The organism is Bacillus sp. RE35, from assembly GCF_052146655.1.
In the GTDB taxonomy this organism is placed as follows: Bacteria; Bacillota; Bacilli; order Bacillales; family Bacillaceae_G; genus Bacillus_A; species Bacillus_A cereus.
The window spans coordinates 1,207,691-1,265,361 of record NZ_CP197377.1 but is presented as its reverse complement, the minus strand read 5'-3'; the positions used below and the strand labels follow the sequence as shown (position 1 = coordinate 1,265,361).

Here is a 57,671-nt window from a genome sequence, read left to right as displayed (position 1 = left end):
TAGGAAAACTATATCCAAGTGCATCTAGCGCTTCATTTAATGACGGACGTTCTCTCTTTACAATCTCTTTTATCCCTTTATTCACAAGATGTGTTACTAAAATTCCCATTGGATATACAATCATCGCAGCATAATAACGCTTCTTCCAAAAAACAAGCAAACTTATAACGAGCGTAGCGACTATCCCAATTGCTGATCCCAATTTTGTAAAGTACGAGAAAAATGTAAGAGAACTTTCCGTTTGTAGCCCTCTTACTAATCCACGGACATATGTATCCATCACTGTAACGCCACCTGCATGTACGCGCCAAGCAACAATACCAAATACAGCAAATAACAAACCGATACACATTACCTCATACTGATGTAACTTCTTCTTCAAACGATTTCCTCCTACTATGAAAAAATGCGATTTCTACTTTAGAAACCGCATTTCCTTGCTTATTTACCTTTTGTTTTTAGCTCTGTCCAGTAACGATCATAGTCTTTTAACTTATCGTCTACATCAACAAGCCATTCTGTACGATCTAACTCTTCTTTCGTTAAGAAAATCATGTGATTATCACGGTATTCTTTACTATGAAGAGGATGAGCTTTTTCATTTGGATTACTGTAACCAATTGACTCGTAGTTTTTCACACTTACTTTTTCATCTAGTAAGTAGTTCATAAATTTCTCAGCAAGCTCTTTATGTTTTGCACCTTTTGGAATTGCTAACGTATCAGCCCAAATTGTGCCGCCTTCTTTTGGTACAACATATTCTACATCTTTATTATCTTTTGCGATAAATGCTGCATCTCCAGACCAAACTGTTCCGATCCAAGCATCTTCTGTAATGAATTTTTGTTTAATGTTATCTGTATCAAATGCTAATAAGTTTGGAAGCAGCTTCTTTAAATCATCTGCTGCTGTCTTTAATTGTGCATCGTCTTTCGTACTGTTTGAGAACCCGTGCTTCTTAAGACCCACTCCTAATACTTCACGAGAATCGTTCAGTAACGTTACATGTCCTTTATATTTCTCATTCCATAAGTCCGCCCAGCTTGTAGGTGCTTCTTTCACATACTTTTTATTGTATGCAATCCCTGTTACACCCCAAGTGTACACTAAAGAATATTTATTCTCTGGATCAAACGCAGGTGTTTTAAAATTAGAAACCATATTTTCGATATTCGGGATATTCTTTTTATCTAACGGCGCTAATAAGTCCATTTTCGCCATTGTTTTAACCATGTAATCCGACGGCTGAATTAAGTCATACTTTGCGCCACCAGCTTGTAATTTCGCAAGCATTTCTTCATTACTTGCGTACTTGTCATAGTTAATTTTCACATTATACTTCTTTTCAAAATCTTTTAGCACTTGCTCATCAAAATTGTCAGCCCAACTATAAATATTTAATTCTTCTTTCTTTTCACCACAACCAGCAAGCACACCAGCAACAAGGCTAAAGCTAATTGCTGCGCCAGCTATTCTTTTCATTAATTTCATCGGTTTATTACCCCCTTGTACTTTCTATATCGTTCGTATTATAAAGGAAGGTGTCCTCCAGAGTTTTCTTCACCATCTGCACCTTTGTTCCGGAAGATTTCAGATAGAACCATTAATCCTACGATAGCAACAATTAAAATTGTAGAAAGAGCATTAATTTCTGGTGATACTCCGCGCTTAACCATACTGTAAATGTATAGTGGCAATGTTGTTGATCCTGGTCCTGATACGAAGAAACTAATTACAAAATCATCAATTGATAATGTGAATGTTAATAATGCTGCCGAAATAACTCCCGGTGCAATTGCTGGGAACGTTACATAACGAAACGTTTGCCAAGGCGTTGCTCCTAGATCATTTGCAGCTTCTTCTAAGTCACGTCCCATACTTGAAAGACGCGCAGCTAAAATAACAACAACAAACGAAATGCTAAATGTAATATGTGCAATAATAATCGTTGTTTGTCCAAGTTCCATTCCTAACTGACTGAAAAGAATTAGTAAAGATAATCCCATTAAAATATCAGGAATTAAAATTGGTAAATATACAAGGCCATTAATAGCCCCTTCGAAACGATATTTATAACGATGTAAAGCAATTGCAAAGAATACACCAAGTACCGTTGTCACAATCGTTGTTATAACTGCAATCGTAATACTATTTACAAATGCATCAATAACATCTTGTTTTTGAAATAAATCTGTATACCAATGGAATGTAAAACCTTCCCACTCCGCATTAATGCGAGAGTCGTTGAAAGAATAGACCATTAAAACCATCATTGGAAAATACAAGAATAACAAAATTAACCAAGAATAAGAAACTAAAAACTTCTTCATCTTTGCCTATTCCCCTCCGTTCTCATTATATTTATATACTTTCGTTGCACGATAATATAAGTAAATTAACAGAACAGAGAATAGAACAACGATAATCGATAACGCAGATCCAAACGGCCAGTCACGTGCACCTAAGAATTGATTTTGAATAACGTTTCCGATTAATGCTACTTTCGATCCGCCCATCACGTCTGATACAACAAACATTCCGATAGAAGAAACGAATACTAAAATAGAACCAGTCGCAATTCCTGACATCGTCATCGGCACTGTTATATTCCAAAATGCCTTTATTGGTGTTGCTCCTAAATCATAAGCCGCTTCTAGCTTACGCTTATCCAGCTGCTCAATTGCTGCATACACTGGTAAAATCATAAATGGTAATAAAGAATAGACCATTCCGAGTATTACAGAAGGAGTATTATATAATAAATTTAACGGTTCACTAATAATGCCAAGCTTTAATAACAACGTATTCACAAGACCTTGTGAACGTAAAATAACAATCCATGCGTATGAACGAACAAGAAAGTTAATCCAAAACGGGATCGTTGCCAATAATAAAAGAATAGAGCGGTATTTGCGGTCAACAATTGTAATTGTATACGCAAACGGATAACCAATTAATAAACATATTACTGTTGTAATAACTGCGATCTTAACAGTTTCCCATAACGTTCCTAAGTACAATGGATCAAATACACGGGATATATTCTCCAGCGTAAATTGCATTTCTACTGTCCCGTAAGCTCCGCGCTGCATGAAGGCGAATCCTAATACGAATACGAGCGGGATTAGGAAGAAAATTAGCAGCCACGCGACTGTAGGTAGTGCGAGTAATTTCCCTTTTTTCAATTTAAGGTCACCTCGTCCTCTTGCTCCCAGCCTACATATACATTATCTCCAATGCTCCACTGCGCTGCCTCTTCAGCAGTTTGATATGCCATTAGTAATTCTGATGTTTTCTCATCACGTACATAAAGCTTCTCCATATTTCCGACAAACTCAATATCTTCAATATGTCCAAGATGGTATTCTTTTAAAATTGGTTCTTCAACCGAACGTACTTTTACATTTTCAGGGCGAATTGCTACATAGCCTTCCCCGTTCTTCACAATATTATTTTCACCGATGAATGTCGCAACGAACAATGTTTTCGGCTTATTATAAATTTCTTTCGGCGTTCCGATTTGTTCGATATGTCCTTTATTCATAACGACAATACGATCGCTCATGCTCATTGCTTCTTCTTGATCGTGCGTTACGTATATGAACGTAATTCCTAAATTACGTTGTAAGTTTTTCAATTCACGTTGCAAGTCTTTTCGTAACTTAAAGTCAAGCGCTCCAAGTGGCTCATCTAATAGTAATACACGCGGATTATTTACAATCGCTCTTGCAATTGCAACACGCTGCTGTTGTCCACCAGAAAGCTTCGCAGGTTTACGATTACGGAACTCAAGTAACTGCGTTAAACGCATTGCCTCTTCAGCACGCTCTTTCTGCTCTGCTGCTGATACTTTCTGCATTTTCATACCAAAACAAATATTCTTCTCTACTGTCATATGTGGGAATAGTGCGTAATGTTGGAACACTAGGTTCATATGACGCTTATATGGCGGCAAATCGTTAATTCTTTCATCATCTAATAAAAGATTCCCTTTAGTTGGAGTTTCAAATCCTGCGATCATACGAAGTAAAGTCGTTTTCCCGCAGCCACTCGGCCCTAAAATTGTTAAAAACTCTCCCTCTTTAATATCTAAAGAAAGAGGTGGGATAATCACTTGATTTCCAAAATGTTTTTCAACTGCTTCAACTTTAATAATCTTTTTCATTTTCCCGTCCTATCTACCTTAAATTTTAAATTTTTATATTCATGAATAAATATTTATGTTCTATAGACTATTTTTTGTTTCGATCCAAACAAAAATGGTTATTTAACAAGCGTTCGTTTCTATTCTTTATGTAGTATGTTTGATTCATTTTCGCATGATACATAACGTCGAACAGAAAAACCCCTTCCATTGCGAAGGGGCTATTATCATACGGCTACGCCTACTGATAAACACCATCATCATTTTAACAACTTTCGTATGAATTTTAAAGCACTTTTTGTAGAAGAGTAACGAATTTTCATGTCGAATGCTGTAGATTGGGCTAAAATGCTTTTATAATGTGAAAAAGTCCGAAAACTTTCTTTCCCATGATAACCCCCTAATCCACTACTTCCAACACCCCCAAAAGGTAAATATGGCGTGGCAAGATGATAGACAACATCATTAATACAGCCTCCACCATATGAAATATTACTCGTCACTTTCTTTTGTACTTCTTTATCTTCAGAAAATACATATAACGCTAACGGCTTCGGATGTTGCTGGATTGTGCCAATTACATCTTCTATGTTGTCGTACTCTATGATTGGTAAAATCGGACCAAAAATTTCGTCTTCCATAACAGTATCTTTCCATGTAATATTCGCTAGTACTGTCGGTTCAATATGTAATGTATCTTTCTTATAGTTTCCACCAATTACGACTTGACCATCTTGTAAAAATCCACATAATCTTTCGAAATGACGCTCACTTACAATACGCACATAATTTTCATTTTGCAAAGGTTCTTTACTATACTGCTCTATAATTTCATGTCGCAGTGCCTCAATTAGCTTTTCTTTCACGGAAGAATGCACATACATATAATCAGGCGCTACACACGTCTGCCCTGCATTTAAAAACTTACCCCAAACAATTCTTCTTGCTGTCATCTCTATCTTTGCATCTTTATGTACAATACAAGGACTTTTCCCGCCAAGTTCTAAAGTGAGCGGCGTCAACTGTTTCGCTGCTGCTTCCATTACAACTTTTCCAACGCCAACACTACCAGTAAAGAAAATATAATCAAATGGTTCCCTCAGCAAAGATGTACTCTCTTCAACGCCACCTTCTACTACCGCTACAAGCTCTTCTGGGAATAATTCATCTAACATTCTCTTAAGCACTTTTGAAACGCTTGGTGTTAACTCTGACGGCTTTAAAACGATTGTATTTCCAGCTGCCAGTGCTCCTACAAGTGGTGCAATTGCTAATTGAAAAGGATAGTTCCACGGTGCAATAATAAGTGTCACACCATACGGTTCTGGCACTACTTTTCCTTTTGATCCAAAATGAGTAAGTGCTGTTCGAACTCGTTTCGGTTTACTCCACGATGACATATGTTTCAATTGAAAGGAAATTTCTTTTAATACATATCCAACTTCCGTTGTAAACGACTCGTGAACTGACTTATTTAAATCTAATTTCAATGCCTGAAATATTTCTTCTTCAAAATGCTGAATGCCTTCATAAAGCTTCTTCAAATTATTCTTTCGCATTTCGATGCTTCTCGTATGCCCTTTTAAAAAATATTCCTTTTGCCTACTTACAATAGAGGAAATACTCATTCACTCACCTTCTCCCACTATTTTTATCCAATTCTTTCATTATTTATATAGACTTCATATATAACAAATTTCTATTCTTAAGGTTACATTATATATGACTTTTTCAGCTATATAAAATTCATTGCTCACAAAAAAACTACCGAAAGAAAATCTCTCGGTAGTTTTACAGTATTAACGATATAAACGAACAGCACCTGCAGAATTATCATCAGCTTGTCCTACTACTTCAAACTTCAGACCAAGCTTCGGTAAAATACGTCCTGCATCTGGAATCTGTTGATTAATATACGTTTTAGAATCATCAAACTTCGGTACACCTGCTAAACCATCATACGTATACGTTCCACGCGTTGGAGATACAACTTTCCAAGCTGGCGTTTTATCGAATGAGAACGCCGCATCTGCGATTTGGAATCGCGTACTACTTTCCACTGTCGGTTTACCATTTAAAGTTCCTACAATTGCTTCTGGATGAGAATCAACTACACCTAGGAAACCGTGTCCTGGATGTACACCTACCCAGTTATCTGTGTAAGCTGAATCTGCATACCATACAACCATACCAGCGTTATATACTGGACCACGTGCAAATTTTAACGCGTTATCTGAACCAGCATAGTTTCTCCACTCAACATAGTAGTTATGGCTTTTCTTCTCTGTTCCGTTAGAAACAGCAAAACCATCTAATTTGAATTGTGGCGTACCTTCTGCGTCATCAGAGAATACTACTTTATCATCTACTGTTAATGAAGCATTATCAAGTAAGAAACCATTTAATGCTAAACCACCATCAGTAATGTAATCAAATGTTAATTTTACTTTCTTACCTTTGAACTGGCTTAAATCATATGATTTATCAATCCATTTTCCATTTGTCGAATCTGCATTTCCACTATTTGCTTTCTCACCAAGTCTTTCAATTAACGTTTGTTGACCATCTTCCGTTACAGCGTGTACTTCAAGGAAATCATACTCTGCTTCAATTTCATATAATGATTTGAAGTCAAATTTTGCAGTCGTTGCATTTGTTAAATCGAACAGTGGTGTTTCCATCTTCGTATGAAGATCATCACCTTTTGTGCTGTAGTAATACTGTTTTCCGAATGCCGGCTCAATTGTTTTTATATCTTTGTCTGGTAAGTTAACACGAATCATACCTGGACGGTTAGATTTCGTAACACTTTGGTCTAAATATGTTGCTAGGCCGATACCTTTATTTAATTTCTCGTAATCTACTTCTACGATATTTGCCCAGTTACCACCGATTGTTTTTTGGAAAAACTCTTTATTTTGTGGTGATAAGCTCGTTGGTGTTGTACCTGCAATTTTACCAGCCCAGCTTCCGCCACTCATGATAGACCAAGCTTGAATTGGCTCACCAGCACCGCTATATTGTGTATCATACTCATCTGGTAAACCTAAATCATGACCATATTCATGCGCGAATACACCAACTGCTCCATCTTCTGGTTCAATTGTGTAGTCGAACGCTGCCATCTTTCCACCCCAATATGGAACTTTCGCTTGTGTACCTTCAATTGCGAATGGTTTTGGTCCAACTGTCCAGCGATGTGACCAAATTGCATCATCACCTAATTTACCACCACCTGCTTCTTGCCCAACACCTGCATGAATAATCATTAAGTGATCAATTAAACCATCCGGTTGATTTTTATTTCCATCACCATTTACATCATATTGATCAAATTGATCAAACTCTGATAGATCAAGACCGCTATCTACAGCTGCTTTTAATGCATCTTTTACTAAATCACGTGGGCCTTTTGGTCCTTTATTATCATGACCGCCGCTAGCAGCATCTGCACCGTAATCAGCAGCTTTACCAGGAACTGTTAACCATTTTGTAACTGTTCCGTCCACTGTGTAACTACCACCAGATTGCTCTTCGTAATATTGTTTAAACGTTTCAATTTTACTTCCATCATCTAATGTAAACGGCTCGTTGCCGAATAACATTTTTTCATAATGTTCTTTATTAAAATCGTTAGAATACATATATCCAGGCTCTTTGTCGATATTATTATGTTTAAAGTCAGCGTACTCTACAAGTAAAACGAGTACTTTATCTTTACGTACATCACCGTTATAGTCTTTTTGTTTCGCTGGAGAAGTTGGTACTTTACCATTTAGACCGCCTTTAACTGGGCCTGTCGCTGCAGGTGTTCCTGTTGCAGGGTTATCTAATTTTTCTTTCGTGTCTGCTTTCGCATCTTTCACTTTCTTTAAAAAATCAGATGCTTCTTTCGTAAGTTGATCCCCATTTGGTACTTCTTTCCCAGGATTTTCACCCTTTTTGTTCTCTACATACTTTTCGACAGCTTTCTTTGTTTCTTTCTCTGAAGCTGACGAATCAATTACCCCACGTTTTTTTAGAGCATCTGCTAAACGTTCTTCCGGAATTAAGTGATCATCAACTGGGCTCGTAGCTGTTTTATTCGCAGGCGTTTCAGCATATGCAGATTGAGTGCCAGCTCCGAATGAAAGGCCTAATACAGCTGTTAAAGCGATTGATGACAAAACTTTGAACGGTTTCTTGTTCATCCCTTATTTCCTCCCCTAATAAATAATATGTATTACAAATTGAATTTTATTAAAAATTCAATATTTTTTCAATATTTAGTCATATTATGTAATATTTTTAATATATTTGTAAAAATTTCATAGTTAGCATACGAATATATCACAATTCAACAATGTTTTCTGAAAATATTGAAAGTTTTTATCGAACAATTTATAATTTCCATAGAGGGAGTTTAATGGGGATTTTATCTTTGTTTCATCTACACAATATTTGATAATTCACTATATAAAACACAAAATCCGATTGCATTATCATGTATTCTGTAGCAGCAATTATGACCGATAATTAGGGAGGAATTACATTTGTACAAAGATAAGACAGACGCACTGGATCAAGAATGGATTGATTTAATACTTGAAGCTCTAGATGCTGGTATCGCCATGCAAGACATCGAGCAATTTTTCCAACGTATGAAGCCATCCAGTCAGGCTCAATAGGTTTGTTCTTTTTAACGAAGTTTATGTTATAATAATGACATCATAAGACAACTACATATTGATAGAAAGGTGCGCAAATATGATTGGAGAACGTATAAAACGCCTTCGTTTACAAAAAGGGATTTCATTAACTGAACTTGCCGAAAAAGCTGGCGTTGCTAAATCTTACATTAGTTCTATAGAACGAAATTTACAAAAAAACCCTTCCATTCAGTTTCTTGAAAAGATCGCAGCAGTTCTACAAATTCCAGTTGATACTTTACTTCATGATGAAACAACAAAGGAAACTAACCTAGACTCCGAATGGACACAACTCGTTAAAGATGCAATGAACTCTGGTGTCTCCAAAGAACAATTTCGTGAATTTCTTGAATTTACAAAGTGGAAGCAAAATCAAAAATAATAATAGAAAGAAGTGCTTACAACCAGCACTTCTTTTTCTTTATAAAAAAAAGCGGGAATACCCGCTTTTTTATTATTTTTCTTCCCCAGCTTCTTGGTTGGCATTGAATGTCCATTCTAAATTCAATGTATCACCTTGGAAGATATTTTGGTCTTTTCCATCATCTACGAATTCAAATTGTACCCATAGATAATCCTCTGTACCAGCTGCTAATCCACCCTTTTCTCCCCACTCAGGAGCAAAGATATCTTTAGCTAAAAGATCTGGATCAACTTTTTGTAAGTCTGCTAAAGTTGTTTCATATACAGGCTCACTTTGTTTATCCCAGTTCCAAAGGAATTTTACTTTAACGTGCTTACCAAAGTCTTCACCAGCATTATCACCTTTTGCATCTTTAACAGTATACTTTGTTGCTAATTTAACGTCTTTAATAGTTAACGAACCGCTGTTTTGTAATAAGAACTCTTTCTTAACAGAATCCCCTGGTTTTAAATCTTTAATATCTACAAGCGTCTTAGGGTTTAATGTAAGGTCTAACGTCCCAGCTGCAAATGTATTGTTTGATACTTCTTTATCGCTAAAGAATGCAAATGTTCCTCCACCAATTAAAGCTAACCCCAATGCTGCTGATGCAACTCCCATACCTAATTTCTTTTTCAGACTCACAATCAATTCCCCCTAGCTTTTTTTTATATTTTTATCACTTATTTTTCAATAAGAGATGTAAAGAAAACTATATTAGCTTAGCTAATATGCGTTCTTTTTTAAAAACCTTATGTTCATTATAACGAACAACTCTATATAAACACAACACATATTTATTAATATTTTCAGTTATTTTTATTTCTCAATATTTTTTAGACTTTTCAGAAAAATAATGATAATTTATAACTTTTTTCACACTCAAATCATTTAATACTATAAGAAAAAAGAAAAACAAAGAGGTGAGGGCTAACGTTCCCTCACACTCGTATAAATATTACTAGTCTTGCTTATTCGTTCACTCTCTCTTACACCACATTCTTGTTTTCTGGCTGTTTCACTAAAGCAGTTACTCCGCTTTCTTCTGCTCTTCTAGCTTTTTCTGTTCTTCCACTTTCTTTTGCTCTTCTACTTTTTTCTGTTCTTCTACTTTCTTCTGTTCTTCTACTTTCTTTTGTTCTTCGGCTTTCTTCTGTTCTTCTACTTTCTTTTGTTCTTCGGCTTTCTTTTGTTCCTCTGCTTTCTTTTGTTCCTCTGCTTTCTTTTGTTCTTCTACTTTCTTCTGTTCCTCTGCTTTCTTTTGTTCTTCTACTTTCTTCTGTTCCTCTGCTTTCTTTTGTTCTTCTACTTTCTTTTGTCCTTCCGCTTCAATTGCAACGTTTAATTGTTGCTGAAGAGCCTGAATTTGCTCATCAATAGCTTTCAAGCTAATTTCTTTCTCAATATAGTCACGCTTCTCTTTGATACTGCGAAAGCCTTCATTTACATATACGGACACTTGCTGCATCGACTCATCTTTATTTACCTTTAATTCTTCTTGTATTTGATTGTAAGGAGCTTCTATTTCAGTATATACATTTTGCAGAGCTTCCTTCTCAGCAACAATTTTCTCACGCCCTTGTTGCCATACAGAAATCGCCTGTTTTATTTCTTCAATAGAAGTTGCTTTCAATTTCCCCTTCATCGTTCCATACTCACGCTCAATAAACTGTTTATGTTTCTCAGATTGCTCTTTTAACGTATTAACTGTTTTCGGAAATATAATTGCTGTAGAAAGCGTCGCTTCTACTTTCGTTTCATGAATGAACGCCGCTTCTGTATGCGTCATAATTTGAGATCCTAAATAAAACGTAATAGAACACATACACGGCAATATAAGCATCTTTTTAAAATTACGCGGTCTTTTCAGCATCTTAATCTCTCCCATCGAACATTACGTTCTTTATACAGAACATTATCTATATTATAGTAAAGAACTATTAAAATTGATAGACAAATACTAGAAAAATAGAAAAAGGGCTATCCATGTGATAGCCCTTTTTATTATTATCTTTCTTCACCTGCTGTTTGTTGTGCATCAAACGTCCAATTTAATTGTAACTTATCGCCTTGGAATTGATTTTGATCTTTTCCATTATCAACGAACTCAAATTTCACTTTGAATTTATCAGATTTACCTGCTGAAATACCTTTTTCATCCCAGAACCAAGCCGATAAATCATTATCTACAGCTGTAAGTGTGTCACCTTTTAATTTATCTAAAGTAGTTTGTTTCACAATTGTCTCATGCTTATCTACATTTTTTAAGAATGTTACTTTAATATGTTTACCAAAATCATCTTTATTATCTTTCTTTACATCTTCTACATTATAATCTGTTTTCAGTAGAACCTTTTTAATATCTAAAGAACCTTTATTTTCTAGTTTAAATTCTTTTTCAATTGTATCCCCAGGTTTTAAATTCGATACGTTAACAACTGTTGATGGATTTAATGCTAAATCCAGTGTTCCAGCCGCAAATGTATTGTTTGACACTTCTTTATCACTGAAAAATGCAAATGTTCCTCCACCAACTAAAGCTGCTCCTAATACTGCTGATGTAATACCCATTCCTAATTTTTTCTTTAAAGTCATGTCCATATCCCCTTAATATATATTTGTTAACTTCCTAAACGGAAAGTATAACCAAACGAACTAGACGGATTGTTCTACTTTTTTATCTTTCTTTTCTCCGTCAATGCTACGAATAGCACCAAAAATAGAAATAGCGGAATAACCAAGCAAAAAGACTCCTGGAATAATAAGAAGCAATGCTGCTCCCGCTTTTGAATTCGCATAATTCAGTAAATAACCAACATACGGAACTGTAATATCTGCATACTTTCCAACTACATTTTCTGCAAGTACTGGCTCTAAATCTGGTCCATTGTTGTTATCCCCTTTTGTTTCATACATTACTTTTCCATTTGTATCTTTCACACCGATAATACGGTGAGTGATAATTTTTTGATCTTTCTCTTTAAAGGTAATAACATCACCTTTTTGATATTGAGAACCATCTTTGTTTGGTTCTATTGCAATGATTGATCCTGTTAAAAACGTCGGCTCCATTGATCCTGAAAGAACGCTCTTAAATTGATATCCCATCACTGTCGGATCACCACCGCTTGCTTTTGAAGAAATAACTACAAAAGCTAAAAAAACCATCAATGCAAATAAAACAAATGAGATCGCGTTGCTAATTATCTTCCATATTAATTTCATCGTCTCTCTCCCTCTCCGTTGTTTTATATTATTTGAAGTATGCAATATCCACTTTGTTCTTTAACAAGAACACAAGTAAATGATATAACGAACTTTAAGTTATTGCAATAAGAAAATTTACAATTATTAGTTATTTAAAATATAGAAAAAAGACTGTGCCAAAATTTTACACAGTCTTTTTATTAGTAATTTATTTACCTTCTGATTTCATTCCTTTTGTATTTCGGCGCAACACTACATATAAAATTGCTCCAAATAATATAATCGCACCTATCCCAACACTTATTACTTTCACATTTGAGTCTTTTACTTCAGGCATAGTTGTATCTTTTTTAGGCATCGTAAAAGTGACATCTTCTGTTGAAAGAACATTTACCGTCGCAATTGTTTGATTATTTTTCGTAATATCAACTGCACCAACTACCTCACCACGATGTATTCCTTTATGATATAAAGATTCTTTATCTAATGAAGCCGCCCGGAAAATAGTTTTCACATTTTTCCCTTCATCTTTCTTAAGCATAAGCTCCACACTTTGTTCCAACTCAGAATTAACATCTTTATTTAAATATGTTGTTTTTTGATGCCAATTATGTTTATCAAGCACCATTTGCTTCGTAAATTGACCGAAAGAATATTCCGCCATCTGCTTCAAATCTTCATAAATTTCAGGTCTTTGAGAAGCCATTACTACGCTTATAATACGATTTCCATCTTTCTCATTTAATAAAACAAGTGTATTACGTGCTTCATTCGTAAACCCTGTCTTACCGCCAATGCTATATGGATTTTCAAAAAAATTAGATTTATTAAAAATAGACACCGTCTGCCTAGACGTCGTAACTGTCGTTCTTTTCGTATTCATCGCTTGTAAAATTTCAGGATACTTTTGCACACCCTTCGTAATCATAGCCATATCATACGGCGTCGTATAATGGTTCGGATCATGCAATCCATTCGGTGTTACAAAGTGGCTATCTTTCGCTCCTAATTGCTTCGCTTTCTCATTCATCATATTAGCGAAATTCTCAACACTCCCGCCAATCCGCTCCGCAATCGCATACGACACATCATTCGCACTCAGCACCATTAAAATCATAAGCGCAGTATTTCTATTAATTGTCTCTCCAGGTTGAAACTCAATTTGATAATTACTCTTCTCTTGATCTAATGCCAATTGTGAAAATGTAAATTGATCCTCTGGCTTTGTATGCTCCATGAGTAAAATCGCTGTTAACACCTTCGTCGTACTAGCAGGATATGCTCGGTGATATGCGTTTTTATCATACAAAACATCTCCTGTTTTCGCATCAATTGTCGTTGCAAACTGACTAAAAACATTCGGTCCTTCCGCAGGTGGTGGTGCAACTTGTTCTGGATTTACTCCAATATTCGTCTCAGCACGCAATGTTATGGGCGTCAAAAAAAACGAACAAATAACTGTAATAAAAACCAAAATTTTCTTAAAATTTACCATATGACTCTCCCTTTTCCATTTACTCCTTAACAAAATAATAAATCTACCAATCATATGTAATTTGTATTATATTGGAAGAAATTTCACTATTTTTTACTATATCATACTTTTACGATAAAGAACATAAATATACAATAAAAATAAGAAGGAATTACTCTTTCTTATCCTTCTCATCAATCAACGAATCTATTAACTTTTGACTAGCTTCCTCGGGCGTAATCTCATCTGTTATTCCCATAAACGACCAACCTTTAGAATCAACCCACTCAACAAACTCTTGTAAAAATTCATCATGTGTAACATCCACATCAAGAATCGATCCATTAATCGAAATCGTTCTATTTTTAGACACGCGCATCTTGAACGTTTTTCTTACCATTACAACTTTTCTCCCTCTACTTCTGAATATTTATAAAGTGAAACTTTCATCAACCCTCACGAATCGGACTTTTACGGGCATTCCGACCCGAACCTAACTTCTTTACTTTTGCTGAATTTCGAGGTAAGGGATCTTACTGCCCGCAAATAGCGAGATAAAATAATCATGTATCTCTGTTATACATGATTTTCAGTAAATTGTAAAAAGGATATATTGGCCAATTTAAATAGCAAAAATGAAAATCTCTTACCCACGTAAACGTAATACGGCATACAATTGCTCATAAATTATTAAATAAATTCATAAAAATATACACTTTAAAACATAATTGAGTAAGCCATTATAGTCTTTTGGAAGATATTATCTAAAATAGTATACTAAACGGATAAAGGATATTTGAATAAAGAAACTGAGGCTTTCTATTTAGCTGGACTCTTAAGTTGTAGACTTAGAGACTGATGCCGGAATTCATATTTAATTTCTATTTCTGTACATCATATCGTAAGAAAGAAGGTAGTACTGTGAAAACAACAGAAAATTTTACTGACAGGGCCGATATATATGCAAAATATCGCCCTAGTTATCCTAATGAATATATTGATTACTTGCTTTCAGCTAACCAACTGAAAGGGAATCGGATTGTGGCTGATATTGGTTCAGGTACGGGGATATTTAGCCACCAGCTGCTTGAAAGTGGTTTACATGTTATTGGAGTTGAACCAAATGATGATATGAGGATGATCGCTGAGCAATCGTTAAAACTATATTCTCGTTTTCAATCCATAAAAGCAACTGCTGAACATACCACTTTAAAAGAAAATAGTGTAGATTTAGTAACTGTTGCCCAAGCATTTCATTGGTTTAATAAAGAGGCTTTCAAAATCGAATGCCAACGAATTTTAAAACAAAAAGCAAATGTTGCACTTGTTTGGAATAGTAGAGATTTAACTAGTCCACTTATTAAAGAGAATGCAGAAATTTGCCAGAAAACCTGTCCAAACTTTAAAGGCTTTAGCGGTGGAATAGATGAAACTCCAGAAGTATTTAACAACTTTTTTAAAGATGGAAAGTATGATTTTAAAGAATATCAAAATGATTTACTTTTTGATTATGAAGGGTTTTTGGGAAGGAATTTATCAGCATCTTATGCTCCGAAAGAAAATGACGAACAGTATAAAAATTTTATTTTTCTCCTATCAGAGCTATTCGAAAAATACAGTAAAGATGGAAAAATTATTCTCCCGAATTTAACACGAAGCTATCTAGGCAATGTATAAACAGCCTGATACAAAGAGACTTTGAACGGAATTAAAACAAGCTTAACCCCTCCCTGAATGTAGAAGGAGGTTAGGCTTGTTTTGCATTTTACCACATCAAATTCAAATGACTTTCGTACAATAAAGTAGAATATATTAGAAAACACCTTAAACTAAGGAGGAACTCAATGGCGCGTTGTACGTATTGTAAAACGAAGTGGAAAGTAAAAGATGTATGGTCAATACTCGTGGCATTTGAAAAAGATTGTCCGTATTGTTTGGGGAGGCAATATCTATCAAAGAAAACAGTGAACGCTATGCCAGAACTTATAAGCTTACCTTTACACTTCTTGTTCCCTTTTCTTGTTGATTTGAGTGATGAAGGTCCTTTGGATTGGTATCGGAAATAATATAACCTCTACATCCAAAGACTACTTTCTACTAAATTCGCTTCTCATCATTATCCCTTCATACATTACTCTCATAATCGCTTATACTTTCCCTTTTAAAGATCCCATAGCTCAACAGGAAGAGCGTCCCCTGAACAAGATTTATCAATTATGACTTTAATTAACGATGATATATTGTATACTGTTAAACATAAAAAGTTAGCATTAAGTTCCAATTAAATATTAATTGAAACCCAACACTACTTGTATTCTGTAATTCAGAATACAAGTAGTGTTTTTTATTATGCATTTTTGCATACAGTATGATTTTTTCTTGTAAATAGATAATAATGGTATATAATAAAATCAACATTTTACCAATAAAAGGTAATAAAAAGTAGTGGAATAAGCAAATAACCAAAACGTATTAACAGATTTGTTCTATGTAAATCATGATACATATATGGAATCAAAACTATGAAATTTTATGTAGGGATTAGATTACTACAAGATGAAAGATTCATAGCGAATGCACTCGAGGAAAAAAGTGTTCGATTAGATTAATCTTATAAAACTATTTAATGTGACGCCTATCGAACGAATTGAGAATATACTTAGGGGGAATTTCAAGTGAAGGCATTTAGTAAAGTATTATTAACTGGCGCATTAGCTTTAGGCGGTTTAACGGTTATGAACATTGAAACACCAAAAGCACATGCTGACGCAGCAAGCGAGTTCTGTCGTTATATTTGTGGTCCTAGCGAAACGTTGAACGGTGTTACAGTTCAAGTACACGCTACAGAGTACAGCTACGGCCAAAATATGATTGCAAAAATCACAAATGATAGAGCTGAAGATGTGCGCTATCGTGTAACTATTGAAAAGAAATGGGCAAGTGGCTGGGGTTACTATGAAACTGACTTCAATTTCGGCTCCGAATTACCAGCTGGAACAAACGAAGAATTTTACAATACAACTGGTTGGGGTGGACAACTTTCAGAAAACGGGGAATATCGTTACAAAGTTGAAATTAAAAATGTTGACGGTTCTGTAGATACAATTTATACAGCTTCAATGACACTTACAGGAAGATAATTCATGAACAAGCTCCATTATTTATACTTGTATTTTTGATGATATCATTGATAATTGCGGTGATATTATTATTGAAATAAGCTCTTCGGGGCTTATTTTTTATATACAAATTAGAATGATAATATTCAGAAAATTACATCTTTACACTACTAAAGTTTGTTGCTATTATAGGAATACATCAAATGTTACAATATTCAACAGATTATACAAATCCCCCGATTACACGAATGAAATGAAAACACATTGCTGATGGTAACATTTATAGTTGGGATCCCGTAGCTCAGCAGGGAGAGCGCCACCTTGACAGGGTGGAGGTCGTGAGTTCGAGCCTCTCCGGGGTCATATGAAAACCCCCTTGATAGTTAAGGAGTTTTCTTTATGTAGCAAATAAATGATTATTATTAAAACTAAATTTTTTCCCTACTTCTTTTCTCCATTTTGGAGAAAGACATAAATTATATTAATCATCGCTCTGCGTTGTTCGCTAGAACTCGATTCTTTACTCTCTTTTGAGAGCTTTTTAAAATTCTCTTTGAAAAATAGCCTAATACGGCAATTTTTATATTTATTTATATAAATTTCTCAACAAAAAAGATCTACACAGTTTAACTATGCAGATCTTTGTAAATTTAAGTTTAAAAATGAATAGACGAATCCTATTTTTGCCCTAACTTGATTGCCTTTTTGATATTACTAAATGCACCTTTACCATATATTAATACGCCACCGCGGTAAACACGACTCGTTAAACCAATCATTATACATATTGTTGCGATTAGAATCCCTAATGCTAGCGCAATCTCCCATACTGGAATATTAAGGAATCCAATTCGTACAAGCATAACTATAGGAGTAAAGAAAGGTACATAACTAGTAATGGTAACAACCATGCTGCTTGGATTTGACATTCCATAAATTGCGATATACAAAGCAGCAAGTAACATAAACATCAGCGGCATAACAGCTTGAGAAGATTCCTCTATACGCGTAATGATAGAGCCAAATAGACAAGATAATGAGCCATATAATAAGAATCCTAATGTGAAGAATAGAATCCCATAAAACACTAGAGTTGGAGCAACAGAATTTAAATCAATACTATTTAAAATATCATTTTTCGAATCATTAATTGCTGTTTTATATCCAACAGTTGCGACCAAGCCCCAAATTATGATTTGCGTAATACCAGCCAATAATGTCGAGAATAGCTTCGCATATAAATGTTTGGTAGGCGAAATACTTGAAACAACTAACTCCATAACACGAGAAGATTTCTCTGTTGCAACATCTGTTGCTAATTGTGCAGCATACATTAATATCATTAGATAATTTAGCATGATAAAGACATTAATTAAAATTCCTACACCCTCAGTATGTTCTCCATCTTTAACCTTATCTGAAACCGTTTTGGTATGAATTTCTACTGGCGTTGTTAACACCTTTAATTCATCTTGCGATAGACTCAAATGCTGGGCGAAGTTAGAAGATTGTATTTGAGATAAAATCGTTTGAACCTTGCTAACATCTTGCTGATTTACATCCGTCTCAGTTATATACGTAGCCTTTAATTGTTTATTATTCAATTCCTCTACAACGATTGCATATGTATAATCACCATTTTTAACACCTGATTCTGCTTTTTGTTTATCCGTGCTACGTTTAACTTGTATCTTACTATCGACATTTTTAAACACTTGATGAATGGTTGAATATAATTCTTCTTTTTCTGTAACAACAACAACTTGATCGTCCTCGTTACCTGCAAACAAGTTATAAATCTTGTCAAAATTCATCAATCCTATAATTAACATAGAAACTATTATTGTAATAGCAAAATATGATTTTGATTTCACTTTAGATTTATAGTTTTGTAAAAAAATTGTCCAGAAACTACTCATTTTGTGCACCTACTTTCGCAATAAAGATATCATTTAATGTAGGCTCTTCTACTGCAAACTTTTTAACATACCCTAATTTTGTTATCTCTTTAAATAAAACATGTGACACTTCTTCATATGAAATTTTAAGAGTAACTGCATTTTTACGTTTCTTCATACTTTCTACACCTTTTATTTCTTTCAAATGGTCAAAGTCATGATCGCCAACTATTACAACGTTCTTTTTACCAAAATCACTTTTAATTTTGGCAATGTCACCCTGAACAACAGGTACACCTTTGTGCATAATACAAATGTGTTGGCATAATTCTTCCACATGTTCCATACGATGTGAACTAAAAAGAATTGACGACCCTTGTTTTTGCATATCAAGAACAGCGTCTTTTAACATTTCAACATTTACTGGGTCTAAACCACTAAATGGTTCATCTAAAATTAAGAGTTCAGGCTTATGTATAATCGCTGTTATCAGCTGGATTTTTTGCTGATTCCCTTTAGAAAGTTCTCCTACCTTTTTGTTCAGATGCTCAGTAATATTAAAACGCTCCAGCCAATAGTGAAGTTCTTTTTCTGCATCTTTACTTTTCATGTTCTTTAGTTTTGCAAAAAAGTTAACTTGTTCTTTGACAGTCATTTTCGCATAAAGACCACGTTCTTCTGGCAAATACCCAATTTTATCTGTAACACCATAATTTATAGGTTTACCATTCCATGAAATGGTCCCACTTGATTTCGATAAAAGTCCAAGTATCATTCGAAATGTAGTCGTTTTACCTGCTCCATTCCCGCCCAAGAATCCAAATATTTCACCTTTTGGTATCTCGATATTCAAATTATTCACTGCAACATGCTCGTCAAATTTCTTTGTTAAATCTTTAATTAGTAAACTCATTATCCGCACCCTTAATTCCCAAGATGATTTATTTATACAATTGTATATCCATAGTCAACCACAATATTTTGCCCTCTAATGGCATCGCTTTTATCAGACATTAAAAATAAAATGACATTTGTTACATCTGAAATTTCAACAAATTCCCTATATGGAATTTTTTCCAATAACTTATTTCCTTCAAAGGACTTCAAATAGCTTTCGTTATTATTGTTTATGCTATAGGACAGTGAATTGTATACCACTGTAATGATTAATTTTTTATCTTTCAAAAATTAATTATTACCAACAAATGTTATATTTCGCATTATAAGGTTAGCATAAGATTTAAAATATTTAATATGCAATTTTGCATATTTTAACACTCTCAATTATTTACATAGCGTTGACCATCTCTATTTAAAGCGGCCTCCAACATTCACAAAATTCACTTAAAACAAGAATTTGTTTATCCATACTTTTTCTTTAATTTTTCATGGAAGAACTGAAATTAATTAGTACCCCTGTTAAACACCTAAATCTGATACTTAAACTAACTAATCTTCCTCTAATAAATTGTTGTCTTATTTAACTTCACAATTAATAGTATTCAGCAGACATAGTCACAACATCTTCGTACACCTCCTCATTAAAACTGAAGGAAAACTAATTAAAATCTGGTCCAGAAATTTTACCTTTCTACGCTATAGGATCCGCATAAGAAAACATAGAATACAGTACCTCCTCTGCTACAACTAGCTTTATGTCTTAAATTAAAAAATCATAATATCGAATTTATATAATTATTTTCGTGAGTTCAAACCTCTTCAGGTTCATAAAAAAAAGAGACACCATATCAACCTTCTACGTGATATAGTGTCTCTTTTTTATCTCATTCAATTACTTCCCACCAAACATCTTCTCCAAAGACTTTGCATTGGCAAACAATACTTCTTTCAAGTTATCGTCAGCAACGATTTTATAGTCACCATCTTTGTCTTTCTTTAAGTTCAAGGTAACTTCGCGAGTTGCCATTGCTGCATCTTTATCTGCTAAGTTTTTGACGATAGTTGAGGTCATTGTTTTTTCGATAGCTTTTTCAGATTGTTCTTTGTCTTCACTAAAGGCACTAGCGAACGCCATTGGCATAACTTCTCCCACTGCTTTTGTTACAGCAACGGATAGATCAGCAGATGTAATTTTCACTTTCACTTCTGCTTTGTCATCCTTTTTCGATACTTCTTCTATCTTTTCAAATTTAAAGTTCTTTGTAATTGCACTTAGCATTGCTTTTGCCTCAGCATCATCTGTTTTTTCATTTAGTTTATTAAATTCTTTGTCACTCTCAACAAATGTACGAGCCTTTTCTACATCACCTTTTTGTATCGCTGTTAAAAATTCTTCTGTAGTATCTTTCGGATTTGCACACCCTGCTAAAACACCTGCTGTTAATCCTACTACCATCATTAATAGCAATAATCTCTTTATCTTTTGCACGCTCATTCTCCTCTTATCTTTTCTAGTAAGTCAGCATCATACAATATTATGAAACTGACATTACAAACATTTTTTAGTATAGCATTTATATGATTCGTTTTCTATTAATTCCCAAAAGATAAAGGGCCTTGCAGCATTCCTACAAGGTCCCTCTTCTATCAATCTGTATCCGTAGCACAAATGAACCACATTTTCTGTTCCCTACTATCTAACACCATCCAAGTAACATCCCACGCAACATCGTAAAACCAATCTGTCCAAGGGCGATAGCTTTCGAACACTTTAATATCTTCGTATCGATCTTGGAACATATATTGACATACATTGACTGCTAATTGTTTTGCGATAACTGGTCGTTCCTTAAACCCTTCATATGCTCCGCCCCACAAAATTTGCGCAGCAATGCTACCATCAAGCATAACTGCCAGCTGCTCTTTAAAACGAAACTTATATTTGTCTGATGTATGTATTTTTAACTCTTCTAAGTTATTGATTATGTCTAAAGAGTTGAAGATTCTTCTAAAGAAGTGCTCATGTCCATCTTTCGAATGTGGTATTTCTTTTAAAAAAATTTCGTTATGCACTTTAAAACAGCTTATTATTGTTCCACCAATTAAGTTTTGTTCCTTAAACGTGTTTATAAGTTTCTCAACAGATGAGTCATTCGTGTCTATTTTTTCAAACGTTCCCTCTTTCCATCTCATAACGCCCACTACTCTCTATTAAAAATTTGTTTCTTCATTATAAATAGCAAAATAAAAACCAGCAACTTTAAGGTTGCTGGCTTAGCTCTTATTCATATTCGAAAAAACAATAACAACTGCTCCAATTATATAATGCCCTACTACCATCCACATACTCCAATCAAAAATCATAAACGATAACCAAAGCGATATATTCATAGCAGTAAATAATAAATATAAAATGAAATCTCTCTTTTGCATTGCTCCTCTATTCATCAAAATGTAAACGGCACCGATAGGAGGAAAAGACAAATATTTTTCTTAACGACCACGAATACTAAATTACTGTCTACAAAAGATTCTCCTTTTCATCACAATACCTGCTTCGACATCGGCCTCACTACCCTATATTCATCACTATAAGCTTCCTTTATGATTAAAGGCGGATATTCACTTTTTTCTTCCTCAATCATTGTGAATACTTCTGTTTTCTCTTGTAATGTATTAGATTCTCTATTTTTAGTAGGTTTTTTACTTGTTTTAATTTCCCTTGTTACTTCGCCAAGTTTTCGCCCAACTTCTTCTACTTTGGCAGGTTCATTCGTAACATAATATTCTTGTTCGTCCCATACTAATATAGGTGGCACTTGTTCTCTTTTTTTACATATTATATAAGTAGTACTAGCTACAAGTAGTAGACAAGTTAATAAATAGAAGATAGTTTTTTTATTCATATACTACACTCCTTATCTATCATTTCATTGGATTATATAATACAAGTCATTTATAGTAAATGGATTTAGTGGTAATTTTTAGGTTGAACAATAAAGAAAAAACCTTACCGAAGTAAGGTTCCGTTTTTACATTCTATAGTGACTGACTTATTAAAACAATCATTACAATAATCGCTATAAGCATAACAACTAAACAGGCGATTAATTTATAAAATCCTCGTTTCGTTAACGTCCCGCCTTGAACGTCTTTACGAATAAATAAGAATACGGCTAAAAATAATACAAGCCCAATGCCAAAAGCATACATCATTTGCATATGTTAATCTTCCTTTCTCTCTTCCATCTTAATATCTTTTTGATAAAACAACAAATGAGATAAAAACTGTACTCATTGTAAGTGCCATAAGTATATTTAATAATTCAGTAGCAGATAGTGTAAGTATTTTTAAGTTTAAGCCGATAGAGAAAAGAAGATAATATGCCGTTAACGCAAAAAAGGTTACAAACATTCCTTTATAACGAATAAGTTTCATTCGCTCATCTTTTTCTTTAAATTGCGGGTGCAAGTAGCTTAGACAGAAACTCATAATCATCATCCCAAGCAATGGATACGTTATGGCTGGCGGTGCAGAATGCGTCATTATACCTGTTAATATCATAAATCCACTCATAAATAGAAAAATAATCCCCATAATTACAAAGTACTTTTGTGAATAATTCATCCCTATTCCCCCTCTTCTTTTCCTTTATAAATAAATACATGTTCTATTGTTGTCTGAAATGTTTTCGCTATTTCAAATGCTAGCGGAAGTGATGGATCGTATTTCCCTTTTTCAATTGAGATAATGGTTTGTCTGGAAACTCCAAGTTTCTCAGCCAACTTTTCTTGAGATAGTCCAAATTTTTTTCGGTATTCGACCATTTTATTTTCCAAGGAAATTTCTCCCTCCTTCCATATACCGAGTATATATGTAAAGGAAACTTTACGTCAAGTTCCCTTTACATATATTTTGATTATTATTCACGCTATTTATATAGAAGAAACTTTTTTTCAATTTCAGCACGTCTATTTTGAAGCGAAACACGGAACACTGTAAATAACTGTTACTATATCTCCTCACTTCTTTTTTTAAAATTTAATATCTCCATATTTGTTTTATCCTTTTAAAACATTTCATTTATTTCTTTATTTCACGAAATACGTTATTTGTTTTACGGTGTTTTTCGTCATATTTATAGAAACTAACTGTTTATGGAGCATTTTTTATGTTTAGCAACTTTTTTTGTAGAAATCCTTCACTTTCCTTTCAATATTTAACACTATCTAAATAAAGTTTACGATAAATTCATAATTTTTTATTTTTTATACTATATTCCGTTATATTGTTGTATAATATCTATGAAAGCGCTTATTATTTCAATATACATAATTCAAACTAATTTTATCGAAACATTCTAACTATTATACCTATATTTAAATGCAACAATTATAGCTATTAGTATAGGCATACCAAATATATCCACCCCATTTTTCTGTAAAATTACTTTATAACATGAAAGATTAACTTGGGTGATAAGTTATTGTGAATGTTTTTTTACAAAACAGATAAGTAATAGTGTTTGGTATTATGTAAATTATTGTAATAACATAAGAGTAAAGAAAACATTTACATTGATTATTGATTCATTACTTATTGAAAAAGAGCAAAATGCACCTTTGTATGGAAAAGGATTATATGCATTGGGAGGTTTAAACAAATGACGAGGAAGAATACAACGACAAACCCTTGGGCCAAGTTCCACGGTCCGAACCTTGGTTATGTTATTGAACAGTATGATCTTTACGTAACTGGAGCAGGTTCTGTTGATCCGGAATTACAAGAGCTTTTTGAAATTTTTGGAGCTCCTTCGTTTCAAGATGATGTCGTAACAGGGGACAACACAGCAACACATTTTTCTCCTCAAAACACAGGTAACATTGAAAAAATTCTTAAAGTCGTTCAACTTGTTGAGCAGATTCGTTCTTTCGGGCACACGTTGGCTCACATCAACCCGATGGAAGATGCTGCAAATGGACAATCTCTTCTTGAGAAAGCATTGAACGAACTGAGCGATGCTGACTTGAAAGCGATTCCAGCGAAAACAGTATGGCCAGATGCACCAGAAGGTATTCACACTGCACTTGATGTAATTCATAGATTAAAAGACGTTTATACAAAATCTTTAGCTTATGAATTTTCTCATATACAAGATAGTGAAGAACGCGCGTGGTTGCATCAAATGGTGGAATCAAATTCATTGCGTCAACCACTATCAAATAAAAAACGAACTGCTCTTTTAAAACGTTTAACAGCTGTTGAAGGTTTCGAGCAATTCTTGCATAAAACATTCGTTGGGCAAAAACGTTTCTCTATCGAGGGCGTTGATATGCTTGTACCTGTTTTAGATGAAATTGTTCTAGAAGGTGCTAAAAACGGCGTTGAGGATGTCATGATTGGTATGGCTCACCGCGGTCGCCTAAGCGTACTTGCTCACGTATTAGAAAAACCATATAGCCACATGTTTGCTGAGTTCAAACATGCAAAAATAGAAGGCGCAGTGGCTAATTCTGGCTGGACTGGCGATGTGAAATACCACCTAGGTAGAGAACAAGTCGTTAGTAACGAAGAAGTTAGCACTCGCGTGACATTAGCAAATAACCCGAGTCATCTTGAGTTCGTGAATCCTGTAGTAGAAGGTTTCGCACGTGCTGCTCAAGAGAATCGTAAAAAATCTGGTCTTCCAGATCAAGATACTTCAAAATCATTCGTAATTTTAGTTCATGGTGATGCTGCATTCCCTGGTCAAGGTATTGTATCTGAGACACTCAACTTAAGCAGATTGAACGCGTATCAAACAGGCGGAACGATTCATGTTATCGCAAACAATGCAGTTGGTTTTACGACTGATAGCTATGATTCTCGTTCTACGAAATATTCTAGTGACCTTGCAAAAGGTTTCGATATTCCGATTGTTCACGTGAACGCTGATGATCCGGAAGCTTGTCTTGCAGCTGCTAACCTTGCGATTCAATATCGCATGTTGTTCAAAAAAGATTTCTTAATCGATTTAATTGGTTACCGCCGCTACGGTCATAACGAAATGGATGATCCAGCAGTTACGCAACCACAAGTGTACAAAAAAATTAAAAACCATCCAACTGTAAGGGCAATTTATGCAGATCAATTACAAGCTGCTGGTGTTCTAAATGCAGATGAGGTTGAAACAATTACACAGTTTACACAAGAGCAATTAAAATCCGACTATGCACAAGTACCACCAGCTGATACGAGCGACGCAACAATTCACGTTAAAGTACCAGATGTTGTTGCAAAAGGTATTCAACCAATTGATACTGGTGTTGAGATTGACTCACTTCGTGCAATTAATGAAGGTCTACTATCTTGGCCAGAAGGATTTAACGTATATCCGAAAGTGAAGAAAATTCTTGAGCGCCGTAAAGATGCTCTTGAAGAGAACGGTAAAATTGAATGGGCACTTGCTGAATCGTTAGCATTCGCTTCTATTTTACAAGAAGGTACGCCAATTCGTTTAACTGGTCAAGATTCACAGCGTGGTACATTCGCACACCGTCATATCGTATTACACGATACTGATACAAATGAAACATATTCACCGTTACATCGCTTACCAAACATTAATGCATCGTTCTCTGTTCATAACAGTCCGTTATCAGAGGCTGCTGTTGTTGGTTACGAATATGGTTATAACGTATTCGCTCCAGAAACTCTTGTTATGTGGGAAGCGCAATATGGTGACTTCTCAAATACTGCGCAAGCATTATTTGATCAATATGTTTCAGCTGGAAGAGCAAAATGGGGTCAAAAATCTGGCTTAGTTCTTCTATTACCACACGGTTATGAAGGTCAAGGACCAGAGCACTCTAGTGCACGTCCAGAGCGTTTCTTACAGTTAGCTGCTGAGAATAACTGGACAGTTGCAAACTTAACGAGCGCGGCTCAATACTTCCATATCCTGCGTCGTCAAGCATCTATCTTAGGAACAGAAGCTGTTCGACCATTAGTATTGATGACGCCGAAGAGTTTATTACGTCACCCACTTACGCTTTCAACTGCTAGTCAGTTAAGCGAAGGACGTTTCCAACCTGCTTTAGAACAAGAAAACCTTGGCATGAAACCAAATAAAGTAAAACGTCTTGTTTTAAGCACAGGTAAAATGGCGATTGACTTAGCAGCAGAAATCGAGTCGGGTAAACATGAGTACAACTTAGACGAAGTTCATGTCGTTCGTATTGAGCAATTGTACCCATTCCCTGCTGAGAAAGTTCAATCTATTATTAAACACTTTAAAAACTTAGAAGAAATCATTTGGGTTCAAGAAGAACCTCGTAATATGGGTGCATGGCATTACATGGCTCCAATTCTATTCGAACTTGCTGGAGATAAAGTGAAAACAGGCTACATTGGACGTCCTGATCGCTCTAGTCCATCTGGCGGCGATCCATTCGCTCACAAAGCTGAGCAAGAGCTAATTGTTGCACATGCTTTAGATGTGAAGTATAACTTCCGTCAAGATAAACAAGAAATTGAAGTTTACAGCAACTAAAAAGTAACAATGAAGGTTTCTAGCTTGTTCCTTGGGCAGATATCTGCCCAAGTCCAGGCTAACAAATGGAGATTACCGAAGACAAAAGAAGAAAAAACACACCGTTAGGCAAATAAGGGGAGGACATTTAAAATGATCGAAATTAAAGTACCTGAGCTTGCAGAATCTATTACTGAAGGAACTATTTCACAATGGCTTATCAACGTAGGCGACAAAGTTGAGAAAGGTGGCAGCGTTGTTGAGCTTGAAACTGATAAAGTCAATGTAGAAATCATTGCAGAAGATTCAGGTATTGTATCGAAGTTACTAGGCGAACCTGGGGATACAGTTGAAGTTGGCGCAACTATCGCAATTTTAGATGCTAATGGAGCACCAGTTGCAGTAAGTACACCTGCACCGGCTGCTGAGCAACCAAAACAAGAAACAGCTGAAGCACCGAAAGCTGCGGCACCAAGTGCTGAGCAAACTACAACACTACAAGGGTTACCAAATACAAACCGTCCTATCGCATCACCAGCTGCTAGAAAGATGGCTCGTGAATTAGGAATCGACTTAAACGACGTACGTAGTACAGATCCACTTGGACGCGTGAGACCACATGATGTACAAGCTCATGCTGCAGCACCAAAAGAAGCACCAGCTGCTCCAAAGAGTCCAGCTCCTGCTCCAGTTGCAAAAACGGAATTCGAAAAACCAGTTGAGCGCGTGAAAATGTCCCGCCGCCGTCAAACAATTGCAAAACGTCTTGTAGAAGTTCAACAAACATCTGCAATGTTAACAACATTTAACGAAGTTGATATGAGTGCGATCATGGAATTACGTAAAGAACGCAAAGATGCTTTCGAGAAAAAACATGATGTACGTCTTGGCTTCATGTCATTCTTCACAAAAGCAGTTGTTGCAGCATTAAAACAATTCCCATTATTAAATGCTGAAATTCAAGGTGACGAGCTTATCATTAAAAAATTCTATGATATCGGTATTGCAGTAGCAGCTCCAGATGGATTAGTTGTTCCAGTTGTACGCGATGCTAACCAATTAAACTTCGCTGAAATCGAAAGCGAAATTCGTGAATTAGGTAAAAAAGCACGCGATAACAAACTTTCATTAAAAGAACTACAAGGTGGTACATTTACAATTACAAACGGTGGTGTATTCGGTTCTCTAATGTCAACACCGATCCTAAATAGCCCTCAAGTTGGTATTTTAGGAATGCATAAAATCCAAGTACGCCCAGTTGCAATTGATAACGAGCGTATGGAAAACCGCCCAATGATGTACATTGCTTTATCTTACGATCACCGTATTGTTGATGGTAAAGAAGCAGTTAGCTTCCTTGTTGCTGTTAAAGATATGCTTGAAGATCCAAAGTCATTATTATTAGAAGGTTGATAGATTAAAAATCTATTAAAGGCTGTAGAATGATTCATTCTACAGCCTTTTTTTATTGTGTTCATACGGGACAAATTTCATGACATAAGGTAATAATGTATGCCTAAACGTAAGGAGGATTAAAATGAATAACCTTCCAATTCATGCAAAACTTAAAGTAAATAAGGATACTTTCTTCCTCCCCGATTCAAACGGGGGTGTCTATTTTCGAAATAACGCCAGTTCATTTCGCATGGACGGTGATGGAATTTATGACTGGATTGAAAAATTAATGCCAATGTTTAACGGGAATTATTCTTTAGCAGAAATAACCGATGGCCTCCCTCTCCCCTATCAAAACCGTGTATTTGAAATTGGAGAGATTTTATATGAAAATGGTTTCGTGCGTGATGCAAATCAAGATGCACCTCATGAATTAAACAGTACATTACTCGACAGATATGCTTCACAAATTGAATTTTTAGAAGCTGATTCTCATTCAGGTGCTTTAAAATTTGAAACGTACCGCGGGGCAAATGTCCTTGTACTTGGTTCTGGGGATATGCTTACTTCCTTAGTTTCTTCTTTATTAGAATCTGGTTTACCTACATTTCATTACCTCGTTACAGATCGAGATGAAACAAACTATGACAGAATACATGAGCTAATAGAACGTGCATATGAAGTTGATAACAGTGTACTCCTTCAAGAAATCGATACTACAATTGACCGTCCCTTGCATGAAGTATTCGAACCTTTTGATTGGATTTTATATATTTCTCAAAACGGAGACATTGACGGTTTAAAAACAGTTCACACTATTTGTAGAGAAACGAAAAAGAATTTTATACCAGCTATTTGTTTATCTACACTCGGTATAGCTGGGCCTGTCGTAACGGAAAATCGTGATGAATGCTGGGAATCCGCATGGCATCGGCTACATGAAACGACTTTGCAAAATGAAAATTCATCTAATTCCTTCTCACAAATTACATCTGCCATGTTAGCAAATGTAATCGTTTTTGAATTATTTAAGCATGTCGCAGATGATTCTTATCGGGAAAAAGAAGCACAATTCTTTTTATTAAACTATGAAACACTTGAAGGAACGTGGCATTCTTTTATAAAACATCCTCTTGCAACTGATGAAAGTTTTACAATTGATACGATAGAAAATCTTTCTGAAAAACTTGAGCATCGGTATGGCCAACATACTTCAACTGATATATTCCGCTTTTTCGACTCATTAACTTCTAAAGAAGCCGGTATATTCCATGTATGGGATGAACAAGATTCATATCAATTACCGTTATCACAGTGCTATATTCAAGTAGCCACTCCACTATCAGATGGCCCAGCTCCCCTTCTGCCTCTTATGACTTGCAGTGGATTGACTCATAATGAAGCACGCCGAGAAGCCGGTTTAACAGGAATTGAAACATATGTAGCAGAAATCATTCACCGCCTTATTCCTGAACATAACGATATCGGTATCGGTGCTGGAGAAACGATGACAGAAGGATTTTACCGGGCACTACAACAACATTTAAACAATAAACTGTATGAGCGGCAGTCACATATGCTAGAAGAACTTACAACGATTGATTTAACTGATATTCACGATAAACATTGTAGATTTTATTACGATGCTCTTGCTACAATTCATGAAACACCTAAAATTGCAATGAGTGAAGAGATTCTCAGTTTTCCAGTCATTTGGGTTGGTATAAATGATAGATGGTACGGTGCATCTAATATTAATATGACGTTAGCCTTACGGAACGCACTACAACTATCACTGCTCCACATTCAAAGTGAAGAGACTCCTTACAGAGCTAATATCTTGCCTGAATCATCTATTATTTTATATGACACGGATTCTTTTAGAGTGGAAATACAAGCGGAAGAAGAAATTCCAAGTGTGCAATCTTTACAGCTTGCCTTACAGCATTTAGAAGAACATAATTTTTATCCCTTCGTGTTTGATTTAGCAATCGAACCATTTTTGAAAGAAAACTTAGACGGTGTGTATGGGGTATTAATTGCAAAGGAGGACGGTCTATGACTCAAAATATATTGCTTATAGGAGATGGCCTTCTTGCAGACTATGTACATGATCAATTATGCAAACAATATTCCATCATTCGTCAGCATACCCTTCCAGAAGTACTTCCTGAAAATATTCATCTCGCTCTCGTATTACATGACGGATCTCCTTCTACTATTCATCATGACGCTGAGCTAATTTTTCGGTCAAATCATATTCCATGGCTACGTGGTTTTACTTCATTTGGCGAAGGTATTATCGGTCCTTACATTCATCCTCTTACGCCCGGATGTTCCCATTGTTCTGATGGACGCCGTTTTATCGCTGGCTTTGACCAAAAAGAAATGTGGGAACTACAGCGGAAATATGCCTTTAAAGCAGATGATGTAACGAGGCGTGATGTACGTGCCACCCAAAATGGAATGTTACAAATGTGCCATCTTATTTGCGCAGAAACAGAAAAAATATTAACTCATAACCATTCTTCTTTAGAAAATGAACTTATTTTACTAAACTTACAAACATTACAATGTACGCGGCATTCTTTTCTTCCAGATCCTCTCTGTCCTGTATGTAGTAATTTACCTAATGATACTGCGGATGCGGCGGAAATTTCTTTACAACCGAGTTTAAAAGTAAGCACCGAAACGTATCGCTGCCGTTCCATTCATGAATTAAACACATTTTTAACGAGAGACTATTTAGATTATCGGGTCGGTATGTTGAACGGCAAAATGCAGCATTCATTATTACCATTCGCTGACGTCATTATAAACATGCCATTAATGTTCGGAAATGAAGGTGTTGCAGGCCGAACTCATTCATTTGCAGTGAGTGAAGCAACTGCTATTTTAGAAGGTTTAGAACGATATTGCGGGATGTCGCCTCGCGGGAAAAAGACAAATGTGCATGGTAGTTTTCATGATTTAGAAGAACACGCACTAAATCCCCTCTCGCTCGGTGTACATACAAATGAACATTACAATCGTGATAATTTTCCATTTAAACCGTTTGATCCTGATTATGAGCAAAACTGGGTATGGGGATATTCTTTATCACAAAACAGACCGCTTTTAGTTCCTGAATCAATTGCTTATTATAGCCTCGGTCATCGAGACGCTTTCGTGTATGAAACATCAAATGGATGTGCAATTGGCGGTAGTTTAGAAGAAGCGATTTTTCACGGCATTTTAGAAATTGTAGAGCGTGATGCCTTCTTACTCACTTGGTATGCCGAATTACCTCTTCCCCGCCTTGATCTTAATTCAGCAAATGATACAGAATTACAATTAATGATCCAGCGGTTACGTACGATTACCGGATATGAATTACACGCTTTTAACGCGACGATGGAACACGGCATCCCGAGCTTATGGGTAATTGCAAAAAATACGCGTGAAAATGGAATGAACGTTGTTTGTGCGGGAGGCGCTCATTTAGATCCTATTCGAGCTTTAAAAAGTGCCATTCAAGAAATAGCAGGCATGTTACTTATAACAGACGATGAGCTCGAGCACAAAAGAGAATACTACGAAAAATGCTTACAAGATCCTTATTTCGTTAATAAAATGGAAGACCATAGTATGCTGTACGGATTGAAAGAAACGGAAGAACGTCTTCACTTCCTTTTACGAGAAGATGCACCGGTGCAAACGTTCCAAGAAATAAATGTATCACAATCATTTGATATGGATTTAACATCCGATCTCCACCAACTTTTAAATCGTTTGCATCAATCTGACCTTGAAGTAATCGTTGTAGATCAAACCGTTCCCCTTATAGAAAAGAACGGACTACACTGTGTAAAAGTTATTATTCCAGGTATGTTACCGATGACGTTCGGACACCATCTTACTCGGGTTACAGGACTGGACCGGATATATACCGTACCGATGACACTTGGATATACAGACGAACCTTTAACAAATGAAAGATTAAATCCACATCCACATCCGTTTCCATAGTAAAGGAGGGATTTCATGCAGCTAAATACTTTTTTACATCATCTCCATTTCTCTATCGATGAAATTATGCCAAATCATGAGGTGGACTGGAAAGACGCACCGCTTCCTTATAAATTATATCGAAATGTACCTACCATCCCGCTCTCCTTAGAAATCCCGTTATCTTTATCGAACTCTTCTACTACACCTACTCTAAATGAGATTGGTCACTACCTTTGGTATTCATTTGGTGTAACACAATTATGTCAGCTAAATAGCGGGAGAAATGTATTACGTAGATCCATTCCTTCAGGCGGTGCCTTATACCCTAATGAATTGTATATCTATTTAAAGATTGACGATTATCCAGACGGCATTTACCATTATGACGCCGCGCATCACCGGCTTATTTTACTTCGCGAAGGAAATTTCGATTCTTATTTAGCAGACGCACTCGGTAACCGCTGTAATATAGATGATTGTTTCGGTGCTGCATTCGTATCCACTATGTTTTGGAAAAACTTCTTTAAATACAATAACTTTTCATATCGCCTTCAAGGATTAGATAGCGGGGTTCTCATTGGACAATTACTAGAATGTGCAAAACAGTTCGGTTATACGAACGGCGTATACTTTCAATTTCTAGACCGTGCACTGAACCATTTACTCGGATTGTCAGAAGGTGAAGAAAGTGTGTATGCCGTTATTCCTTTAAGTACAGAGCCAGAAACTAATTGGTTTCACAATGATTACCATGAAAATAAAACATTTACTTCTCGTGAGTTGTTGCAACAAATTCCGCCGCTCGCACATGAACATTTCGTTCGCTCAAAACATGTAGATGAATATCCGATGATAACAAAAATAAATGAAGCTTCTATGATCGAATCGACAGCACACTTCCAAACACTAGCTCATGAAGAGCACTATCAATATCATGAGCATGCTGTACAACTGCCGAAAGTAGAGCGTTTATCTTATGATTTCTTGCAACTTTGCAGAAAACGGTATTCCCCTGATGCTGACTTTACTTTAACGAAATGGGATGCAGCCGAGCTCGCTACTTTACTACAAGAAGCGAGTCTCTCCTTCCCCTATTACAACGATCTTGACGGTAAGTATACAAATGAAAATACAAGCGTCTCCTTATATGGATGTTTTTATAACGTGAAAAATATTAAAAACGGGGCTTACGCTTATAACAGTAAAACACATTCCATACAACCAATTCGATATGGAGACCTTCGCTACTCACTTCAGTCTAGTATGACGATGGATAACGTGAACCTTTTTCAAGTACCACTTTGCTTACATGTAGTCGGAAAGAAAGATTACTATACAAATGCATTAGGCTATAGAGGGTACCGTATTCATCAAATGGAAGCAGGTATACTCGTTCATAAACTCGTTTTTGCAGCGACCGCGATGGGGATGGGCGGGCATCCTTTACTTAGTTTTGATACAAATTCATGTGATCAATTGTACGGAATAGATGCTGGGAATGAAACATCTCTTATTCAAGTTCCAGTTGGGGCATATCGGGCGCGGAATTGGTTAAAAGGGGATTTGCATTGTTAGAAGCACGCCGTCTATCGGCGTGCTTTTTTACTAGATTAACTTAAAAATACTCTTAATTTGTCTAGCAAATAACCAATTTTTCGTACCGTAGTTATCATTTAAACTATCTAAATTGATAGATTGTCCGTTAGCAAACTTTAATTCTAACGTAGTATTTTTGTCATTTGTTTTTAAGTTACTATTTGTAATGGCATCATACTTTAATTTTTCAATCTCAACATATTCGTCTTTTTCTTGTCCAATCACGACATGGTCTTGGAAGAAGAAAAATACTTCTACTTTTTTACCGAAACAAAATACATTTTTCGTATAAATTAATGTCGCGTTATCAAGTCCGACACATACTTCTTTCATTTCTTCCACAACGTGTCCAAAGTCTTCTTCATGTCTTGCATTTGATTCAGCAATCCATTCTTCGATTGTTTTCATGTTAATTGCCATACTGCGCCCCCTGGTTCGTTCATTGCTTCGTTTAAAAAATAAATACTATATGAAAATATAAGCGATACGTAATATGTTTTCAAGGGGAAACGGTATATTCAAAATAAAGTGAAACTTTAATCAGTGGGAGCTTACTGCCCGCAAATAGCGGGATAAAGTTAAATTTCAAATTAATATAAAAGGAACACCAATTTCATTAAATTTTAAACGTTTGAACGAGACATTCTTCATCATCAATTAGCTGCGCTCTCTCATCAAATTCAATGTTTAGTTCTTTATATACTTTCTTCCAAAACGACAATGCTGGTACATTTTTTACAAGTTCGATAACGAAATATTGTCCTCTTTTCTCTTCTAGTAAATTCTCAACAGCTTGTTTACCGATTCCTTTTCCTTTATGTTGATTCAATATGAAAATATCATTAATACCAAAATCATTTTCCTTCTTCAAAAACGGACGTTCCAGTAGTAATAAGAATCCTACAATACTCTGATCAACTTTTATAAAATACGGCGTGATTCCGTCATTTTTCCAAAACATATGCAAATCTTCGTATTCAAAAATCCGTTCGCTCCGATAGTTATATTCATAGTGAACTTAGAAAGGTCATGAAGATATAAAGCGTACAAATTACGTAATATTTCTTTTTCTGATTCTTGAACTTTTTGAAGTGCTACAATCATAAAAAAACTCCCCTTCCACATATGTAACTATTTCCCGATCCTCTTCATTCGACAAAAATGATAATTCCCCTTTAACAAAAAAATAGCACTTTAAAAAGTGCTATTCTGCTCTCCTTGCCGCTTGCTGAATTGGATCCCAAACGCTGTTATATGGTGGTGCGTAACTTAAGTCAACGTCTTCTAAATCGTGAATGCTCATTTTATTGAAGAGTGCCATTGCGATTACATCAATCCGTTTATCTACACCTTCTTCTCCAATTACTTGTCCGCCTAATAATTGTTTCGTGTCGGAACGGTATAGTAATTTCAAGTAAAGTGGTTTCGCATTTGGATAATAGCCCGCCATATTAGTCGAATCTACTTTGACTGTTTTATACGGGATGTGTAGCCCTTTCGCTTCTTTTTCATTTAATCCTGTTCTTGCAAGCGTCAAATCCATAAATTTAATAATACCTGTACCTAACGTACCTTTAAAGGCTCTTCGTTTATCAAGCATATTCAGTCCAGCAAGTCGCCCTTGTTTATTGGCTGTCGTTCCGAGCGGGATATGATCATGAATTTCCTTTATAACGTGGTAATGTGTTGCGCAATCACCAGCTGCATATACGTCTTGCACATTCGTTTGCATATATGCATTTACTTCAATTGCCCCTTTATGATTTGTACGTATATTTGTTCCTTCAAGAAAATCAGTATTTGGCTTCACTCCGACAGATACTAAAACAAGATCCGCTTTATACGTACCTTTATCCGTTTCAACTGCTTCTACTCGTTCATTCCCTTTAAACGCTTTTACATTTTCATTCGTTAAAATTTCAATATGATGCTTATCTGCTTCTTTATGTATGTACTCTGCCATATCTGCATCATAAATCGTACCGATATGATCATTTCGCTCAATCATTCTTACTTTCTTACCAAGTTCGACGAATGTTTCTGCCATCTCCAGTCCGATTGCGCCACCGCCAATAATCGTTACATCTTCAACTTTATTCGTTTCTAGCGTTTTTAATATGCGCTCAGCATCAGGAATTGTTTTTAAAAGATGAACGCCTTGTAATTCCCGTCCTTCCCATTCTGGCATAACAGGACGCACTCCAGTCGCAATTAATAATCGATCGTACGGAAATTCAAAGACATCTTTCGTCTTCGTATGCTCTGCGTACACCATTTTCTTTTCCGTATCTACTTTCGTTACTTCATGACGCACTTTTGCATCAATTCCATATTTCTCACGAAACGTCTTTACGTTACGCGCGATTAACTTTTCAGTTGAAGCGATAGCACCACTAATGACATACGGTAATCCACACTGAGCGTATGAATAAATTTCACCTTTTTCTAAAGTTACAACATTTGCATTTTCATCGTTTCTAACAATTTGCATAGCTGCACTCATACCAGCTGCATCTCCGCCAATAATGACATAGTTCACTTTACCACTCCTTCTTTTTTACATACTCTTTACGTTTTCCATATTTTATAGAAATAACACCTACTTCTATTGTAAAGAAAGAGAATTTCATCTTCAAATTTTGTGCACAAACCTATGCTTGAATAGGTAACTGTCGTGTCTTATAAACAATATGTTTAATATGCTATAACAGTCACAATTGAAAGTAGGTGAAACATACATGTGCGCCGGCCTTCTCGCTCAAACTCCAGAGGAACCGAAAGAACCAAAACCCGCCTTGTCGCTTGATCAAGAATTCTCTATTAACGCAACCATCTATAGTGCTCGTGCTTGGTTATCTAATGATGAGACTTTCCCACAAACGATTTGGAAAGGCTCTCGCTTCGCTTCAGCATCACACGCTGGCAAGTCCATCTTACCAATCGGCACTGTAAAAATTTTGAACTTATCTGATGATACAATAACAGTTACTGCATCATCAGAATCAGATGATAATCTCAAAATAGTCGTACCCCCTCATTCTGAAGGTGTTTTAACATCTAATGGTTTATCTGATGTGCAAGCAAGTACATCAGGAGGAGCAAGTAAAGTCACATTTCTCTTTCATATCTTTTTCTCAAGGGATCCTGGTTCAGATAAAAAACCATAAAAAAGGTACAGTTATGCACTGTACCTTTTTTCATGTGTTCTATTCTCTTGATTTGATTAGTTCAATATTATAAGTTTCGATATCTGTTAACTTTCCTTTAAAATAAGGATTTTCTCTATACCAAGACTGTTTTGCAAAATACGCTTGCATATCTTTCGTTTGAAAAATATGTCCATGCCTTGCATATATTTCATTTCTAGCAATTTTCAACTGCTCTTTCGATAAATATGTTAAATCTGCGCTCGTTAATTTTCGAATATCACTATCAGGAAAGATGAAACCATTATATACATACCCAGTCGCGGGCGTTGGAGTAACATTATAAACAACTGTTTTTTCTGTATTTTTCTTTTGGAATGGAAGATTATAAGACAAAAGTGCCGTTACCGTCTCTACTTGTGTCGTTTCCCGTCCACTTTCTCCATTTCGTTCTAAATAAATCGTCGCACTTCCATCAGTCGCTACAGGCCCCCATGTAATTTCTTCTCCTGCCAGCGCTGTAACCGGTTTTTGATTTACGTACAATGTTGCACCAGGCGCGTTCGTTTGAACTGTAATATATTGACCTTGCAACGTTAAATCTATCGTTACGTTATTTTGGCTTTGTTTCATAAGTACAACCTTTTCCTCACGAGATAATTTTACATAGTCATTTTTATAATCTGATTGAAACACTTGATTTCCCGGAAGAAATGGCCCATATTGCTTCTCAAACTTTTTGTCATCTGTCTTATCAATTTCTTTTCCGTTCATTTTTAACGATACGCCTTTTTCATTTGTAAGCAAAGTTGTATAGTACGTCTTCGCTTTCAATTTATATCGATCAAATATAAAGAAATACTTTCCGTCTTTCGTTAATGAAAAATCAGCTCTTTCTATTCCGTCCCGTTGTTTTTCACCTTGTCTCAAATATCCTTGTAATTCATTTACGTAAGATGGATTTTCTTTTATATATGAAAATAGAGGCGTTAAACTCTCTCTCGTTATCATAACCGATGGATCATCTGCCGTAACGATCTCAGCTAATTTCTCTCCGTCCCTCTCTTGTAAAATCGTAATCATCCGGTCTACTTGTGCCACCTGCGTATAATACGATGCTCCGTACAAATACAATCCAATAATCACTATAACAAATAGTGCTAACAGTGTAATGCCAACTTTTGTACCACCGCTCATGTTCTTCTTTACTACAGGACGTCCCCTCTTCGACCCGCAGTTTTGACAAAATTGCACACCATCTTCAAACTGAGCTCCGCACTTTGTACATACATTCATTCAGTCAACCACCTTTTCATTAGAAGCCAGTTATTCCCTTTGTTAAGGCTTGAATTATCGTACTAATGTAAGACCAAAGTACAATGAACGTTGCAATTCCAATTAAAACATTTGCAATAATAAGTGTGTAAACAAGATCTAATCCGCCATTGTCTAGCTTTAATACGGCTACAGTTATACTAATCCCTATATAAGTTGCAGCTACGGATAATAATATAGGTAAGAAAAAGATTAATAAGAAACTAAAAAGAAAAGAAAGGACTAATATGACAATAGTCGGCGTCGCTATCGTTCCCCATATACCAAATACTTCAAGAAACGAAAAAGACGATTTCATCATCTTACCACTTACAAAAATAATAAATCCGACAAATAAAGTTAAAATTAATAAAAAGAAAAAGACCGTTATAGATTCTCCAAAAAACGTGGGAGTAGATATATCTGGTGCAAATGTTCTCGTAACTGCTGATGCTGCACTCATCATTCTATAAAAAATACATGCTCCTAAAAAACAAATAAGAACAAGGCTTACAATTCCATTTCGCACTTCAATAGCGCCGCTTTTCATAATCGCTGTCGGTGCTTGTAATGCATGTTTAAAAAATTGAAAATAGCCGCTCGCGAACCGCTTCGCTTGCTCTACCGTTTCATTTGGCCGAGCTTCCTTTGCTTGTGCCGCACGTGCTTGTTCCGGCCCTTCTTCTTGGCCACTACTTGCCACTACTTCTTCCGTTAACGAATGTCCACAATTCCCGCAAAACTTTGCCTCCGCTGCATTTTCTGTATGACATGACGGACATTTCATTCTCTTATCCCTCCTTAAGCATATACCATATAGGGTGTTACAAGTTCAATATATGACTTTGGACATAAAACATGACTACAAGAAAAAGATTCTGAAATCCTTCTTCCGAAAGAAAATATATGTGCTAGTAATCTTGAAAAAAAATGCTATTATGAAACAGAATAAATAATATTTTTAACAGATTGGATGACTGGCAATGGAATTGGTAAACTCAATTTTTCAAATACTCCTTACAAGCGTAATCCAATTATTATCTTTAATTGGCGTTATCATTGTAATTGGATTTCTATTAGGCTATTTAGAATCTCTCACACGCATGTATTGGTCGAGAGCTTTTGGAAGAAAAGGATTCCTATTAACGGCTTGGATCGGTGTTCCGATTCATGAACTTGGACATGCCATTATGTGCGTACTGTTCCGTCATAAAATTGTGGCGACTCAGTTCTTCCCAACAGATACAAGTCAAGGGGCTTTAGGTTACGTACAACATCAATACAATCAAAAAAGTGTGTATCAACGAATCGGGAATTTCTTCATCGGCATTGGGCCTATTATTTCTGGTATTACTGCACTAATCCTTTTAATGCGCTATTTCGTACCAGAATCATATTTTTTATTTAATACAACTCTCGAAAAAACGATTGCTTCTACTTCTATTAATATAGAAATGATCCAAAACATGCTCTTGTCGACGTTTGTATTATTGAAAAGCTTATTTACAATCGGTAATTTATTGAATCCTTCCTTTTGGTTATTTTTATTTATCGCCATTTGCATTTCCGCACATATCGCTTTAAGTAAACCAGACATTAAAGGATCAATAGACGGAGTTATCGTCATGTTTATCGTTTTATTTTTATTCAACATCATAGCGGGACTGTTCCAATACGACAGTAACCAGCTAATTGGACAGGTTATGAAATATAATATGTATCTCATTGCGTTTTCTAGTGTAGCACTGCTTTTCTCTTGTATTTCTACACTTGTTAGTTTTTCGTTTTATAAAATAAGAAGAGGGCGTTCTTTTTGAACTCCCTCTTCTTATTTTATATTCCCCTTATAATCACAATGCTCAACAGGCACACGAGCATGCCCTTCTTCATCGGTACACCATGACTGTGATTGGAATGCCAGAAAGATACCAATCCATTCTTCTTCCTTTTCAAAGTGAATGAGTATTCCTCCGTCTTGCCATATGCCATCATCACCTTGCCATTTTTCTACATTCCCTTGATTCATATGAATATCATGTATACCGTTTCCTGGTTTGAAATGAAAATAGGAATCTGGTGTATTTTCTTCTGGTCCCCATCTTTCACCAAATGCGTAAATAATTGCTTTTTCTTCTATCGCTCGTTTTATATAACGTTCTATTTTTTCATTTAAATCATTATCTGCTCCTGCTTTTTCGGGAGGTAAAGGAATCATTTGATTTGAGTCAAATAGATTTCCTCTTATATAATCTAAAGCTACTTTCGGTTCATTGTTTTTTATTTCTGTAAAACCGAATGGTAATGTCGGTAAAATATGAATCGCCTCTGACTTAATATTGTTACTCGCAAAATATAAAACTTCTGACGGATAACTTTGCGATTTTACGTTAATTGCAATACGATAATCTACTTCTGCTTCATCTTGTAAATGAACTTGATAATGAGGAGTTTTCCCTTTTCCCATCTTTGATTGTATAACTGTACCTTTTAACACGCCGTAATTTTTTAAGGGCATACATTTCATCTCCTATTCATCTAGTAGAAGCTTTTCATATTTAAAACATTATCCATTCATAAAAAAAATCCTCCTATGTTAGGAGGATTTTTAATTTCTCAACATATACCAAACAATAACCTCTACCACTACAAGCAAAACCGCACCAAAGATCATTAACGTCGTCTTCTTTAATAGTTCATTTTCACGGTAAGGGATATTACATAAGTAAGCACCTAGTGTAATCCGTGATGGACAAGCGATTGTCGCTACTGATGATGCGGTGTTTTGAAGTGTTGTGACATATTGCCACGGGAGTGCTACGTTTTGTGCGGTTTGCATTTGTAGTTTTATAAACATTGCATTTGATCCTGCGTTACTACCTGTTAAAAATCCACCAATAGCGCCAATAAACGGCGCAACGAAAACGAAAAATGTTCCAAATGTATCACCAGCTGTCTTTGCGAGTAATGAATGCATGCCTGATGCACCCATTAGTTCTGAAATGGCGATAAACATTGTCGTCGTAATCGCAAAAGGAATCCATTGTTTGATCGTTTGTGAGAGTGATTGTTTAATAATATTAGACGGGATGCGGAAGAAAATAATAGTAAATAAGCAAGTCATACCGAGCCAAAATCCTGGTGAATATAGTAACTCTAGTTTGTAAGAGTATGATTTCAAATCAAGAACCGCATATGATCTGAACAAATCATGTAATGCTGGAACGAGGCGAGAAAGTAAAATACAAACTGTTAGAAATATATAAGGGCTAATAATTTTTATAATGGATACTTCTCTCTCCGTTGCAGCGGCATGTTCTGTTATAAGATTTTGCCCACTTTTTCCTTTTAATTTAATGATAAGAAAGCCAAATGTAATCGTAACGATAGAACTTAATATCCCTGCTAGTTCAACACTTACGTACGCATTAGAAAGATAGATTCCGAGAGAAAATAATAGAAAGAATCCTACCCCTTCTTTCCACTTTTCTATAACCGCTTGCCAGCCGCCAACAACGTGTAAAGAAAGAATAACAAAGTAAGCAAACATCGGAATACTTAATAGCGCTGTATTTGTGCCAAGTGTTGTAAGAGGCATATTTATTAGCTGCGAACCGATAATCGTACCAGTTGCCATTGCGCCCCATGAACTAGCTAGTAAGCCGATGAATGAGAGTAGTACAGCTTGAAATGGTTTATATCCTAGTGAAAGAAAAATAGGTGCTGCAACCATGAAGCCGATACCGAATCCACTTACTGATTCAATAAGCGGGCAAATGCCAAAACACATAAGCAGCATTTGTAATAAGCGATCTTGCGTCACTGCTTCTAGAAAACGTGCCACTTGATCGATGTACCCCATTTTGTTCATGAGGTGAAATAAAAAAATACCGAAAAATAAAACGTACCCGACAATAAAACAAATTAACCACCCTTTAATCGTTGCGTGCACAGTTTCACTTATCCCTAATTGAAACGTTGGCGAGAGTAAAACGATTCCAACACATACAGCATAAGAAATTAACGAAGACCTTAATGACGTTTGTTTAAATAAAAATAAACAAATGAAAATCATCATAATTGGGATAAGTGCCAACAATATGGCCATGTTATCATCTCATTTCGTTTAAAATACAATTTTTAACTATTATATAACAGATGCTATAATTTTCAATTGTTTTTAAAACAGATTCAAAAAAGGAACCAAACGGCTCCTTTTCATTCACTCCCATTTTCTATTATCCTGAAAAACTGTCTGCTTTCCGACTATTTCTTTCAACACAACAAACACAATGTAAGTACATATTGCTTGCAATATAATATTCCAAAATTTCATTAATGTAAATGAATGAATCCGTAGAAATAATTCGTTTAATAATACAATCGAAACGATACTAAATAATTCTATACTAATCGAAAATAGACATATTTCTAAAATAGACTGTTCTTGAATGCGATTTAAGTTGGAAAAGATGAATACATACCCTAAAAATAGAGCCATTAACTCTATTTTCGTCATGCTAATGAGCCAAGCGTATAATGGTACAGTTAAAAATAGATATAGTAATTTACGTCTTAGCATGCCTTCTCCCCCTCTAATTTATATGTATTTTCTGTATATTTTAACATTTATTACGCAAAACAAAAAGAAGAGACTATGCCTCTTCTTTTTGTTTTGTTGCATATATTAATTCACATATTTCTTCTCGCTTTTCATTTTCTAAAAGCTCAATGACCTTACTTCCAACGACAACTCCGTCGCATATTGTAACCATTTCTTCTACATGTTCTTTTGTTGAGATGCCGAATCCAGCGACTACTGGTAAGTTGACGTGTGATTTTACTTTTTCTAAGTAACTATGAATCTCCTCTTTAAAGTTTTGACGTACTCCCGTTACGCCCGCTACTGTAACAGCATAAACGAACCCTTCTGATTCACTCGTAATTTTTTCAATTCTTTCAATAGGACTCGTTACGGTAACGAGTGGAATAAGCGCAATGTTTACCTCTCGAAGTAACGGCGCAATAATATTTTGTTCTTCATACGGTAAGTCTGGAACGATGATGCCGTCTACACCTGCTTCTATACAGTTCTCAATGAATCTCTCTTTTCCGAATGCAAGTACCGGATTTAAATATGTCATAAGAACAAAAGGCATTTGTACTTCTTTCCTTACCTCTGCTAACGCTTGAAAAATGCCTTTTAATGTTACGCCGCTATCTAGCGCTCGTTTCCCTGCTCTTTGAATCGTTGGGCCATCTGCAACTGGATCTGAAAACGGAATACCAATTTCAACGATGCTTGCTCCAGCCTCATCTAGAAAACGAATTCTTTCTTTTAATTTTTCAAGGCCACCATCTCCGCCCATTACGTACGGAATAAATGCTTTCTTGCCATTTTCAAACGCTGCTTTAATTTTTTCTACTCCCATTTTTTACACCTCTTCCATATAACGTTTTATACTCTCTACATCTTTATCACCACGGCCAGATAAACAAATAACAAGTCCTTCATCTTCCTTCATTTTCGGAGCTAATTTTAATGCGTATGCGACAGCATGCGAGCTTTCTAACGCCGGGATAATGCCTTCTTTTTTCGTTAATAATTGAAATGCTTCTAATGCTTCTTCGTCTGTTATCGAATGATAAGAAACGCGGCCAATATCTTTTAGCAAGCTATGTTCTGGACCAACACCTGGATAATCAAGTCCTGCTGAAATAGAGTGTGCTTCTTGAATTTGTCCTTCTTCGTTTTGCAGAAGATACATCATTGATCCGTGGAGAACGCCAACGCTTCCTTTCGTTAAAGTTGCTGCATGCTTTTCTGTATGAACGCCTTTTCCAGCTGCTTCTACGCCGTAAAGAGCAACTTCTTCATCGTGTACGAACGGATAAAACATCCCCATCGCATTACTACCACCGCCAATACAAGCAACGACTGCTTCTGGTAACTTTCCTTCTAACGCCTCATATTGTTTTTTCGTTTCATTTCCAATTACACTTTGGAAATCACGGACAATTTGCGGGAATGGATGTGGTCCGAGAACAGATCCCATAATGTAGTGCGTATCATGCACATGTGAAACCCAGTAACGAAGCGCCTCGTTTACCGCATCTTTTAATGTACCGCTACCTGCCGCTACACTTTCTACTTTCGCTCCGAGTAATTCCATTCGGAACACATTTAATTTTTGACGTCTTACATCTTCTTCTCCCATAAAAATGACGCATTCTAATCCGAGAAGAGCACATACAGTAGCTGTTGCAACTCCGTGTTGTCCAGCTCCTGTTTCAGCGACAACTTTTTTCTTGCCCATTCGCACTGCAAGTAGTGCCTGACCGATTGTATTGTTAATTTTATGAGCTCCTGTATGATTCAAATCTTCACGTTTTAAATAAATCTTTGCACCACCGCAATACTTCGTCATATTTTCAGCATAATATAGCGGTGTTTCTCTTCCGACGTACGTTTTTAAATAATGATTTAATTCCTTTTGAAATGCTTCATCTTGCATCGCTTCTTTATATGCTTCTTCTAGTTCTAGTACAGATTGCATTAACGTTTCTGGAACATATCGTCCTCCGTATATACCGTAATGTCCTTTTTCATCTGGATATGCGTAGTTCATTTGGAACACTCCTTCGCTTTTATAATAAATTGTTTTATTTTCTCTACATCTTTCTTTCCTTCTGTCTCTACTCCACTGCTCACATCGACCATGTATGGCCGAACAGTTCGAATTGCTTCTTCTATATTAAGAGCGTTTAATCCACCAGCTAATATCATTTTCTTTCGCAATTCTTTTGGCATATCTCTAAGTAGTTCCCATGAAAATGTCTTTCCATTTCCTCCATGAAACTTTTCTTTCGGGCTATCAAATAATATATAATCCGCTTCATACCCTTGGGCGTTTTTCATATCACTCTCTGAAGTTACTCCTAGTGACTTTATAGACGGAATATTCAATCTTCTAATTTGATAATTGTCTTCATCCCCATGTAGTTGTACATGTGTTAACCCGCACTCATCTGCAATTTTCTGGATCACTTCTACTGATTCATTTACGAAAACACCGATTTTTAACACGTTGGCTGGAAGCTCCTGAATGATTTCTTCCGCTCTCTTTGGAGTGATTTCCCGCTTACTTTCTGCAAAAACAAATCCGAGTGCATCTGCGCCATATTCGCACGCACTTTTCGCTGTTTCCACATCAGTGATGCCGCAAATTTTCACTTTCATATATTCACCTTACAATCTTCAAAAAAACTACTAATAGAAGATGATGTCATAAGCGCCTCTCCAACTAATACACCTTTGGCTCCAGCTCTTTTAACACGAATAATATCTTCTTTTGAATGAATGCCACTTTCACTAATCCAAAGTAGTTTCTCCTCATTCAATCTTTTTCCAAGCTTTTCAGTTTGGCTTAAATCTACTTCGAACGTTTTTAAATTACGATTATTAATGCCAATAACGTGCGGATTTAATACAATCGCAGTTTCTAATTCCTGTTCATCATGAACTTCAACAATCGCTTCTAATCCTTTTTCTAACACGTAGCTATACAGCTCTTTTAACTTCTCTTTCGTTAACGCTGCTACAATTAGTAAAATAATATCTGCTCCCGCTTCATACGCTCTATCGATTTGAATCTTATCGATTATGAAATCTTTACATAAAAGCGGAATGTTACTTTCTTCTCTTGCTGTTTGTAAATCGTGAAACGATCCTTTAAAAAATTGACCATCTGTTAAAACAGATACTGCTCCTGCACCACATTTCTCATATGTTCCCACTTGTTTTCGTACGTCAACGTGTAAATTGATATCTCCTTTTGATGGTGATGCTCGCTTTACTTCTGCAATGACAGTAAACTGCTGTAACGCTTCTACAAGTGACTGTGTCTTTCTTTTTGTTTTTACTGGTGTATATATTTCATATAACTCCGCAACTTCCTTTTTCTTCTGTTCTACAATTTTATCTAAAATCGTCCCCACTTTAGTTCACCCTTTCTAATTTTTCGTTGCTTGCTACAATTAATAAGTTTAATTTGGCTAATGCTTTTCCAGAGTCAATGCTATGTGCCGCGAGTTTAATTCCTTCTTCAATCGTTTCCGTTTTTCCATTTGCGAAAAGAGCTAGACCTGCATTTAATAAAACGGTATCGCGATAAACACTCTTTTCTCCGCTCAATACTTCAAGCGTAATCTTTGCATTTTCTTTTGAATTCCCTCCTCTAATCTCTTCATTTTTCACTCTTGAAAAACCATACTTTTCTGGATCAATACTCATTTCTACTATTTCATTATCTTTTAAAATGACAACATGATTCTCTCCTTGTAATGATGCTTCATCTAAAAATCCACTTCCGTTTACGACAAGCGCTTGTTTTCTTCCCAGCTTCTGTAATACTTGCGCAACTGGTAGTAACATATCTCGTTTATAAATGCCGACAAATTGTGTTTCTAAATTTACCGGATTTGTTAAAGGACCAATTAAATTAAAGATCGTCGGCACGTTTAACTCTTTTCTTATTTTCATAATGCGCGTTAGTGCTGGATGCATCGCTGGTGCAAATAAAAATGCAATGCCCACATGCTCTAGTAAATAATCAATTTCGCTTGGCGTACTGCTAATATTTACACCTAATTCTTCTAATAAGTCCGCACTTCCTGTTTTACTAGAAACAGCACGATTACCATGTTTTGCAACCTTTACGCCAGCTCCTGCCAGTACAAATGCCGATGTTGTACTAATATTAAACGTTTGAGCACCGTCACCACCCGTTCCGCAATTGTCCATCGCTCCTTGTATATGGTTCGAAAATGGTAGTGCCTTTTCGCGAAGAGCTCGAACAAGGCCGTATATTTCTTCTGCAGTTTCACCTTTCGCTTTCAGTAAGACTAAAAAAGCTGCAATTTCACTTTCCAATATGTTTTCATTTAATAAAAGAAGCCCTGCTCTATACATTTCCTCTTCTGTTAAATGTTTCCCCTCCACTAATTTACGAAGATAGCTATTCATACTCTTTCCTCCTCCTTCACTTCTGTTAAAAAGGCACGTATTAACTTTCCGCCTTCTTCTGTCGCGATTGATTCCGGATGAAACTGTAATCCGAATAGCGGATAATAATTGTGACGAACTGCCATAATTTCTCCATCGTCCATCGCTGTCGCTAGTATGTCAAAACACTCTGGCAAGCTCGTTTGCGCTGCAACAAGGGAATGGTAGCGCATCGCTGTTAACGGCTGTGTAACGTATGAAAAAATTGACGTTCCATTATGTTTCACGCGTGATGTTTTCCCATGTTTAATACGTTCTGCTCTAACAATGTCTCCTCCAAATGCTGATATAATCGCCTGATGACCAAGGCAAATACCTAATATGGGAACGTTCTTATAAAAATGACGAATCACTTCGATACAAATACCAGCATCCTCTGGTTTTCCTGGTCCTGGTGAAAGCACAATTCCTGTTGGATTCATCTCTTCTAGCTGTTCTATCGTTATTTGATCATTTCTTACGACTACAATATCTTCTTCGTATTCACCTAACAGTTGATACAAGTTATAAGTAAATGAATCATAATTATCAATTAGTACAATCATTTCATTACCTCCAATAGTGCTCTCGCTTTATTTAACGTTTCTTCATATTCAGCTACTGGGTCTGAATCATAAACAATTCCCGCTCCTGCCTGAACGTATGCTTTTTCATCCTTTACGACCATCGTTCGAATAGCGAGCGCCATATCAAGATTTCCTGAAAAACTAACGTATCCAACTGCACCCGCGTATACATTTCTTTTTTCATTCTCTAGCTCATTTATAATTTCCATCGCTCTAATTTTCGGAGCCCCAGAAACCGTTCCTGCTGGTAGGCAATACGCTAATGCATCAAATCCGCTCATTTGTTTTCGCAATGTTCCGTAAACTTCAGATACAATGTGCATAACGTGAGAGTATTTTTCTACTTTCATATATTTATCTATCGTAACCGAGCCGATTTCGCTCACTCTACCAATATCGTTTCGCCCAAGATCTACAAGCATCATATGCTCTGCTCGCTCTTTCTCATTGTCTAACAGTTCTTTTGCGATTTCCTCATCTTCCCTCTTCGTTTTCCCTCTCGGTCTTGTACCAGCAATTGGATTCGTCATTACTTTATCCTCCCTTACTGATAGCAAACTTTCCGGCGAAGAACCGAGTACAACATAATCTTGAAAATCGATATAGAACATATATGGTGATGGATTTGCAATTCGAAGTTTTCGGTATAACGCGAATGGATCACCAATACATTCACTTTGTAAACGCTGTGACAGTACGACTTGGAATATGTCTCCGGCTCTTATATGTTCTTTCGCCATTTCTACCATCCCACAAAACTCTTTTTCCGTTATAGAAGAAGTGAATGATAATGTGGATTGTATTGCATTTACTTCAGTTTCTTCTCCTTGTAGCACTTTCTCTTTGTATACTCGTAGCCTTTCGTATACTTCCTCATAATCTGCTGAATCATCTTCCCTGCATACATATACAAACGACAACTTTTGGCGTAAATGATCGTAAACGATAAACTCACGATATAGTAAGAGGTGTACTTCCGGAATATTTAATGGGTCGTGTAAATCCGCTCCAATGTTTTCATACTGCCGAATGACATCATATCCAATATAACCAACTGCTCCTCCGCAAAATGGAAATGGACTGTCTACTTGTGATGGTGCAATTACTTCTTCTAACACTTGTAGTACGTTACCTTGTAACTTTTCTGCCCGGCCGAAAATCTTTCGTTCCACTTCCGTACCAACGCTTTTCACTTCTCCATAAGGATTACATCCTAAGTAAGAATAACGCCCTTTATCTTGATGAAGCTGTGAACTTTCTAATAAGAATTTCTTCTTCCCTTTCATACGTCTATATAAAGAAATTGGCGTAATGCCATCTCCTTCTTCTTCATCGATTACTAAAAATGTCTTTCTCTCTCTTTTTTGTTTTATAAATTCTTCTTTCGTCATCATGTCCTTCACCTCGCTCTGAAAAATAAAAAAGTCCTCTACATATCGAAAATATGTAGAGGACGATAAATATACCGCGGTACCACCTCGTGTTGGATGCAAAAGCATCCCGCTTTGTTCAGGTACAAAATTTATACCTTATCCTTGTAACGGCGGAACCCGGGTTGCCTACTGAATATAATTGTTCAGCATACCTCTCGTAAGCCCATTCCGTATATGGCACCGTACCGGGCTCCCACCTATTCCCGGCTCTCTGTAACGTCTCCAATATACGTACTCTTCTTACTTAAACGATTTCATTTATTTAATTTTTTATACACAAAAAGGGAGTACTCATCCTATAGAAAGGACGGGTACTCCCGTGGTGCCACCTTAATTCGTTACAAATGTAACGCACTTTACCGTATCAAAAACAATACGTGTCTCTTGTATCGATGAGATCATGTCGCCAAAGCCTACTTCTTTCGTTTCGGTTTGGAAGCTCCGAAGCCCATTCCACATCAATTCCATACTGATTCGCACCAACCATCAGCTCTCTGACATGTTCATCATGTGTACTCTTCTTCATCAACGCTTGCATTTTTTTAAGTTGCACTCATTATAGACCTGACTTTTTTCACAAGTCAATACTTTTTTAAAAATTTTATTTTTCTTTCCTTTCAATATTATATTGACAAAACAACCTCTTTTTATGTAAATATAATAAATACTCTATTAAAAATAAGGTTTTTTGTATGAATATTATATATTAAAAAAGTAAAATGACATCAAAAAACGCTTACATTTCTGAAAATTCATATTTCTATATGGATTTTTCAGAATAATCATGATAGATTATAAATATGCATAACGCATCAAAAGACATGACAAAAGGAAGGGGAACTACATGAGTACGCAGATGTTAACTTTAACTTCGATCTCTATCTACATGCTCGGGATGTTAGTAATTGGCTATTTCGCCTACAAACGAACGTCCAACTTAACAGATTATATGCTTGGCGGGCGTACACTAGGCCCCGCAGTAACAGCATTAAGTGCTGGAGCATCCGATATGAGTGGTTGGCTTTTAATGGGATTACCCGGTGCAATGTTTAGCGTTGGATTAAGTAGTAGTTGGATTGCGATCGGCCTAACACTAGGCGCATACGCAAACTGGCTTTATGTCGCTCCTCGCTTACGTACCTACTCAGAAATTGCAAATAACTCTATTACTATCCCAGAATTTTTGGAACACCGTTTCCACGACAAATCTCATATGCTACGTTTAGTATCTGGACTTGTTATTATGATTTTCTTTACTTTCTATGTAGCTTCAGGATTAGTTTCAGGCGCTGTATTATTTGAAAATTCATTTGGCATGAACTATCATGTTGGATTATTCATTGTAGCAGGCGTTGTTGTAGCTTACACATTATTTGGTGGTTTCTTAGCAGTAAGTTGGACAGACTTCGTGCAAGGAATCATTATGGTAGTTGCTCTTATTCTTGTTCCTATCGTAACAATTATGAATTCGAACGGACTTGGACCTGCATTTGATACAATTCGATCTGTAGATCCAACACGTCTAGATATTTTTAAAGGTGCCTCTACTTTAGGAATGATTTCTCTATTCGCATGGGGCCTTGGTTATGTCGGACAACCTCATATTATCGTACGCTTTATGGCAATCGCTTCTGTAAAAGAACTTAAAAGCGCACGAAGAATTGGTATGAGCTGGATGATTTTCTCTGTTGTCGGAGCTATGTTTACTGGTCTTATTGGTATTGCTTACTATTCACAACAAGAGTTAACATTATCTAACCCAGAAACAATTTTCCTTGAACTTGGGAAAATTTTATTCCACCCACTTATTACTGGATTTTTATTAGCCGCTATTTTAGCAGCGATTATGAGCACAATCTCATCTCAGTTACTCGTTACTTCTAGTGCCGTAACGGAAGACTTATATCGTACATTCTTCAAACGTTCTGCATCTGATAAAGAACTTGTATTTGTCGGTCGTATGGCTGTACTTGTTATTGCATTAGTTGGGTGCGCTTTAGCGTTTAAACAAAATGATACGATTTTAGCTCTTGTTGGATACGCTTGGGCTGGTTTTGGTTCTTCATTCGGACCTGCTATTTTATTAAGCTTATATTGGAAGCGTATGACGAAATGGGGCGCGCTTGCTGGTATGATTTCTGGTGCCGCTACTGTTATTATCTGGACTCAATTCAAATTCTTAAAAGATTTCTTATATGAAATGATTCCAGGTTTCGCTATTAGTTTACTAGCCATCGTAATTGTTAGTTTACTAACACAACCTTCAAAAGAAGTTGAAGAGCAATTTGAGGATTTCGAAAAACAACATCGTCATAATTTATAAAAAAATCTCTGCTGTTATCGTAACAGCAGAGATTTTTTACAGTTCGACAATCTTCTTATCAAATTTAACAAATTCTTTATGTTTCGTTAAATTTAACATAACACTACTCCTTTATAGTATGAGTATCAGCACTTATACAGAAAGGGGACTCCAACATGTTAGCAGCTTTCCAGCAACAACAAACACGAAAATTTTCACCTATCACAAATACTTCTGCGTCTTGTTTAAACATGCAACCTAACCCGCCTAAAATTTCAATTGCTCCTTCTGTTATTTCAGTCATCGGTGTTCATATGGAAAAACATAAATTAAAAATAAAAACGGGACAAAACATTGTGTTAGCAGCTTCTACTTTGCCAATACAAGCAACGAATAAAGAGCTTATTTGGTCAAATATGAATTCTGATATCATCACCATATATCCAAAAGGTGACACCGTGACGATTACTGGAAAAAGTGCAGGTAAAGCAGTCGTAATTGTCACAACTGCTGAAGGCAAATTCCGTGACCTATGTGTCATTCACGTACAACCTTATATGACAAACCCAAAGTAAAAGAGTGGCTTCGTAGCCACTCTTTTACTTTGTTTCAATATTTGAGTTTTTACTTTTTACAAGGTTAATAAATTGTTCTTTATTTCTTGGAGAAATAATTTCTGTTTTTATGTGTATCGTAAACAATTTCAAGTCGTTCAAATGATAATGCATGAGCTACTATTGGATTTTTCGTATTTGAAATTTGTTTTATATCTCGTATAAATATACGTTTTGTAACGAGACCCGATCTAATCGTAATTGTTTCTTTCCCGGCAATATATTTTGCCAAAAATCAACTCCAACTAAACAACATTGCTAATGGAATTGTAAAAAGCAAAAGGAAATATTCTCTCCCTGCAAATATAGGAGCAAAACAGGCGCCTACAACAATAAAAAAAATTGGATGTAACCATACATCTTTTTTTGATGGAAATTCCATTTTCCTCCCCCTTCTACACCCGTATTTCTATAAAAAAACAAAAAGAGAAGTATCACAACTTCTCTTTTCTCCCCTAACACTATAATTCCTGTGTATACACCGGCTCGTTTACGACATTTTTTGCTGTACGTTTTTGTTGCTGCAGTAAGAAAACAGATACACCAAACAATACGAGCATGCTACCGATAATTTGCATTGCATTTAATTTTTCTCCAAGTAAGAAGAACGCAAGTATAGATGCTCCAACAGGTTCTCCTAAAATACTCATTGAAATTGTCGTTGCATTTACATAATTTAATAGCCAGTTATTAATTACATGTGACACTGTTGGCACAATTGCAAGTAAAAGAAAAACAGTCCAATCCCACCTCGTATAACCTGTAAAGGGAACTTGTAATATGACATTATAAATCCCCATAAAAAGACCTGCGAACGCAAAGACTGTAAAGCTATAAATCCAGTGCGATACTTTCTTCACTGTCGTTTGCCCGATAAATAAATAACCGACAACCGCTATTACACTTAGAAAGGATAATATGTCACCATAAATTGCTTGCTTACTTAAACCTAAATCTCCCCAACCAATGCACATTACTCCCAAAATAGCGATTCCCATCGTTGCAATGGCTGAATATGTTGTTCTTTCTTTAAATAGAAAAAAACCTCCAACTAAAGATACGATTGGTTGAAGCGCCAAAATAATTGTTGAACTAGCAACTGTTGTATGCTTTAAAGATTCAAACCATAAAAGAAAATGAAGTGCTAAAAAGAAACCAGATCCAATTAAAAAGCCCCAATCTTTCATTTGAATCCTATTAAATTCCTCTCTTTTTTTCCATACGATAGGCAGCATAATAAGTACGATAATCCATAAGCGGTACATACTTAATATTGAAGATGGTGCTGAGGACATCTTTACAAAAACTGCTGCAAAGGAAATGGCAATTATAGAAATAGCCAATGGTAGTGCGATTGATTTTTCTTGTTTCAAATCCTGTCTCCCCTCTCACCTGTCAAAAATCCCACTTCATTATATCCGTTTTCTTTCGTAACTTAAATACTAATTTTTTAGATTCTTCGTACCATTATGGTAAAATAGAAATTAAGGCACCAATTAGTGAATATTTCTTTCCTTTTCACTACAAGCGTCGCTCTTACAATCGTTACAGTAAATTTTTATTTAGGGGGATCTACATGAGTCAAACAATAGGGAGAATTGAAGAAATTTCATTTTATAGCGCATCACTTCAAGAAGATGTTACACTTCTCGTTTATTTACCAGTAAATTACACACCACTGCACAAACATACAGTTGTAATTGCACAAGATGGTAGAGATTATTTTCAGCTCGGTAAAGCGCACCGTGTAATTGAGCGCCTTCGTGAAACCGAAGAAATTGACCGTACAATTATTGTCGGTATTCCATATAAAAATGTACATGATCGTAAAGAAAAATATTTCCCAAATGAAGTGAAAAATGCTGCATATATTCGTTTCCTTGCTCATGAACTTGCACCATATATTGATGAAAATTATCCAACGTATCAAATGGGAAAAGGTCGTGTTTTAATTGGTGATTCTCTTGGCGGAACAGTTTCCTTTATGACTGCACTTATGTATCCGCATACATTCGGTAAAGTCGTTATGCAATCACCATTTGTGGATGAGACAGTGATGAACTTAGCAAAAGAATTCAAAGATCCACAGGCGTTAGAACTGTATCACGTCATCGGTACAGAAGAAACGGCTGTAAAGCGTACTGATGGACAAGTATCTGATTTCGTAGGGCCGAACCGTGAGTTAAATACGCTTCTTACAGATAGAAACTTCATCACGCATTACGAGGAATTTGAAGGCAATCATACTTGGAAATATTGGCAGACTGATTTACCGAAAGCCTTCTCTCATATTCTATCAATGAAATAATAGAGAGCAGTATTCAGAATAATTTGATATAATAGATAAAGAGATTTATTTATCTCAAAATCTAACTAGACTTACAAAGGGAGGAATTGGAACATGAAATTAGGCATTGTAATTTTTCCATCTAAAATGATTCAAGATAAAGCGAACGGATTGCGTAAACGTTATGACCCGCACTACGCATTAGTTCCGCCACATATTACATTGAAAACACCCTTTGAGGCGCAAGATGAACAATTAGAGTCGATTGTAAACGAGTTACATACAATCGCAAGTAAAACGAACCCTTTCACCCTTCATGTTGGGAAAGTTGGTTCTTTCGCACCTGTTAATAACGTCCTTTACTTTAAAGTAGAAAAAACACCTGAACTTACTTTCTTAAATGAAGAAATGCATAGCGGGTTATTCACGCAAGAACGCGAATATGCTTTCGTACCTCATTTAACAATCGGACAAGGCTTATCAGATGCAGAGCATGCTGATGTGTTGGGCCGATTACGTATGAAAGATTTCTATTACGAACAACCAATTGATCGTTTCCATCTTCTATATCAATTAGAAAATGGAACATGGACTGTACACGAAACATTCCGTCTTGGAAAGGGGAACAACTAATTTGCACGCACAGATTGTACAAACGGACGAACAACTAAGAGATGCATTCTCTGTACGTAAACAAGTGTTTGTAAATGAACAACGTGTCTCTGCTGAAGAAGAGTACGATGAGTTTGAAGAAACTTCAACACACGTTGTTATATATGACAATGATGTTCCAGTTGGTGCTGGACGTTTTCGCATCCTTGATGGTATAGGAAAAATGGAACGCATTTGCGTGCTAAATTCCCATCGCAAAAAAGGGATTGGAAAAATTGTTATGGATTCTCTTGAAGCGTATGCAAAAGAAAATTCGCTACCAAAATTGAAACTTCACGCTCAAACACATGCTGAAGATTTCTATAAAAAACTTGGATATGTAACAAGTTCTGATGTATTTATGGAAGCAAATATCCCGCACGTTGTAATGATAAAAAAATTGTAATTTGAAAACAGGAGGTGACCCCTCCTGTTTTTTTACATTGCTATTTTCTTTTTCTTCCGCTAAAGTTAAATGTTGATGCTATAGTTTTGAAGGTGAACATATGACACAAGAAAAATTTTCACAAAAATCGTTAACACACGCTGATATTCCGCGTGCGACATATCATATTCCGAAAACATCTACCCATTTAATTATGGAAGAAGATGTAGACGCGGCTTATTTCCGCGCTCTTGAACAACAAAATGTTTTTTTAAACGAAAAACAATTAGAAGCCGTGCGCACAACAGAAGGTCCTGTTCTTACACTAGCTGGTGCTGGAAGCGGGAAAACATCGGTTTTAACAACTCGCGTTGGTTATTTAGTAAATGTAAAACAAGTTCATCCACGAAATATTTTATTACTTACATTTACACAAAAAGCAGCTGAAGAAATCCGAAGTCGTGTTGCGAAGTTACCAGGTATGAATCATGCAGCAAGTAGCTACGTTGTTGCTGGTACATTCCACTCTGTTTTCTTAAAATTACTTCGTAGTCAAGGTTATAATCAGCAAATTTTAGCAAATGAAAAACATAAACAAATTATGATAAAGAAAATCTTAAAAGAATTGCGTTTAAAAGACGATTATGATGCGGAAACGATGCTCGCGATGATTTCACTTGAGAAAAACAAATTAAATCGTCCGAAAGATGTAAAAGCGAAAACACCAGTGGAACAAGAATTTAAAGAAGTATATGAACGTTTTGAAGAGGTAAAACAACGATACAATTATATTGATTTCGATGACATCTTATTGGAAACATATTACATGTTAGAAAATAATGCTCCTTTACTAACTCAATTACAACAACGGTTTCACTACATTGAAGTAGATGAGTTTCAAGATACATCCTATGCACAATATGAAATTGTAAAATTGTTAGCCACGCCAAGAAATAATTTGTTCATCGCAGGTGATGATGATCAAGCAATTTATGGCTGGCGAGGGGCAAGTCACCAAATTATTTTATCTTTTCCAAAAGAATTTGATAACACAACAATCATTGCACTAAATACGAATTATCGATCCAATCCCTTTATCGTCGGGCTTGGAAATGAAGTTATAAAATTAAATCAAGAACGTTTTGATAAAGAGCTATACTCCGTTCGTGAGGAAGGTGTACAACCTTTTTATGCAAGACCTGCTACGACTCTTGATGAAGCAAATCAAATTTTGCAGCTCATTCAAGAAAAAGTAGATAGCGGTGACCGAAACTATAAAGATTTTTGTTTACTGTATCGCACACATTCTGTAAGTCGTTCGTTACTTGATCAGCTTACCATTCATAAAATCCCGTTTATTAAACACGGGGCGAGCCAATCATTTTATGAACATTCTTTAATTAAGCCTGTATTAGATCATTTAAGACTCGTGATTGAGCCGTTTCGACTAGAATCACTTTCAAACATATTGCCGACGATGTATATCGGACGTGATGATTGTATTTCATTTATTGAACGTGAACAATGGAAATATGGTGAGGGGCGCTTCCCTTCTCTTCTTCATTTCTTACTATTAAATCCAAGCTT

56 protein-coding genes, 1 tRNA gene, 2 pseudogenes and 2 other annotated features (2 of these 61 running past the window's edge) are annotated in these 57,671 nt (G+C 35.9%); of the genes and pseudogenes, 19 read left to right on the top strand and 40 right to left on the bottom strand.

Going from position 1 to position 57,671, the window contains the following annotated elements; genetic code table 11:
* The 7 genes from ACTL4X_RS06610 to inhA1 form a co-directional block, all read right to left on the bottom strand.
* Positions 1-382, bottom strand: the 5' portion of a protein-coding gene (locus tag ACTL4X_RS06610; protein ID WP_000727797.1) for a phosphatase PAP2 family protein. 266 nt of this gene lie to the left of the window's left edge; the window shows 382 of its 648 coding nt (coding positions 1-382); the start codon lies at positions 380-382; its stop codon lies off the left edge, out of view.
* Between the two features lie 59 nt (positions 383-441).
* A complete protein-coding gene (gene potD, locus ACTL4X_RS06605; protein WP_000772485.1) occupies positions 442-1,491 on the bottom strand; it encodes a spermidine/putrescine ABC transporter substrate-binding protein PotD in 1,050 nt (349 codons plus the stop codon).
* Positions 1,492-1,529: 38 nt separating this feature from the next.
* Positions 1,530-2,330 carry a spermidine/putrescine ABC transporter permease PotC gene (gene potC, locus ACTL4X_RS06600; RefSeq protein WP_000714192.1) on the bottom strand — a complete coding sequence of 267 codons (801 nt, stop codon included), beginning with the start codon at positions 2,328-2,330 and terminating at the stop codon, positions 1,530-1,532.
* 6 nt (positions 2,331-2,336) lie between these two features.
* Positions 2,337-3,185: a spermidine/putrescine ABC transporter permease PotB gene (potB, locus tag ACTL4X_RS06595; RefSeq protein ID WP_000715500.1), complete on the bottom strand. Its 849-nt coding sequence runs from the start codon at positions 3,183-3,185 to the stop codon at positions 2,337-2,339.
* Positions 3,182-4,165 (bottom strand): spermidine/putrescine ABC transporter ATP-binding protein PotA, encoded by a 984-nt coding sequence (gene potA, locus ACTL4X_RS06590; protein ID WP_000720333.1) that lies wholly within the window; start codon positions 4,163-4,165, stop codon positions 3,182-3,184. The genes potB and potA overlap by 4 nt, the downstream gene beginning before the upstream one ends.
* 239 nt (positions 4,166-4,404) lie before the next feature.
* A complete protein-coding gene (locus ACTL4X_RS06585; RefSeq protein WP_017657917.1) occupies positions 4,405-5,772 on the bottom strand; it encodes an aldehyde dehydrogenase in 1,368 nt (455 codons plus the stop codon).
* Between the two features lie 171 nt (positions 5,773-5,943).
* Positions 5,944-8,334, bottom strand: a complete 2,391-nt coding sequence (inhA1, locus tag ACTL4X_RS06580) for a M6 family metalloprotease immune inhibitor InhA1 (RefSeq protein ID WP_001035936.1) — start codon at positions 8,332-8,334, stop codon at positions 5,944-5,946.
* A gap of 342 nt (positions 8,335-8,676) precedes the next feature.
* Here inhA1 and ACTL4X_RS06575 point away from each other — a divergent pair, with 342 nt between their 5' ends.
* Both ACTL4X_RS06575 and ACTL4X_RS06570 read left to right on the top strand, forming a co-directional pair.
* The gene (locus ACTL4X_RS06575) at positions 8,677-8,811 is read left to right on the top strand and encodes an anti-repressor SinI family protein (RefSeq protein WP_000276219.1); all 135 of its coding nucleotides are present in this window, start codon (positions 8,677-8,679) and stop codon (positions 8,809-8,811) included.
* A 79-nt stretch (positions 8,812-8,890) separates the two neighbouring features.
* Positions 8,891-9,214 carry a helix-turn-helix domain-containing protein gene (locus tag ACTL4X_RS06570; RefSeq protein WP_000578885.1) on the top strand — a complete coding sequence of 108 codons (324 nt, stop codon included), beginning with the start codon at positions 8,891-8,893 and terminating at the stop codon, positions 9,212-9,214.
* A 72-nt stretch (positions 9,215-9,286) separates the two neighbouring features.
* On the opposite strand, the gene calY is transcribed toward ACTL4X_RS06570, so the two are convergent.
* From calY to ACTL4X_RS06540, 6 genes are all read right to left on the bottom strand, one after another.
* Positions 9,287-9,880: a biofilm matrix protein CalY gene (gene calY, locus ACTL4X_RS06565; RefSeq protein WP_000053713.1), complete on the bottom strand. Its 594-nt coding sequence runs from the start codon at positions 9,878-9,880 to the stop codon at positions 9,287-9,289.
* Between the two features lie 385 nt (positions 9,881-10,265).
* A complete protein-coding gene (locus ACTL4X_RS06560; protein ID WP_000919953.1) occupies positions 10,266-11,108 on the bottom strand; it encodes a DUF4047 domain-containing protein in 843 nt (280 codons plus the stop codon).
* A 134-nt stretch (positions 11,109-11,242) separates the two neighbouring features.
* Positions 11,243-11,830: a CalY family protein gene (locus ACTL4X_RS06555; protein ID WP_000172852.1), complete on the bottom strand. Its 588-nt coding sequence runs from the start codon at positions 11,828-11,830 to the stop codon at positions 11,243-11,245.
* Positions 11,831-11,890: 60 nt separating this feature from the next.
* A complete protein-coding gene (sipW, locus tag ACTL4X_RS06550; protein ID WP_000767795.1) occupies positions 11,891-12,460 on the bottom strand; it encodes a signal peptidase I SipW in 570 nt (189 codons plus the stop codon).
* A 190-nt stretch (positions 12,461-12,650) separates the two neighbouring features.
* On the bottom strand, positions 12,651-13,937 hold the full coding sequence (locus tag ACTL4X_RS06545) for a D-alanyl-D-alanine carboxypeptidase family protein (RefSeq protein WP_078385838.1): 1,287 nt from the start codon (positions 13,935-13,937) through the stop codon (positions 12,651-12,653).
* A 151-nt stretch (positions 13,938-14,088) separates the two neighbouring features.
* A complete protein-coding gene (locus ACTL4X_RS06540; RefSeq protein WP_000251856.1) occupies positions 14,089-14,316 on the bottom strand; it encodes a hypothetical protein in 228 nt (75 codons plus the stop codon).
* 521 nt (positions 14,317-14,837) lie between these two features.
* On the opposite strand from ACTL4X_RS06540, the gene ACTL4X_RS06535 reads away from it, so the two are divergent.
* The 4 genes from ACTL4X_RS06535 (at position 14,838) to ACTL4X_RS06520 (ending at position 17,398) form a co-directional block, all read left to right on the top strand.
* Positions 14,838-15,593 (top strand): class I SAM-dependent methyltransferase, encoded by a 756-nt coding sequence (locus tag ACTL4X_RS06535; RefSeq protein ID WP_441395010.1) that lies wholly within the window; start codon positions 14,838-14,840, stop codon positions 15,591-15,593.
* A 167-nt stretch (positions 15,594-15,760) separates the two neighbouring features.
* On the top strand, positions 15,761-15,982 hold the full coding sequence (locus ACTL4X_RS06530; RefSeq protein ID WP_060852289.1) for a hypothetical protein: 222 nt from the start codon (positions 15,761-15,763) through the stop codon (positions 15,980-15,982).
* 609 nt (positions 15,983-16,591) lie between these two features.
* On the top strand, positions 16,592-17,056 hold the full coding sequence (locus tag ACTL4X_RS06525) for a hypothetical protein (protein WP_071741054.1): 465 nt from the start codon (positions 16,592-16,594) through the stop codon (positions 17,054-17,056).
* Positions 17,057-17,325: 269 nt separating this feature from the next.
* Positions 17,326-17,398: transfer RNA gene (locus ACTL4X_RS06520), tRNA-Val, on the top strand.
* Between the two features lie 314 nt (positions 17,399-17,712).
* On the opposite strand, the gene ACTL4X_RS06515 is transcribed toward ACTL4X_RS06520, so the two are convergent.
* The 10 genes from ACTL4X_RS06515 to ACTL4X_RS06470 all read right to left on the bottom strand — a co-directional run bounded on the left by ACTL4X_RS06515 (position 17,713) and on the right by ACTL4X_RS06470 (position 23,673).
* Complete coding sequence (locus tag ACTL4X_RS06515; RefSeq protein WP_086402128.1) at positions 17,713-18,954, bottom strand: ABC transporter permease; 1,242 nt, start codon at positions 18,952-18,954, stop codon at positions 17,713-17,715.
* Positions 18,947-19,846, bottom strand: coding sequence for an ABC transporter ATP-binding protein (locus ACTL4X_RS06510; RefSeq protein ID WP_000054722.1), 900 nt, complete (start codon positions 19,844-19,846; stop codon positions 18,947-18,949). Before ACTL4X_RS06510 ends, ACTL4X_RS06515 begins: the two co-directional genes overlap by 8 nt.
* 32 nt (positions 19,847-19,878) lie before the next feature.
* Positions 19,879-20,013, bottom strand: a complete 135-nt coding sequence (locus tag ACTL4X_RS06505; RefSeq protein WP_231690743.1) for an SDR family oxidoreductase — start codon at positions 20,011-20,013, stop codon at positions 19,879-19,881.
* Positions 20,014-20,725: 712 nt separating this feature from the next.
* The gene (locus ACTL4X_RS06500; protein ID WP_001169494.1) at positions 20,726-21,322 is read right to left on the bottom strand and encodes a DUF4878 domain-containing protein; all 597 of its coding nucleotides are present in this window, start codon (positions 21,320-21,322) and stop codon (positions 20,726-20,728) included.
* 158 nt (positions 21,323-21,480) lie between these two features.
* On the bottom strand, positions 21,481-22,026 hold the full coding sequence (locus tag ACTL4X_RS06495; protein WP_140161685.1) for a hypothetical protein: 546 nt from the start codon (positions 22,024-22,026) through the stop codon (positions 21,481-21,483).
* Positions 22,027-22,107: 81 nt separating this feature from the next.
* A complete protein-coding gene (locus ACTL4X_RS06490) occupies positions 22,108-22,266 on the bottom strand; it encodes a hypothetical protein (protein ID WP_172605243.1) in 159 nt (52 codons plus the stop codon).
* Between the two features lie 110 nt (positions 22,267-22,376).
* Positions 22,377-22,739 carry a hypothetical protein gene (locus ACTL4X_RS06485; RefSeq protein ID WP_086402124.1) on the bottom strand — a complete coding sequence of 121 codons (363 nt, stop codon included), beginning with the start codon at positions 22,737-22,739 and terminating at the stop codon, positions 22,377-22,379.
* Between the two features lie 133 nt (positions 22,740-22,872).
* Complete coding sequence (locus ACTL4X_RS06480) at positions 22,873-23,055, bottom strand: DUF3976 domain-containing protein (protein WP_001178291.1); 183 nt, start codon at positions 23,053-23,055, stop codon at positions 22,873-22,875.
* A gap of 28 nt (positions 23,056-23,083) precedes the next feature.
* A complete protein-coding gene (locus tag ACTL4X_RS06475) occupies positions 23,084-23,461 on the bottom strand; it encodes a hypothetical protein (protein WP_001109902.1) in 378 nt (125 codons plus the stop codon).
* A 2-nt stretch (positions 23,462-23,463) separates the two neighbouring features.
* Complete coding sequence (locus tag ACTL4X_RS06470) at positions 23,464-23,673, bottom strand: helix-turn-helix transcriptional regulator (protein ID WP_000428513.1); 210 nt, start codon at positions 23,671-23,673, stop codon at positions 23,464-23,466.
* A gap of 824 nt (positions 23,674-24,497) precedes the next feature.
* On the opposite strand from ACTL4X_RS06470, the gene odhA reads away from it, so the two are divergent.
* The 5 genes from odhA to ACTL4X_RS06445 all read left to right on the top strand — a co-directional run bounded on the left by odhA (position 24,498) and on the right by ACTL4X_RS06445 (position 34,304).
* Positions 24,498-27,365: a 2-oxoglutarate dehydrogenase E1 component gene (gene odhA / locus ACTL4X_RS06465; RefSeq protein ID WP_086402123.1), complete on the top strand. Its 2,868-nt coding sequence runs from the start codon at positions 24,498-24,500 to the stop codon at positions 27,363-27,365.
* A 132-nt stretch (positions 27,366-27,497) separates the two neighbouring features.
* Positions 27,498-28,757, top strand: a complete 1,260-nt coding sequence (odhB, locus tag ACTL4X_RS06460) for a 2-oxoglutarate dehydrogenase complex dihydrolipoyllysine-residue succinyltransferase (RefSeq protein WP_000569900.1) — start codon at positions 27,498-27,500, stop codon at positions 28,755-28,757.
* A gap of 124 nt (positions 28,758-28,881) precedes the next feature.
* Positions 28,882-30,801, top strand: coding sequence for a putative thiazole-containing bacteriocin maturation protein (locus ACTL4X_RS06455; protein WP_078403982.1), 1,920 nt, complete (start codon positions 28,882-28,884; stop codon positions 30,799-30,801).
* Positions 30,798-32,747: a TOMM precursor leader peptide-binding protein gene (locus ACTL4X_RS06450; protein WP_075677560.1), complete on the top strand. Its 1,950-nt coding sequence runs from the start codon at positions 30,798-30,800 to the stop codon at positions 32,745-32,747. Before ACTL4X_RS06455 ends, ACTL4X_RS06450 begins: the two co-directional genes overlap by 4 nt.
* A 15-nt stretch (positions 32,748-32,762) precedes the next feature.
* Entirely contained in the window at positions 32,763-34,304 is a 1,542-nt protein-coding gene (locus ACTL4X_RS06445; RefSeq protein WP_086402121.1) for a SagB family peptide dehydrogenase, read from the top strand.
* A gap of 30 nt (positions 34,305-34,334) precedes the next feature.
* Here ACTL4X_RS06445 and ACTL4X_RS06440 read toward each other — a convergent pair whose 3' ends face one another.
* From ACTL4X_RS06440 to ACTL4X_RS06430, 3 genes and pseudogenes are all read right to left on the bottom strand, one after another.
* Positions 34,335-34,745, bottom strand: a complete 411-nt coding sequence (locus ACTL4X_RS06440) for a DUF3908 family protein (RefSeq protein WP_000996782.1) — start codon at positions 34,743-34,745, stop codon at positions 34,335-34,337.
* 196 nt (positions 34,746-34,941) lie between these two features.
* Positions 34,942-35,429: pseudogene (locus tag ACTL4X_RS06435) on the bottom strand (GNAT family N-acetyltransferase).
* 100 nt (positions 35,430-35,529) lie between these two features.
* Positions 35,530-36,864, bottom strand: a complete 1,335-nt coding sequence (locus ACTL4X_RS06430) for a CoA-disulfide reductase (RefSeq protein WP_074554781.1) — start codon at positions 36,862-36,864, stop codon at positions 35,530-35,532.
* Positions 36,865-37,063: 199 nt separating this feature from the next.
* On the opposite strand from ACTL4X_RS06430, the gene ACTL4X_RS06425 reads away from it, so the two are divergent.
* Positions 37,064-37,492, top strand: coding sequence for a hypothetical protein (locus ACTL4X_RS06425; RefSeq protein WP_000332414.1), 429 nt, complete (start codon positions 37,064-37,066; stop codon positions 37,490-37,492).
* Positions 37,493-37,531: 39 nt separating this feature from the next.
* Here the strand turns inward: ACTL4X_RS06425 and ACTL4X_RS06420 are convergent, their stop codons facing one another.
* Both ACTL4X_RS06420 and ACTL4X_RS06415 read right to left on the bottom strand, forming a co-directional pair.
* Positions 37,532-38,767 (bottom strand): TcaA 3rd/4th domain-containing protein, encoded by a 1,236-nt coding sequence (locus ACTL4X_RS06420; RefSeq protein ID WP_074554784.1) that lies wholly within the window; start codon positions 38,765-38,767, stop codon positions 37,532-37,534.
* A 19-nt stretch (positions 38,768-38,786) separates the two neighbouring features.
* Entirely contained in the window at positions 38,787-39,572 is a 786-nt protein-coding gene (locus ACTL4X_RS06415; RefSeq protein WP_071741043.1) for a zinc ribbon domain-containing protein, read from the bottom strand.
* A gap of 196 nt (positions 39,573-39,768) precedes the next feature.
* Here ACTL4X_RS06415 and ACTL4X_RS06410 point away from each other — a divergent pair, with 196 nt between their 5' ends.
* Positions 39,769-40,602 (top strand): hypothetical protein, encoded by an 834-nt coding sequence (locus ACTL4X_RS06410; protein ID WP_033695718.1) that lies wholly within the window; start codon positions 39,769-39,771, stop codon positions 40,600-40,602.
* A gap of 11 nt (positions 40,603-40,613) precedes the next feature.
* Here the strand turns inward: ACTL4X_RS06410 and ACTL4X_RS06405 are convergent, their stop codons facing one another.
* The 10 genes from ACTL4X_RS06405 to trpE form a co-directional block, all read right to left on the bottom strand.
* Positions 40,614-41,300: a DUF2278 family protein gene (locus ACTL4X_RS06405; protein WP_074554787.1), complete on the bottom strand. Its 687-nt coding sequence runs from the start codon at positions 41,298-41,300 to the stop codon at positions 40,614-40,616.
* 90 nt (positions 41,301-41,390) lie between these two features.
* Complete coding sequence (locus ACTL4X_RS06400; RefSeq protein WP_078186217.1) at positions 41,391-42,890, bottom strand: L-lactate permease; 1,500 nt, start codon at positions 42,888-42,890, stop codon at positions 41,391-41,393.
* A 114-nt stretch (positions 42,891-43,004) separates the two neighbouring features.
* Positions 43,005-43,364: a DUF4029 domain-containing protein gene (locus ACTL4X_RS06395; RefSeq protein ID WP_000946131.1), complete on the bottom strand. Its 360-nt coding sequence runs from the start codon at positions 43,362-43,364 to the stop codon at positions 43,005-43,007.
* 73 nt (positions 43,365-43,437) lie between these two features.
* Positions 43,438-44,214 (bottom strand): tryptophan synthase subunit alpha, encoded by a 777-nt coding sequence (trpA, locus tag ACTL4X_RS06390; protein ID WP_000537825.1) that lies wholly within the window; start codon positions 44,212-44,214, stop codon positions 43,438-43,440.
* A gap of 3 nt (positions 44,215-44,217) precedes the next feature.
* Positions 44,218-45,411 carry a tryptophan synthase subunit beta gene (trpB, locus tag ACTL4X_RS06385; RefSeq protein WP_001105035.1) on the bottom strand — a complete coding sequence of 398 codons (1,194 nt, stop codon included), beginning with the start codon at positions 45,409-45,411 and terminating at the stop codon, positions 44,218-44,220.
* Positions 45,408-46,022 carry a phosphoribosylanthranilate isomerase gene (locus tag ACTL4X_RS06380; RefSeq protein WP_000865141.1) on the bottom strand — a complete coding sequence of 205 codons (615 nt, stop codon included), beginning with the start codon at positions 46,020-46,022 and terminating at the stop codon, positions 45,408-45,410. Before ACTL4X_RS06380 ends, trpB begins: the two co-directional genes overlap by 4 nt.
* Positions 46,019-46,780 carry an indole-3-glycerol phosphate synthase TrpC gene (gene trpC / locus ACTL4X_RS06375; RefSeq protein ID WP_000536703.1) on the bottom strand — a complete coding sequence of 254 codons (762 nt, stop codon included), beginning with the start codon at positions 46,778-46,780 and terminating at the stop codon, positions 46,019-46,021. The genes ACTL4X_RS06380 and trpC overlap by 4 nt, the downstream gene beginning before the upstream one ends.
* A gap of 1 nt (position 46,781) precedes the next feature.
* Complete coding sequence (gene trpD, locus ACTL4X_RS06370) at positions 46,782-47,807, bottom strand: anthranilate phosphoribosyltransferase (RefSeq protein WP_001089853.1); 1,026 nt, start codon at positions 47,805-47,807, stop codon at positions 46,782-46,784.
* Positions 47,804-48,391, bottom strand: coding sequence for an aminodeoxychorismate/anthranilate synthase component II (locus ACTL4X_RS06365; protein WP_000636337.1), 588 nt, complete (start codon positions 48,389-48,391; stop codon positions 47,804-47,806). The genes trpD and ACTL4X_RS06365 overlap by 4 nt, the downstream gene beginning before the upstream one ends.
* Positions 48,388-49,806, bottom strand: coding sequence for an anthranilate synthase component I (gene trpE, locus ACTL4X_RS06360; RefSeq protein ID WP_031312976.1), 1,419 nt, complete (start codon positions 49,804-49,806; stop codon positions 48,388-48,390). Before trpE ends, ACTL4X_RS06365 begins: the two co-directional genes overlap by 4 nt.
* Before the next feature lie 52 nt (positions 49,807-49,858).
* Positions 49,859-50,103: a binding site (T-box leader), on the bottom strand.
* A gap of 42 nt (positions 50,104-50,145) precedes the next feature.
* Positions 50,146-50,383: a binding site (T-box leader), on the bottom strand.
* Between the two features lie 306 nt (positions 50,384-50,689).
* Between trpE and putP the strand changes: the two genes are divergently transcribed.
* Both putP and ACTL4X_RS06350 read left to right on the top strand, forming a co-directional pair.
* A complete protein-coding gene (putP, locus tag ACTL4X_RS06355) occupies positions 50,690-52,168 on the top strand; it encodes a sodium/proline symporter PutP (protein ID WP_000107208.1) in 1,479 nt (492 codons plus the stop codon).
* Between the two features lie 155 nt (positions 52,169-52,323).
* The gene (locus tag ACTL4X_RS06350; RefSeq protein WP_000878731.1) at positions 52,324-52,722 is read left to right on the top strand and encodes an Ig-like domain-containing protein; all 399 of its coding nucleotides are present in this window, start codon (positions 52,324-52,326) and stop codon (positions 52,720-52,722) included.
* A gap of 24 nt (positions 52,723-52,746) precedes the next feature.
* Here ACTL4X_RS06350 and ACTL4X_RS06345 read toward each other — a convergent pair.
* Both ACTL4X_RS06345 and ACTL4X_RS06340 read right to left on the bottom strand, forming a co-directional pair.
* A pseudogene (locus ACTL4X_RS06345) lies at positions 52,747-53,143 on the bottom strand (PH domain-containing protein).
* A gap of 79 nt (positions 53,144-53,222) precedes the next feature.
* Complete coding sequence (locus ACTL4X_RS06340; RefSeq protein WP_000806943.1) at positions 53,223-54,134, bottom strand: DMT family transporter; 912 nt, start codon at positions 54,132-54,134, stop codon at positions 53,223-53,225.
* 203 nt (positions 54,135-54,337) lie between these two features.
* Here ACTL4X_RS06340 and ACTL4X_RS06335 point away from each other — a divergent pair, with 203 nt between their 5' ends.
* From ACTL4X_RS06335 to ACTL4X_RS06320, 4 genes are all read left to right on the top strand, one after another.
* Positions 54,338-55,069: an alpha/beta hydrolase gene (locus ACTL4X_RS06335; protein WP_000084013.1), complete on the top strand. Its 732-nt coding sequence runs from the start codon at positions 54,338-54,340 to the stop codon at positions 55,067-55,069.
* A gap of 93 nt (positions 55,070-55,162) precedes the next feature.
* Positions 55,163-55,681 (top strand): YjcG family protein, encoded by a 519-nt coding sequence (locus ACTL4X_RS06330; RefSeq protein ID WP_000765863.1) that lies wholly within the window; start codon positions 55,163-55,165, stop codon positions 55,679-55,681.
* Position 55,682: 1 nt separating this feature from the next.
* Positions 55,683-56,105 carry a GNAT family N-acetyltransferase gene (locus tag ACTL4X_RS06325; RefSeq protein WP_000543296.1) on the top strand — a complete coding sequence of 141 codons (423 nt, stop codon included), beginning with the start codon at positions 55,683-55,685 and terminating at the stop codon, positions 56,103-56,105.
* Between the two features lie 100 nt (positions 56,106-56,205).
* Positions 56,206-57,671, top strand: partial view of an ATP-dependent helicase gene (locus tag ACTL4X_RS06320; protein ID WP_000191197.1) — the 5' portion only. Its footprint extends 601 nt past the window's final position; 1,466 of the gene's 2,067 nt are visible here — the first part of the coding sequence; it begins with the start codon at positions 56,206-56,208; its stop codon lies off the right edge, out of view.

Bases quoted from the DNA above. Each gene is read 5' to 3' on its own strand.
- potD (WP_000772485.1), bottom strand. From the start codon at position 1,491: ATGAAATTAATGAAAAGAATAGCTGGCGCAGCAATTAGCTTTAGCCTT.
- potC (WP_000714192.1), bottom strand. From the start codon at position 2,330: ATGAAGAAGTTTTTAGTTTCTTATTCTTGGTTAATTTTGTTATTCTTG.
- potA (WP_000720333.1), bottom strand. From the start codon at position 4,165: ATGAAAAAGATTATTAAAGTTGAAGCAGTTGAAAAACATTTTGGAAAT.
- ACTL4X_RS06585 (WP_017657917.1), bottom strand. From the start codon at position 5,772: ATGAGTATTTCCTCTATTGTAAGTAGGCAAAAGGAATATTTTTTAAAA.
- inhA1 (WP_001035936.1), bottom strand. From the start codon at position 8,334: ATGAACAAGAAACCGTTCAAAGTTTTGTCATCAATCGCTTTAACAGCT.
- ACTL4X_RS06570 (WP_000578885.1), top strand. From the start codon at position 8,891: ATGATTGGAGAACGTATAAAACGCCTTCGTTTACAAAAAGGGATTTCA.
- ACTL4X_RS06560 (WP_000919953.1), bottom strand. From the start codon at position 11,108: ATGCTGAAAAGACCGCGTAATTTTAAAAAGATGCTTATATTGCCGTGT.
- ACTL4X_RS06555 (WP_000172852.1), bottom strand. From the start codon at position 11,830: ATGACTTTAAAGAAAAAATTAGGAATGGGTATTACATCAGCAGTATTA.
- sipW (WP_000767795.1), bottom strand. From the start codon at position 12,460: ATGAAATTAATATGGAAGATAATTAGCAACGCGATCTCATTTGTTTTA.
- ACTL4X_RS06545 (WP_078385838.1), bottom strand. From the start codon at position 13,937: ATGGTAAATTTTAAGAAAATTTTGGTTTTTATTACAGTTATTTGTTCG.
- ACTL4X_RS06540 (WP_000251856.1), bottom strand. From the start codon at position 14,316: ATGGTAAGAAAAACGTTCAAGATGCGCGTGTCTAAAAATAGAACGATT.
- ACTL4X_RS06530 (WP_060852289.1), top strand. From the start codon at position 15,761: ATGGCGCGTTGTACGTATTGTAAAACGAAGTGGAAAGTAAAAGATGTA.
- ACTL4X_RS06515 (WP_086402128.1), bottom strand. From the start codon at position 18,954: ATGAGTAGTTTCTGGACAATTTTTTTACAAAACTATAAATCTAAAGTG.
- ACTL4X_RS06510 (WP_000054722.1), bottom strand. From the start codon at position 19,846: ATGAGTTTACTAATTAAAGATTTAACAAAGAAATTTGACGAGCATGTT.
- ACTL4X_RS06495 (WP_140161685.1), bottom strand. From the start codon at position 22,026: ATGAGATGGAAAGAGGGAACGTTTGAAAAAATAGACACGAATGACTCA.
- ACTL4X_RS06490 (WP_172605243.1), bottom strand. From the start codon at position 22,266: ATGCAAAAGAGAGATTTCATTTTATATTTATTATTTACTGCTATGAAT.
- ACTL4X_RS06485 (WP_086402124.1), bottom strand. From the start codon at position 22,739: ATGAATAAAAAAACTATCTTCTATTTATTAACTTGTCTACTACTTGTA.
- ACTL4X_RS06480 (WP_001178291.1), bottom strand. From the start codon at position 23,055: ATGCAAATGATGTATGCTTTTGGCATTGGGCTTGTATTATTTTTAGCC.
- ACTL4X_RS06475 (WP_001109902.1), bottom strand. From the start codon at position 23,461: ATGAATTATTCACAAAAGTACTTTGTAATTATGGGGATTATTTTTCTA.
- odhA (WP_086402123.1), top strand. From the start codon at position 24,498: ATGACGAGGAAGAATACAACGACAAACCCTTGGGCCAAGTTCCACGGT.
- odhB (WP_000569900.1), top strand. From the start codon at position 27,498: ATGATCGAAATTAAAGTACCTGAGCTTGCAGAATCTATTACTGAAGGA.
- ACTL4X_RS06455 (WP_078403982.1), top strand. From the start codon at position 28,882: ATGAATAACCTTCCAATTCATGCAAAACTTAAAGTAAATAAGGATACT.
- ACTL4X_RS06450 (WP_075677560.1), top strand. From the start codon at position 30,798: ATGACTCAAAATATATTGCTTATAGGAGATGGCCTTCTTGCAGACTAT.
- ACTL4X_RS06445 (WP_086402121.1), top strand. From the start codon at position 32,763: ATGCAGCTAAATACTTTTTTACATCATCTCCATTTCTCTATCGATGAA.
- ACTL4X_RS06440 (WP_000996782.1), bottom strand. From the start codon at position 34,745: ATGGCAATTAACATGAAAACAATCGAAGAATGGATTGCTGAATCAAAT.
- ACTL4X_RS06425 (WP_000332414.1), top strand. From the start codon at position 37,064: ATGTGCGCCGGCCTTCTCGCTCAAACTCCAGAGGAACCGAAAGAACCA.
- ACTL4X_RS06420 (WP_074554784.1), bottom strand. From the start codon at position 38,767: ATGAATGTATGTACAAAGTGCGGAGCTCAGTTTGAAGATGGTGTGCAA.
- ACTL4X_RS06415 (WP_071741043.1), bottom strand. From the start codon at position 39,572: ATGAAATGTCCGTCATGTCATACAGAAAATGCAGCGGAGGCAAAGTTT.
- ACTL4X_RS06410 (WP_033695718.1), top strand. From the start codon at position 39,769: ATGGAATTGGTAAACTCAATTTTTCAAATACTCCTTACAAGCGTAATC.
- ACTL4X_RS06405 (WP_074554787.1), bottom strand. From the start codon at position 41,300: ATGCCCTTAAAAAATTACGGCGTGTTAAAAGGTACAGTTATACAATCA.
- ACTL4X_RS06400 (WP_078186217.1), bottom strand. From the start codon at position 42,890: ATGGCCATATTGTTGGCACTTATCCCAATTATGATGATTTTCATTTGT.
- ACTL4X_RS06395 (WP_000946131.1), bottom strand. From the start codon at position 43,364: ATGCTAAGACGTAAATTACTATATCTATTTTTAACTGTACCATTATAC.
- trpA (WP_000537825.1), bottom strand. From the start codon at position 44,214: ATGGGAGTAGAAAAAATTAAAGCAGCGTTTGAAAATGGCAAGAAAGCA.
- trpB (WP_001105035.1), bottom strand. From the start codon at position 45,411: ATGAACTACGCATATCCAGATGAAAAAGGACATTACGGTATATACGGA.
- ACTL4X_RS06380 (WP_000865141.1), bottom strand. From the start codon at position 46,022: ATGAAAGTGAAAATTTGCGGCATCACTGATGTGGAAACAGCGAAAAGT.
- trpD (WP_001089853.1), bottom strand. From the start codon at position 47,807: ATGAATAGCTATCTTCGTAAATTAGTGGAGGGGAAACATTTAACAGAA.
- ACTL4X_RS06365 (WP_000636337.1), bottom strand. From the start codon at position 48,391: ATGATTGTACTAATTGATAATTATGATTCATTTACTTATAACTTGTAT.
- trpE (WP_031312976.1), bottom strand. From the start codon at position 49,806: ATGATGACGAAAGAAGAATTTATAAAACAAAAAAGAGAGAGAAAGACA.
- putP (WP_000107208.1), top strand. From the start codon at position 50,690: ATGAGTACGCAGATGTTAACTTTAACTTCGATCTCTATCTACATGCTC.
- ACTL4X_RS06350 (WP_000878731.1), top strand. From the start codon at position 52,324: ATGTTAGCAGCTTTCCAGCAACAACAAACACGAAAATTTTCACCTATC.
- ACTL4X_RS06335 (WP_000084013.1), top strand. From the start codon at position 54,338: ATGAGTCAAACAATAGGGAGAATTGAAGAAATTTCATTTTATAGCGCA.
- ACTL4X_RS06330 (WP_000765863.1), top strand. From the start codon at position 55,163: ATGAAATTAGGCATTGTAATTTTTCCATCTAAAATGATTCAAGATAAA.